Source organism: Rummeliibacillus sp. SL167 (assembly GCF_007896505.1).
GTDB lineage: Bacteria > Bacillota > Bacilli > Bacillales_A > Planococcaceae > Rummeliibacillus > Rummeliibacillus suwonensis.
Window position 1 is genome coordinate 173,015 of the sequence record NZ_VCBM01000005.1, and the last position, 52,619, is coordinate 225,633.

At 35.4% G+C, this 52,619-nt stretch carries 52 protein-coding genes (1 of these 52 cut by a window edge); 14 read left to right on the forward strand and 38 right to left on the reverse strand.

The features are described 5' to 3' along the window. The 3 genes in view from FEZ13_RS17805 to FEZ13_RS17815 are tightly spaced (at most 18 nt apart) and all read right to left on the reverse strand, a layout consistent with a single transcriptional unit that may run on beyond the window. Positions 1–48 carry the 5' end (the start) of a hypothetical protein gene (locus FEZ13_RS17805; protein WP_146553778.1) on the reverse strand. Its footprint begins 375 nt before the window's first position, so 48 of the gene's 423 nt are visible here — the first part of the coding sequence; it begins with the start codon at positions 46–48; its stop codon lies off the left edge, out of view. 18 nt (positions 49–66) lie between these two features. Then, the gene (locus FEZ13_RS17810) at positions 67–372 is read right to left on the reverse strand and encodes a hypothetical protein (protein ID WP_146553779.1); all 306 of its coding nucleotides are present in this window, start codon (positions 370–372) and stop codon (positions 67–69) included. Positions 373–389: 17 nt separating this feature from the next. Continuing rightward, positions 390–680, reverse strand: coding sequence for a hypothetical protein (locus FEZ13_RS17815; protein WP_146553780.1), 291 nt, complete (start codon positions 678–680; stop codon positions 390–392). A 124-nt stretch (positions 681–804) separates the two neighbouring features. On the opposite strand from FEZ13_RS17815, the gene FEZ13_RS17820 reads away from it, so the two are divergent. Continuing rightward, positions 805–1,167 (forward strand): helix-turn-helix domain-containing protein, encoded by a 363-nt coding sequence (locus FEZ13_RS17820; RefSeq protein WP_146553781.1) that lies wholly within the window; start codon positions 805–807, stop codon positions 1,165–1,167. A 271-nt stretch (positions 1,168–1,438) separates the two neighbouring features. Here FEZ13_RS17820 and FEZ13_RS17825 read toward each other — a convergent pair whose 3' ends face one another. Beyond that, positions 1,439–2,626 (reverse strand): hypothetical protein, encoded by a 1,188-nt coding sequence (locus FEZ13_RS17825; protein ID WP_146553782.1) that lies wholly within the window; start codon positions 2,624–2,626, stop codon positions 1,439–1,441. Positions 2,627–2,832: 206 nt separating this feature from the next. Between FEZ13_RS17825 and FEZ13_RS19720 the strand changes: the two genes are divergently transcribed. Continuing rightward, positions 2,833–3,009, forward strand: coding sequence for a hypothetical protein (locus FEZ13_RS19720; RefSeq protein WP_186725973.1), 177 nt, complete (start codon positions 2,833–2,835; stop codon positions 3,007–3,009). Beyond that, positions 3,006–4,541, forward strand: coding sequence for a recombinase family protein (locus tag FEZ13_RS17830; RefSeq protein WP_146553783.1), 1,536 nt, complete (start codon positions 3,006–3,008; stop codon positions 4,539–4,541). Before FEZ13_RS19720 ends, FEZ13_RS17830 begins: the two co-directional genes overlap by 4 nt. A gap of 249 nt (positions 4,542–4,790) precedes the next feature. On the opposite strand, the gene FEZ13_RS17835 is transcribed toward FEZ13_RS17830, so the two are convergent. Continuing rightward, positions 4,791–6,620 (reverse strand): P-loop ATPase, Sll1717 family, encoded by a 1,830-nt coding sequence (locus FEZ13_RS17835; RefSeq protein ID WP_146553784.1) that lies wholly within the window; start codon positions 6,618–6,620, stop codon positions 4,791–4,793. A gap of 210 nt (positions 6,621–6,830) precedes the next feature. Between FEZ13_RS17835 and FEZ13_RS17840 the strand changes: the two genes are divergently transcribed. Continuing rightward, positions 6,831–8,534 carry a recombinase family protein gene (locus tag FEZ13_RS17840; protein WP_146553785.1) on the forward strand — a complete coding sequence of 568 codons (1,704 nt, stop codon included), beginning with the start codon at positions 6,831–6,833 and terminating at the stop codon, positions 8,532–8,534. Here FEZ13_RS17840 and rlmH read toward each other — a convergent pair. The 8 genes from rlmH to yycF all read right to left on the reverse strand — a co-directional run bounded on the left by rlmH (position 8,475) and on the right by yycF (position 16,930). Continuing rightward, on the reverse strand, positions 8,475–8,954 hold the full coding sequence (gene rlmH, locus FEZ13_RS17845) for a 23S rRNA (pseudouridine(1915)-N(3))-methyltransferase RlmH (protein ID WP_146553786.1): 480 nt from the start codon (positions 8,952–8,954) through the stop codon (positions 8,475–8,477). The genes FEZ13_RS17840 and rlmH overlap by 60 nt on opposite strands. A 90-nt stretch (positions 8,955–9,044) precedes the next feature. Beyond that, a complete protein-coding gene (locus FEZ13_RS17850; RefSeq protein ID WP_146550457.1) occupies positions 9,045–9,209 on the reverse strand; it encodes a CxxH/CxxC protein in 165 nt (54 codons plus the stop codon). Positions 9,210–9,373: 164 nt separating this feature from the next. Further along, positions 9,374–10,642, reverse strand: coding sequence for a S1C family serine protease (locus FEZ13_RS17855; protein WP_146553787.1), 1,269 nt, complete (start codon positions 10,640–10,642; stop codon positions 9,374–9,376). Positions 10,643–11,431: 789 nt separating this feature from the next. Continuing rightward, positions 11,432–12,220: an MBL fold metallo-hydrolase gene (locus tag FEZ13_RS17860; protein ID WP_146553788.1), complete on the reverse strand. Its 789-nt coding sequence runs from the start codon at positions 12,218–12,220 to the stop codon at positions 11,432–11,434. 12 nt (positions 12,221–12,232) lie between these two features. Beyond that, positions 12,233–13,072: a two-component system regulatory protein YycI gene (locus FEZ13_RS17865; RefSeq protein ID WP_146550454.1), complete on the reverse strand. Its 840-nt coding sequence runs from the start codon at positions 13,070–13,072 to the stop codon at positions 12,233–12,235. Next, positions 13,059–14,393, reverse strand: a complete 1,335-nt coding sequence (locus FEZ13_RS17870; RefSeq protein ID WP_146553789.1) for a YycH family regulatory protein — start codon at positions 14,391–14,393, stop codon at positions 13,059–13,061. The genes FEZ13_RS17865 and FEZ13_RS17870 overlap by 14 nt, the downstream gene beginning before the upstream one ends. Continuing rightward, on the reverse strand, positions 14,384–16,213 hold the full coding sequence (gene walK, locus FEZ13_RS17875; RefSeq protein WP_146553790.1) for a cell wall metabolism sensor histidine kinase WalK: 1,830 nt from the start codon (positions 16,211–16,213) through the stop codon (positions 14,384–14,386). The genes FEZ13_RS17870 and walK overlap by 10 nt, the downstream gene beginning before the upstream one ends. 6 nt (positions 16,214–16,219) lie before the next feature. After that, on the reverse strand, positions 16,220–16,930 hold the full coding sequence (yycF, locus tag FEZ13_RS17880; protein ID WP_146553791.1) for a response regulator YycF: 711 nt from the start codon (positions 16,928–16,930) through the stop codon (positions 16,220–16,222). A gap of 669 nt (positions 16,931–17,599) precedes the next feature. On the opposite strand from yycF, the gene FEZ13_RS17885 reads away from it, so the two are divergent. Beyond that, a complete protein-coding gene (locus tag FEZ13_RS17885; protein WP_146550450.1) occupies positions 17,600–18,487 on the forward strand; it encodes a YitT family protein in 888 nt (295 codons plus the stop codon). A gap of 210 nt (positions 18,488–18,697) precedes the next feature. Here the strand turns inward: FEZ13_RS17885 and FEZ13_RS17890 are convergent, their stop codons facing one another. From FEZ13_RS17890 to FEZ13_RS17920, 7 genes are all read right to left on the reverse strand, one after another. After that, positions 18,698–19,987, reverse strand: a complete 1,290-nt coding sequence (locus FEZ13_RS17890; protein ID WP_146550449.1) for an adenylosuccinate synthase — start codon at positions 19,985–19,987, stop codon at positions 18,698–18,700. Between the two features lie 143 nt (positions 19,988–20,130). Continuing rightward, on the reverse strand, positions 20,131–21,489 hold the full coding sequence (gene dnaB / locus FEZ13_RS17895) for a replicative DNA helicase (RefSeq protein WP_146553792.1): 1,359 nt from the start codon (positions 21,487–21,489) through the stop codon (positions 20,131–20,133). 12 nt (positions 21,490–21,501) lie between these two features. Then, positions 21,502–21,951, reverse strand: a complete 450-nt coding sequence (gene rplI, locus FEZ13_RS17900; protein WP_146550447.1) for a 50S ribosomal protein L9 — start codon at positions 21,949–21,951, stop codon at positions 21,502–21,504. Next, positions 21,948–23,924: a DHH family phosphoesterase gene (locus FEZ13_RS17905; protein WP_146550446.1), complete on the reverse strand. Its 1,977-nt coding sequence runs from the start codon at positions 23,922–23,924 to the stop codon at positions 21,948–21,950. Before FEZ13_RS17905 ends, rplI begins: the two co-directional genes overlap by 4 nt. Before the next feature lie 13 nt (positions 23,925–23,937). Then, positions 23,938–24,879, reverse strand: coding sequence for a YybS family protein (locus FEZ13_RS17910; RefSeq protein ID WP_146553793.1), 942 nt, complete (start codon positions 24,877–24,879; stop codon positions 23,938–23,940). A gap of 687 nt (positions 24,880–25,566) precedes the next feature. Next, entirely contained in the window at positions 25,567–25,752 is a 186-nt protein-coding gene (locus FEZ13_RS17915) for a hypothetical protein (RefSeq protein ID WP_146553794.1), read from the reverse strand. A gap of 2 nt (positions 25,753–25,754) precedes the next feature. Further along, the gene (locus FEZ13_RS17920; RefSeq protein ID WP_146553795.1) at positions 25,755–26,138 is read right to left on the reverse strand and encodes a hypothetical protein; all 384 of its coding nucleotides are present in this window, start codon (positions 26,136–26,138) and stop codon (positions 25,755–25,757) included. A 227-nt stretch (positions 26,139–26,365) separates the two neighbouring features. On the opposite strand from FEZ13_RS17920, the gene FEZ13_RS17925 reads away from it, so the two are divergent. Beyond that, on the forward strand, positions 26,366–26,695 hold the full coding sequence (locus FEZ13_RS17925; RefSeq protein WP_146553796.1) for a DUF3889 domain-containing protein: 330 nt from the start codon (positions 26,366–26,368) through the stop codon (positions 26,693–26,695). 89 nt (positions 26,696–26,784) lie between these two features. Here FEZ13_RS17925 and FEZ13_RS17930 read toward each other — a convergent pair whose 3' ends face one another. The 5 genes from FEZ13_RS17930 to rpsF all read right to left on the reverse strand — a co-directional run bounded on the left by FEZ13_RS17930 (position 26,785) and on the right by rpsF (position 29,755). Further along, entirely contained in the window at positions 26,785–27,345 is a 561-nt protein-coding gene (locus tag FEZ13_RS17930) for an Imm64 family immunity protein (RefSeq protein WP_186725974.1), read from the reverse strand. A gap of 576 nt (positions 27,346–27,921) precedes the next feature. Beyond that, complete coding sequence (locus FEZ13_RS17935; protein WP_255473242.1) at positions 27,922–28,242, reverse strand: hypothetical protein; 321 nt, start codon at positions 28,240–28,242, stop codon at positions 27,922–27,924. 342 nt (positions 28,243–28,584) lie between these two features. Further along, entirely contained in the window at positions 28,585–28,821 is a 237-nt protein-coding gene (gene rpsR / locus FEZ13_RS17940; RefSeq protein WP_146550437.1) for a 30S ribosomal protein S18, read from the reverse strand. A 62-nt stretch (positions 28,822–28,883) separates the two neighbouring features. Further along, positions 28,884–29,426, reverse strand: coding sequence for a single-stranded DNA-binding protein (gene ssb, locus FEZ13_RS17945; protein ID WP_146553798.1), 543 nt, complete (start codon positions 29,424–29,426; stop codon positions 28,884–28,886). Between the two features lie 41 nt (positions 29,427–29,467). Beyond that, complete coding sequence (gene rpsF / locus FEZ13_RS17950; protein ID WP_146553799.1) at positions 29,468–29,755, reverse strand: 30S ribosomal protein S6; 288 nt, start codon at positions 29,753–29,755, stop codon at positions 29,468–29,470. 171 nt (positions 29,756–29,926) lie between these two features. Here rpsF and FEZ13_RS17955 point away from each other — a divergent pair, with 171 nt between their 5' ends. Next, on the forward strand, positions 29,927–30,475 hold the full coding sequence (locus tag FEZ13_RS17955; RefSeq protein WP_146553800.1) for a DUF3267 domain-containing protein: 549 nt from the start codon (positions 29,927–29,929) through the stop codon (positions 30,473–30,475). A 172-nt stretch (positions 30,476–30,647) separates the two neighbouring features. On the opposite strand, the gene ychF is transcribed toward FEZ13_RS17955, so the two are convergent. The 3 genes from ychF to FEZ13_RS17970 all read right to left on the reverse strand — a co-directional run bounded on the left by ychF (position 30,648) and on the right by FEZ13_RS17970 (position 32,920). Beyond that, complete coding sequence (ychF, locus tag FEZ13_RS17960; protein WP_146553801.1) at positions 30,648–31,748, reverse strand: redox-regulated ATPase YchF; 1,101 nt, start codon at positions 31,746–31,748, stop codon at positions 30,648–30,650. Positions 31,749–31,835: 87 nt separating this feature from the next. Further along, complete coding sequence (locus FEZ13_RS17965; protein WP_146553802.1) at positions 31,836–32,042, reverse strand: DUF951 domain-containing protein; 207 nt, start codon at positions 32,040–32,042, stop codon at positions 31,836–31,838. Between the two features lie 2 nt (positions 32,043–32,044). Continuing rightward, a complete protein-coding gene (locus FEZ13_RS17970) occupies positions 32,045–32,920 on the reverse strand; it encodes a mechanosensitive ion channel family protein (RefSeq protein WP_146553818.1) in 876 nt (291 codons plus the stop codon). An 87-nt stretch (positions 32,921–33,007) separates the two neighbouring features. Between FEZ13_RS17970 and yyaC the strand changes: the two genes are divergently transcribed. Continuing rightward, positions 33,008–33,604 (forward strand): spore protease YyaC, encoded by a 597-nt coding sequence (gene yyaC / locus FEZ13_RS17975; protein ID WP_243881391.1) that lies wholly within the window; start codon positions 33,008–33,010, stop codon positions 33,602–33,604. On the opposite strand, the gene FEZ13_RS17980 is transcribed toward yyaC, so the two are convergent. The 10 genes from FEZ13_RS17980 to rpmH form a co-directional block, all read right to left on the reverse strand. Beyond that, the gene (locus FEZ13_RS17980) at positions 33,563–34,267 is read right to left on the reverse strand and encodes a DUF554 domain-containing protein (RefSeq protein WP_146553803.1); all 705 of its coding nucleotides are present in this window, start codon (positions 34,265–34,267) and stop codon (positions 33,563–33,565) included. The genes yyaC and FEZ13_RS17980 overlap by 42 nt on opposite strands. Before the next feature lie 10 nt (positions 34,268–34,277). Further along, positions 34,278–35,117, reverse strand: a complete 840-nt coding sequence (locus FEZ13_RS17985; protein ID WP_146550430.1) for a ParB/RepB/Spo0J family partition protein — start codon at positions 35,115–35,117, stop codon at positions 34,278–34,280. Then, positions 35,110–35,871, reverse strand: a complete 762-nt coding sequence (locus FEZ13_RS17990; protein WP_146550429.1) for a ParA family protein — start codon at positions 35,869–35,871, stop codon at positions 35,110–35,112. Before FEZ13_RS17990 ends, FEZ13_RS17985 begins: the two co-directional genes overlap by 8 nt. A gap of 311 nt (positions 35,872–36,182) precedes the next feature. Continuing rightward, positions 36,183–37,043, reverse strand: coding sequence for a nucleoid occlusion protein (gene noc, locus FEZ13_RS17995; RefSeq protein ID WP_146550428.1), 861 nt, complete (start codon positions 37,041–37,043; stop codon positions 36,183–36,185). A 201-nt stretch (positions 37,044–37,244) separates the two neighbouring features. Then, a complete protein-coding gene (gene rsmG / locus FEZ13_RS18000; protein ID WP_146550427.1) occupies positions 37,245–37,961 on the reverse strand; it encodes a 16S rRNA (guanine(527)-N(7))-methyltransferase RsmG in 717 nt (238 codons plus the stop codon). Positions 37,962–38,075: 114 nt separating this feature from the next. Continuing rightward, on the reverse strand, positions 38,076–39,962 hold the full coding sequence (gene mnmG, locus FEZ13_RS18005) for a tRNA uridine-5-carboxymethylaminomethyl(34) synthesis enzyme MnmG (protein ID WP_146553804.1): 1,887 nt from the start codon (positions 39,960–39,962) through the stop codon (positions 38,076–38,078). Positions 39,963–40,014: 52 nt separating this feature from the next. Further along, positions 40,015–41,400: a tRNA uridine-5-carboxymethylaminomethyl(34) synthesis GTPase MnmE gene (mnmE, locus tag FEZ13_RS18010; protein ID WP_146553805.1), complete on the reverse strand. Its 1,386-nt coding sequence runs from the start codon at positions 41,398–41,400 to the stop codon at positions 40,015–40,017. Between the two features lie 173 nt (positions 41,401–41,573). Next, on the reverse strand, positions 41,574–42,395 hold the full coding sequence (gene jag / locus FEZ13_RS18015) for an RNA-binding cell elongation regulator Jag/EloR (RefSeq protein ID WP_146553806.1): 822 nt from the start codon (positions 42,393–42,395) through the stop codon (positions 41,574–41,576). Between the two features lie 107 nt (positions 42,396–42,502). Next, positions 42,503–42,889, reverse strand: a complete 387-nt coding sequence (gene rnpA / locus FEZ13_RS18020) for a ribonuclease P protein component (protein WP_146553807.1) — start codon at positions 42,887–42,889, stop codon at positions 42,503–42,505. A gap of 85 nt (positions 42,890–42,974) precedes the next feature. Continuing rightward, the gene (gene rpmH, locus FEZ13_RS18025; protein ID WP_066791201.1) at positions 42,975–43,109 is read right to left on the reverse strand and encodes a 50S ribosomal protein L34; all 135 of its coding nucleotides are present in this window, start codon (positions 43,107–43,109) and stop codon (positions 42,975–42,977) included. Between the two features lie 576 nt (positions 43,110–43,685). On the opposite strand from rpmH, the gene dnaA reads away from it, so the two are divergent. The 6 genes from dnaA to gyrA all read left to right on the forward strand — a co-directional run bounded on the left by dnaA (position 43,686) and on the right by gyrA (position 52,425). Further along, the gene (gene dnaA, locus FEZ13_RS18030) at positions 43,686–45,029 is read left to right on the forward strand and encodes a chromosomal replication initiator protein DnaA (protein ID WP_146550422.1); all 1,344 of its coding nucleotides are present in this window, start codon (positions 43,686–43,688) and stop codon (positions 45,027–45,029) included. Positions 45,030–45,200: 171 nt separating this feature from the next. Then, complete coding sequence (gene dnaN, locus FEZ13_RS18035) at positions 45,201–46,337, forward strand: DNA polymerase III subunit beta (RefSeq protein WP_146550421.1); 1,137 nt, start codon at positions 45,201–45,203, stop codon at positions 46,335–46,337. Between the two features lie 177 nt (positions 46,338–46,514). Then, a complete protein-coding gene (gene yaaA / locus FEZ13_RS18040) occupies positions 46,515–46,742 on the forward strand; it encodes a S4 domain-containing protein YaaA (RefSeq protein WP_146553808.1) in 228 nt (75 codons plus the stop codon). Between the two features lies 1 nt (position 46,743). Then, positions 46,744–47,865: a DNA replication/repair protein RecF gene (gene recF, locus FEZ13_RS18045; protein ID WP_146553809.1), complete on the forward strand. Its 1,122-nt coding sequence runs from the start codon at positions 46,744–46,746 to the stop codon at positions 47,863–47,865. A gap of 77 nt (positions 47,866–47,942) precedes the next feature. Further along, complete coding sequence (gene gyrB, locus FEZ13_RS18050) at positions 47,943–49,868, forward strand: DNA topoisomerase (ATP-hydrolyzing) subunit B (RefSeq protein ID WP_146550418.1); 1,926 nt, start codon at positions 47,943–47,945, stop codon at positions 49,866–49,868. A gap of 25 nt (positions 49,869–49,893) precedes the next feature. Continuing rightward, positions 49,894–52,425, forward strand: coding sequence for a DNA gyrase subunit A (gene gyrA, locus FEZ13_RS18055; protein WP_146553810.1), 2,532 nt, complete (start codon positions 49,894–49,896; stop codon positions 52,423–52,425). The last annotated feature ends 194 nt before the right edge of the window (positions 52,426–52,619 follow it).

Below are 52,619 nucleotides of genomic sequence, written 5' to 3' on the forward strand. Positions count from 1 at the left end.
TTCAAATAAAGCTTTTGGTATTTCTAATATACTTGTACTTTTAACCATTGCTTTCTTGATATCCCCTTAGTCGATTTTTATAGTTATACGATTTGCCTTATTATAAACTGATTCAGCTCTTCTTATAGATTTCTGTGTTTCTTTTTCAATCAGTTCCAACTCAGCATCATATGCTACACCCTGATTCTCCAATGTAACTCCAAATGATTGACTGATATATCCCTTTGCTCCCAAAAGAGCCATAATCTCATTAGTTAGTTCAGGCTTAAATCCTTCATGCACTTGATCTGTCATAGTTTTTTCATCGCTAGATTTTACAGCTGTTACAATTTCTATAACCAATTTTCCTTTGTATAGATTCATTAACGACATAATTCTAAACAACTCCTTTACTTTCTAGGCATTAATAAAGTATCAACAAAAAAAGAAAATGCATCTTTAAACGCAACACGATAGGTCAACTTACTCTGATGGAATACCTGTTGAAAAATATTTGATTTAAGATCTTCAATAAGGTTATTCTTTGCCTCTTCATCAAGGTCGTTTATGCTTGACGATAGCTTCTGTTCCAAATCTTTATAAATCCCTTCCATAAACATCTCATATTCTTCACTAGTAATAATGTTTTCTAAACGACTTTCAATGAGGTTATTAACCAATCTGGGGAAACCATCAATCATCTGAACCACTCCTTTTATTCTAAATATGAATATATTTATATTATGAATATATCATGATATCTATTGATTGTAAAACCAGAAAATAATACGATAAAGGAAATAGAATGAGAAGGGAAATTTATTAATGGACGATTTACAAGCTGGAAAGTTGATACGTAGGTTAAGAAGAGAAAATAAATTAACAATGGTTGATTTTGCAAAGCAAATTGGTCTTTCTCAACCTTCTTTGTCACGAATTGAAAGCGGCAATCAAGAGATCACCTTCTCCTTATTAGAAAGAATATGTAAGGCACTTAATATATCAATGGGTGATTTTCTATATGCACTTGAAGGGGAAAGTAAACTACAAAACATTGAATTATGTGAAGAAGACGATGTAAGTACAGAAGAGCAACTAGATACTATACTAATTAAAATGATTTCATCGTTATCCCTTGAACAGAAGAAAGGATTATATACGCTGTTGTTACCATATACTAAGGACTAGTGAATGACACATTTTTCGTTGCTGAATCTCTACGTATATTTTAGTGTGGTATGGTTGCTAGATAATAGTCTGGTGACTATAATAGATATGTCTATTAGTATTACAAGATTGATTAACGCCACGATGAATATTTCTGGTGTTGGTACAATTTGTAGTTCTAGAAAACGGAAGTGTCATAAAATGGCACTTCCGTTTTCTTTTTCAATTATAATTTCTTTTATTTAATTTTTATATTGCATAGGTACTAAAGACAAGGAACCAGATAGACCACCTATATCTTTGGTTTTATCTTTAATAGCATTTCTTTGTCTTCTTCTCTTAATATATCATCTTGGTATTTATTTGAATCTTGAATCCACTTTGCTTTTTTCATGGCCCATACATATTCATCTGTTGTTTCATCTAATTCAGCAGAAATGTATTCTTTTATTAGTTTAGAATAAAAATAGTTTACCGAGTTATTCAACAAATCCTGAGTTCTTTTATATTCCCTTTCTCTCCGCTCCCTGATTAATTCCCTCTCTTGTTCTTCTTTTAGTTTTTTCTCTTCTGCAATGATATAGTCCCTTTCTTTTTCATCAATGATTTCTGGTAGTGAAAATATATATAAGAATACTCTTCTTAGTAAATCTTCTAGGGTTGTAGTCTTAGTTTGTTTTATTAATTTTTCGTATCTACCCCATTTATACCAATAAACTTTGTAACCAACTTCAACGTTTATTTTCCCGGTTGTTTCATATTCAAATGTATGATAGTCTGAATAATTTTTATCATCCGGAGAAAGCATTATCTTTTTACAAGGTAGTTTAAAATTCAATGTAAAAGTATATTTTTTATACAATACTTCTGTTTCATCATACTTACTAACAATCTTTGCTCCTGCCTTTTCAAGTGCTTTAAATAAACTATCAATAAAAGGTAAAATCTCTGGAATAACTTCACCAGAGGCTGAATTTATTCTTAGTCTATCTTCTCTATAGGACTGAGTTTTTTTGCGGTATTTTACTATTTCCCTATGGGGTTTACTAGACAAATTTTTATTAACCTTTAACGCGTTATAAATATCTGTTAGGTTTTGTTGCTCAGTCCCTAAGTATGAAAAATAGGTCGGCTTTTCTTTTTTCTTTATACGTGAAGTGACATTTGTTTCAGTAGAAATACTATTAGGTTTTTCGTCATTTACAGTTTTTATAACTTTTTTAGGTGCTGGAGCATTTTGCTTTTTAGCCTTTGCGAGAGCAATCATACGATTATCATTTGGATTTGGCAACGCTGGCTGAACTGGCTTCTCGTTTCCCATATATAAGCTACTCCAATAAGACGCTGTAGGTAGTGGGATATCATTACTAGTACATTCATTTTTCAATTTATTATATGGAACATTTAGTTCTGTTGCTGTTTTAGTAATTCCTATATTCCACAGCTTTTCATATAAATCTTTCCTAGAGATTGATAGCATTCGTTTCCCCTCACTTCATCCTTTACCTCATTTTATATCCACCTAAAATTCCAATCAAATTTATTCCAAAATCCAAATAAAATAAAAATATTTTTGATTTCCTCTTAAAATATCATTTTTTCGCGGTTATCATGTTTCAGCAAATGACGAGCCGGCTGTTATTTGTGTCTTAAAATCACAAATAGATAAGGGGAGTTCATTATATTATGATGAAAAATGAAATATTAGATTACGATAAAGATTACAGACTTAGACTTGCAACAAGTAAAGAGTTAACAAAAATAAAAGGCTATGACTTTCTAAATTACCTAACAGACCTAATGGTTAAATACTCTGATTCTATAGGAAAAGGATTTTCTATTGAAATGGAGGGGGAAAGATGACAGCAAAGATTGAAATGTCAGGGCTGCAAGTTAATATGCCAGTAAAATATATAAGAGCTTATGCTTATGTGCGTGTTAGCACAAACAAACAACTAGATAACACATCGATTGAACAACAAATGGAGGCAATAGAAAAGTATTGTAAGGAAAATAATATTATTCTTGTAAAAATATATGTAGAGGAACCCGCATCAGGAGAAAGCTTTTCAAATAGACCTGAGTTTAAAGAGATGTTTTATAACGTTTTCCAAAAGGAGAATAACATTGATTCCATCATCGTATTTAAACAAGATCGTATATCACGTAATTCTTTAGATTCCCAATATATCTTTAGTCGTCTAAAAAAGGCTAACAAGAACTTAATTTCTATCGCTGATAATATCGACACAAATGATCCTAATTCAAAACTAATCTATCAGATATTAGGTATTATTGCAGAAGTCGAAAAAGATCTAATCGCCTTCCGTACATCACTAGGTATGGAGAAGACATTTGAAAATGGTGACTTTAACGGTGGAATGGTATTTGGGTACAATCTAATAAATAAGAAATTAGTAATTGACGAAGATGAAGCAAGAGTAGTTAAGTACATTTTTGATTGTTACTCCAATAAAATGTGGGGTTATCGAAAAATAGCTAGTAATTTAAATATGCAAGGTATCAAAACCAAAAAGGATAATCATTGGTCAATTACCGCAGTCAGAACTATTCTCAATAATAAAATCTACAATGGTTATGTTAAATGGAAAGGTAACTATAAAAAAGGTAACCATTATCCTATTATCAGTGAAGAGCTTTGGGAAAGAACCCAAAAGCTTTTATCACTACGTAGTTATACCCAAGAAAAAATACACAACGGATCGTTTCCATTATCAGGTATATTAAAGTGTCCTACTTGTGGAGGCGCAATGGTACAAGGGAATGCAAACAAAAAGTACAAATATTACGTGTGTGGCCGTTTTAAAAACAGTGGTTCTAAAGCATGTAAGTCGAACCTTGTAAGAAAGGAGTATGCGGAACAAGAGGTCTTATCACAGGTTATGAATTACCTAAACGATTTAAACCTCTCTGTACCTTTACAAAGAGTTGTTATTGATAATCTAAAAAGTGAACTTGAACCAATTGAAGAGGAACTTAAATTACTAGAAAAAAATTTAATTGAATTAAAAAGAGAGAAGCAGGATCTCTTGCAACTTTATACGAAAAGAATAATCGATATAGATACACTTAGTGAAGAAATGAATAGAGTTCAGAATCAAGAAATTGAACAAAAGGAATTTAAAATACTACTAACAAAGCAGATAGAATTAAAGAATAATAATGACTTATTACCGGTAATTAGTCACATTGCTAATGATTTTAATGCATTTTATAACCTATTAGATGACTATGATAAAAAGGAATTACTTCGGTTTCTTATCAAGGAAATTCAAGTAAATACAGGAGAAAAGCCTAAAGATCGAACAATCAAGAAAATAGTCTATGAGTTTGGTGAAGAGCTATTTGAGGAGATAAGTGATGAACTTATTTAATTACAGTTACAAACACGAAAAACTTACTGGCACTTTACTGGATTAGAAATTAACAATATAGATTATCTATTAAGTATGCAGGTTACTCAATTTGGAAAATTAATAGTCCAAAATTCAATAGCAGTCTATTTTTCAACAAATAGACTGCTAAATTATAATCTTATCGCTCGCCTTCCTCCACATATTTAATACTCATTAATTATAAGTTTTGTGATATAAAGACATCTTCAAATACAAAGGGATAGTATTCTATTCTTGAATCTTTCTTAATGACCACTTATACCTTTTCTCATCATACTCAATAATTGCTGTTCGTAACTCCTCTCCCTCAGACACATATTCCTTTATATCATGAATATAAACGTCTGCAAGTTGGCTAATATGAATATAAGCGGGATACGACCTTCCAAAGTAATCTATAAATCCATTTACAAATGATTTTGATATACTCTTAACTTCAAAATAAACTACATCACCTGTTTGCGGATTTTCCAGACGTTTCATACTATAATCGTGCCTCTTACCAACAGATAAAGCACTCTGAAGTGCTTGATGAATCATGATTCTCCATTCATCTGAAATGATAAGCCTATCATCTCCCTTATGTTGCCATCTATACATTTGGGATGCTGGGAAAAAATTGCCTATAAATTCCAGTCTGTATAAATCGTTTAATACTGCAATAAAATCAGTATCCAAAATGCTGTTACCGAAGAAACTGTTTACCCTCGTTCTTAATTGATGGACAGAAAAGACAGATTTGAACCCTGTAAAAACATTAATTATTTCTTCTATTTGTTCAGAAGTATACAAAGCTCTCATTTCTTCTCTTATTTCGTTCAAACTATCTATAGAATACTGTTTATGTAAACTAGAAAAAACCGCTTGTGAAAATGATGTGCTATCACTATTTATACTATTTTGAGCAGAAATAATAAATCTCACAATATCTCTTGGTTTATGCCAACTATTATTAAGAACATAATTTGATGGCTCAATATCATGAATTGTTTCCGGAAACCATTGTGCAATAATTTCTTTATCACTTCTATATCTATCATCATCCTCACTCTCACTAATAGCGATTCTTCTTAGTAGAATTTGCATTATTGGATGACTGAAAGAATTAGTATTATTATAGTTCCATTTCAATGGTATCTCAAAACCTGAAATAACTTTATTTAATTCTTTAGTTACAATAAATCTAGATATAGCATTTACAATTTCAGATCTAATAGAACATATTATCTTTATATTACTCAAATTAGATGAGGAAAATATTGTATTAAACCGTTTAACTGTAAAAATCAAATCTCTAATTAAATATAAATCTCTCTTAAAAACTTCTTGGTCGCCATAATATGCTTCAAGTTCGTCAACAAAGATATGATAAGGAATATCTGTCTTGGTTACTTTAGATAATGCAACTTCTGCATCATCAACTAATTTAATAAAACTTGAGTAATTATTCTCCTTAGAATCCCTACTGAGATCCACTTCCATCTCAGGCGCAATTGACGTACCTGTTGAATCTGTGTAAGGGATTGCTAACTTGACCCTATTTGGAATTACACTCTTTTTAATATTTACTGGCCCTTTGATTTTAGAGACAATTTTAACAAAATCTGACCATTCTTCATTATCTACAAATAGTCCACCATTAAATTCTTCATTATCTGCAACTATTCTCTTGAAAAACAACCATCTCCAAATATATTCAAATTCAGAGTTTTTTAGTAAAGTGTCTTTATCAATTGTAATAGATGATAGTCCCCTTTTTGAAAACTTATCAAACTCCTCCTTTTTTAGTTCGGCAAACTCTTCTTTAAAGAAGATCAATGATGAACAAGCACTGCTATCATTTTCTCTAATTAAGTTATCTAAATAGAATAACAAAGCTGTCTTACCTGTTCCTTTGTATCCCGAAATAAAGCAATGATTACCTTTTAATAATGAATCCAAATTAATGTTCTGTGGAACAATAAATGTTTTGATAAATCCAGATAAACCGTCAAAGTTTATCTCATCTTTTGCATCAGGTTTTCCTGAATATATATCTTTTATTGTTATTTTTCTCATACTCTGTTTCCCCCTCTTTCTTTGCTTTTAACCTTTATCCTCTTAAAGCATCCTATTCAACACCAATTAATGCCTGACTGTTTATAAGAGAAAAACAACTCTTAAACTAACCTCTAAGTACAAATATCCACTAACCTATAATATAACACGAATTCTCATTTCTCTAATTTAAAAATTCACTATATTATTAATTTAAAGGAGGAATAGGTTATGGAAATATCAAAAGTAGCGATTTACGCCCGCGTTAGTACAGAAGAACAAGCAAAAGAAGGTTTCAGTATTGCTGCGCAGCTTCAAACACTTCGTCAGTATGCTCAAGTCTATAACTGGGAGATAGTTGATGAATATGTCGATGAGGGAATTAGCGGTAAATCAGTAAAAGGACGTCCGGAAATGAAGAGACTAATTAGAGATGTCGAAAATGAAAGATTTGATGCCGTACTAGTCTGGAAAATTTCTAGACTTTCAAGAAATATGCTAGAAACGCTCATGCTTCTAGATAAGTTTGAAAAGTACAATGTAAAATTTATATCCTACTCAGAAAACTTTGATACCAGTAGTCCTATAGGTCGTTTAGTACTTCAAATTATGGCCTCAATCGCTGAAATGGAGCGAAATACATTAGCGGAAAATGTTAAGCTTGGGATGAAACAGAGGGCCTTGGAAGGGCGATGGAACGGCGGAGTTGTATTTGGATATGACACTGTTAAGAAGGAACTAGTAATAAATGAAAAGGAAGCTGAGGTAGTACAATTAATCTTCCATATGTATGCAAATGGCAAAGGTCTAAGAGCAATTTCTAACCACTTAAATAAAGCTGGGTATAAAACTAAACGTAATCGTTATTTCTCCATCAATGGAGTAGCACAGATCCTAGACAATGTAATATATATCGGTAAAATCAGTTGGCTAAAATTTGAAAATTGGGATTCCAAACGAAGAAAAGGAAAAAAACCAAATCCCATCCTTGTAGAAGGAAAGCATGAACCTATTATTTCGGATGAATTATGGAGTGTTGTACAAGCGAGGAGAAAAAGTAAATCATTTAAGCAGCGTCAATCAAATGAACCCTTTTTACTTAGTGGTCTTTTACGCTGTCCTGATTGTGGACAGGGGATGGTTCCATCAATTACAACATATACACGTAAAGACGGTACGAAACGAAAACATCGTTATTACGTCTGTAGTGATTTCCATAATAAAGGATCTGCTGCTTGTAAAGCTAATTCTATTAAGGCTTATGAGGCTGAAGATACGGTTATCAAGAAAATTGAACATTTTAGTTCTAATAAGAAGAAATTATATAAGACACTCACAGAAATTAGTTCTAGTTCCGCGCATTCTATTACTCAGCTTAATAAAGAACTAGAAGATATTGAAAAGCAATTAAAGGAAATTGAACAACTACAAGCAAAGTACATGGAAGCCTTTGAGAAAAACACTTTCCCTGTCGATATTCTGCAAGAAAGATTGCAAAAATTATCAAATGAGAAAAGAGAGTTAGAACAGAAGAAAAATGAGGTTATAATACAATTAGGTTCTATCGACTCCAAAGTAATTCAACCAGAGTTGGTTGAAATGTTACTAAATAAATTCCTATCCGTCTACAGAAAGACTTCTAGAGAAAATCAAAAACAATTACTTCAGTTGTTAATCGATAATATTGCGATTAAGCAAATAGATAAATCTAGAACTATAAAAAACGTAGAACTTGAATTTGATTTTACTGAAATGAACATATCGAAAACTTTTATACTAATCCACTTGTTATATCGTGAAACGGATAATGAAAACACATTTTCAATACCCGCTTCCGATAAAGAATTACCACATTATCTTCAACAATTTTTGCCTCTACTTATGGTACGGTTCACCCTTCATGATCCGAAAGCTGCGATAGATCTGCTCGATTAAAACAAGCTTCATCAATTGGTGGGGGAGGGTCATTTTGCCGAATGATAATTGGTCATCTGCGCGATTTAGGACATCTGTGTGCAAACCTAATGAGCCTCCGATGACGAAGGCAATTTTACTGTGGCCATATGTAAGGAGATTTTCAAGATCTTGTGACAGTGCTTCTGAGCTGCGCATTTTGCCATTGATGGCGAGTGCAATGATATAGTGATCCGACGTGATTTTGGCGAGGATTCGCTCTCCTTCTTTCTTTTTGACAATCTCCATTTCGGCTTCACTTAATTGTTCAGGGGCTTTTTCGTCAGGAACTTCTATGAGATCGATTTTGGTATATCCGCCAAGACGTTTGACATATTCCTCGATGCCCATTTTCAAGTACTTTTCTTTTAATTTCCCAACGCTTATAATAGTAATACTCACAGGTTATCCACCTTTACGTTAAATTTACAAACACATTATCCACAGGAGTTATGCACATATCCACAGGCTATTCCAATATATTGTGTACGCTCATTTGTTCGCCACAATATATGTCGCTTGCTCGTCGCAATAACTACATTTTGTGGATAACTTTTTTTCCTCTTCTACTTTTTCCATAATTGGAATTTCTTTTTCTGTTGCAACAAACATATCCAAAGCCCGTCCTATATGGGTTTCACAGCTATATATTTTCAAAATATTTCATCCTTTCGATCTTTTAGATTTCCACAGACTTATACACATTTTATGAGATGTTATCCACAACCTATTGTAACAAAAGAAAAGCAAGCAGGAAAGACAGGGTTTTTCTTTCCTTACTCGCTTTGTATAATGTTTACATTAAATTTTAGTTATCCACATCATTGTGTTTTGGTGCTATCCGCTAATGTTACTGTTTTTTGAATTATTTCCCCGTTACGATAAGCTTTGATTTTTACTTGATCGCCTACATGCTTTTTGTTGTAAAGGATCTTACGTAGAGCAATCGAATTGTCGACCTTTTCCCCATCCATTTCAACAATCACATCATATTTTTTTAATCCTGCCTTTGAAGCTGGTGAATTGCTGACCACTTCACTAATGACAATACCAGATGTGACTTCCTCAGGTAATTTTAGAGTTTGTCTTTGATGATATTCTGGAACATCTGTTAAATCAATTAGCGCTACTCCAATTGAAGGTCTTTCCACTTTACCAGTTTGTTGTAATTCATCAATTACAGGAATCGCTGTGTTGATTGGAATAGAGAAACCTAACCCTTCAACAGTTGATTCGGAAATTTTCATAGAGTTAATACCAATAACTTGTCCTGCAAGATTTACTAAAGCACCACCACTGTTACCTGGGTTAATAGCTGCATCTGTTTGTAAAACTTCTGCTTGCCAATCTTCTGTGCCATCTTCGTTCAAGTCAACCGGAACTGTACGATCTTTACCGGAAATGACCCCTGTTGTTACAGAACCATAGAAATCCATTCCTAATGGATTACCAATCGCAATAACAGATTCACCTTGTTTTAATTTATCTGAATCGCCAAAAGTAGCAACTGTTTTTACCTTTTTACTTGAAATAGAAATGACAGCTAAATCCGTCCAAATATCTGTACCGACAAGTTTTGCTTGTTCCTTTGAGCCATCAGAGAAAGTCACTTCTAGTCTTTTGGCTCCCTCGACAACATGATTATTTGTCACAATATAGGCTTTATCGCCCGCTTTTTTATAAATAACTCCTGAGCCACTGCCAGCCTCTTGATTCGTTCCGTCATTAGTTTCACTGTTTGAAGAACCGCTATCCCCACCATCTTGGAATGGAAAATCACCCCATAAATCATTGGATGTTTCTTGAATATTGGTAATACCAACAACCGCATCCTTTGTTTTTTCAACGGCATCCGTAATATTGGTTGATACCTCAGTTGATACTTGAGGTGTTGTCGTTTTGTTTGTAGTGGTCGTTGTACCTGTGTTGGATGTATTCGTACCATTCGGTAAATAACCAACCATCGATGGAAGCAGAAGCCAAATAAGTAATGCACCAACGATGACTCCAACAATACCACTAAAGAAGTACCCGGCTTTACTACCACTTTTTCTGTTACTTCGTGTTTCATCATTATCATAATAGCCCATATGATTCATCCTTTCTATCGTTCTTCTGCCTTTTGATATTTTTACTTTATACTGCAAAGATTAAAATCAGATGAAAATAAATTTAAAATCAGTTCAAAATACAAGAAAATATCAGTGAACTTACTTTAAGTTCCCCATTTACACATAAAAAAACCCCCAAAATGGAGGCGGCCACTGAAAAAATGTAGTAACACAAAAATTTATAGTATATATATGATCTTAATTGAAGTAGAATTAGCTTCGCTTTCCGTGGGCGAACTGCCGAGCCTCCTCGTCCGCTTCGCTTCCTGCGGGGTCTCGTCTAGTCCGTTTTCCCACAGGAGTCTACGCTAATTCCACTTCAACAAAGATAGTAATATCGGATTTTTATGATAAAAAATTCGCTTTTTTTACTTTTTCAGTGGTCTCAAATGTAGGCAATTTTTTATCTCATATGAATAGGAAAGGCAATAAGACCTCATTCCTCAATTCTCTCGCTAAAGACAAGAGAAGAAAGCCTGAGATCAACTGGCCGTAAATACCTGGTTGGTTCAACTAACACACCGTGGTGATAAAGAAAACCCATCCTAGAGATTTTCATTTTATCCTGCGTTAACGGACAGTAAGACTCCCACTTTAAGTTTTAGAGAAAAAAGATAGATGGGGAATCAACTGCCGCATGCGCCCTATTAGTTCGAGCCAACAAGATGTTGGTCACTCAGGTGTTGCTCACAGGACGTAGCGCCTTTAACCTGAGTTTCTCTATTTCATTGGGCGATGAAGAAAGCCCCCATTGATGGAAGTTTCACTTTATACTGTAACAAGTTCTGTCGGCTCATTTGCATCCGTATCATATAAATGGACAAACTCACCGGGCATAATACCGCATGACTGCAAGGTTTGAGAAACGCTCATTCTTGCTAGATCCTTCATGTTATTATCTTTGCTTAAATGGGAAAGATATATACGAGTTGTTTTTTGCTCAACTACTTCGCTCATGGCAACAGCGGCATCTTCATTGCTAACATGTCCAAGATCACTTAAAATACGACGCTTTACGGACCATGGATAATGCCCCATTTGTAGCATGCTTACATCGTGGTTGCTTTCAAAGACATAGGAATCCGCACCTCTTATGATACCTTTCATACGATCACTGACATAGCCTGTATCCGTGATCACAACAAGCTTTTGTCCTCTTTCATGAAAGCAATAGAACATGGGATCTGCAGCATCATGAGAAACAGCAAAAGACTCAATATCTAAAGAGCCGAATGTTTTAACTGTCTCCATATCAAATTGAAATCGTTGTTCTACAGGAATATGGCCAACTAAACCATCCATCGCTTGCCATGTTTTTTCATTGGCAAAAACCGGAATATTATATTTTCTAGCCAATACACCAACACCTTTAATATGGTCAGAATGCTCATGTGTTACAAGAATCCCACTTAGTTTTTTTATATCACGATCCACTTTTTCAAAGAGCTGCTCCATTTTCTTGCCTGTCAATCCAGCATCGACGATAAACGCATGCTCTCCGCTCTCTACATAGATGGAGTTACCTGTACTACCACTAGCTAATACACTGAACTGCATTTAAAAGACCCCTTACTGCTGCTTTTCTAATTCTAATTCCTTTTCTTTTGCATTTTGTTCGATATCAACAATTATACCATCTACTGCATTCACAAAGTAATCGGCTTCCTCTTGTTCCCCATTTTCATCTTTCGGCAACACCACATGAATATACCATGTAGGGGCCAGCACTTGTGTTTCAGTTAATGGAACAAGTGTAGAATAGCCTAGTTGCGTTTTCGTCACTGTTGAGTTAGCAGGTAAATATCCCCTATCAAAAATGATCTCAATAGCTCTTAGGGCTTTGATTAGCGTACTTTTTGCTCCAAAACTCTTTAATGAATCGAACATTTTTTGCTCATAACGTGTTATTTCTAAATGATCATTCCAATGAACCTTGATGGTCGCATTTTGATTATAATAAATCATATAACGGTCCGACTTTTGAAAGAAAATAGCTTCTCTGTTTCTTTTGTCAATCTTCCAAAGGCTATATGAATTCCCTTTATAAACGTTCTTTTCTACAAAACTAGTGAGCGCTTCTTCTGTAATAGCTGGCAAAGCGGACAATTTTATCATTTTTGCTTCAACTTCTGCATCATCATGAATCTGGATATGCTGATTTTGCAGAGAGGATAACTCTCTTACTGTAAATTGATTAATCTTTCCTGAAATATAAGACACACTTTCGCTCTCTTTTTGTTGATCTTTAATGGTGATATTCTCATCCTTTAAACGTGTAGAAATATCAGCTTGGCCAATCAATTCGACTTGCTTATCCTCATTGTATTTGTTGACATACATCGAATAAAGAAAAACATTCAATATCGAGAAAACAATGATAAATATCGTTTTCGTTTTATTCCAATCCAACCTGGCCACCTCCTACTGTTGGTGATGACAAAGGTGACCATTTACCATTTGCCAAGTAGAACCATGTTGGTTTAAATATAAAAGCACTTTGCCCGTTTTTTGTTAAGAAATAACCTGATCGGATTTCTTCAATATCTTTAAAATTAACGGTTTTTAACTTTATCAGATTATTGATAACCTCTTGACCACTCATCATCGATAAACTTGAACTCTCAAGGCTTGGTACAAGTTTGTAAAATGGTCGAGTATATCGTGCAATACGATTATCTCCCCAAACGGTTACTATCTGTGTAGAGGTGTCTAAAGAGTCTGCATATACAGGATAATCCTCCACATATAGTTGATAATTGATCCTATTATTCTTGTAATCTAAGGATTCATATCGAAAGTCTCCCGTCCAGCCACCATGTTCATTGATAAAATCAAATGTACTTAAAATAAGCTTTGATTTTTCTAATACCTCATGATTATCTGAAGCAGCTGTATTGACAAAATCTAATACTCTTTTATTATTATCCACTGTCATCATGGAAACGCCATCCGTATAATTTTCTTTTGCATTTGCATCGTTTATACTATTCTTTACAATCTTTGGATTATTAAATAGTGCGTTAGTAAACCGGTCAATAGATACATTATTAATAATATAAGCGGACTGTATCATCTTTGATTCTTTCGCTGGCAAATAAAGAGCATTATCTTTGTCACGAGTAAATACAGCGTACTTTTCTAAGCTATGTGATGAATTGACAACCTTTTTTTCAAACATTGATTTATTCTTCACATGTATTTCAGCTTTATATAATTGTTTTTTTTTCGTATTTGCAAAGAATACTGTCAATTCATCTGATGATTCTAGCTGTTTCCAAGAAATAATCATTTTGTTAAATGATATATTAGGTGCTTTTCCTCCCGTAGTCGGTAATATATTTTGAAAAATAGAGTATGGTATTTCTGCTGAGAAGAAAAGCGTACAGCGTTTATCTTCTGCTACTAATTGATCCATTTTTGCATCATTGAAATTACTACTTACTAGTGTAGGATTTGTTACTCGCCAATTTTGCATTTGCTCCATCGTGCTTTTCATTTCCCCAAAACGTTCTGTTCCGCGCCAAACACCATTTTCATGAAATATCATTCGATATGGTTTAATAATATCTGTAATATGTGTCTTCTTGTCTATTAGCATCTCAACTGCTTTGGTTTTTTCCGTATCATAATTTGGTTTGTAAGTCCAAATAGAAAATGTCAATGTAATGCTTAAAAACACTAAGACAAAGAGTACGACCGACTTAATCTGTTCGATATATTTCAATCCCACTCACCTGCCTCATCATCTTCATACGGTAAAGTAAAGAAGATGGTTGTCCCGATTCCTTCTTCACTTTCTGCCCAAATATTTCCCCCATGTGCTAAAATCATTTCCCGAGAAATAGCTAATCCTAATCCTGTACCACCCATTGAACGAGCTCTTGCTCGATCCACGCGATAAAAGCGATCAAAAACACGCTCTACATTTTCTTTTGGTATGCCCATACCATCATCTGAAATCATGACCGTCAATACGCCTTCATTTGCTGTCATACCAAAACGAATATTACCGCCATCTGGTGAATACTTTAAAGCATTAGAAATAATATTATCGATTACTTGAGTAATCTTATCTGTGTCGATCTCAACATAAATCGGCATAGTAGGGAGCATGCGTTTGAATTCAACATTTTTGGATCTGGACATTTCAAATCGGTCAATAATGCGGTTAAAGAATTTGTTGAAATCGATATAATCTGCATTGATCTCGTATTCACGACTATCCATTCTTGAAAGTTGTAATAAGTCATTGACTAAACGAATCATTCTTTCTGTTTCTGTTTGCGTGACATTCAAAAACTGTGGAGCCAGTTCTTTGTTTTGCCAAGCACCATCCGCTAATGCTTCTAGATAGCTTCGCATCGTTGTAAGGGGTGTACGCAATTCATGTGATACATTGGATACAAATTCACGACGTTCCATTTCAATCTTCTCTTGTTCCGTAATATCATGCAGCACCGTAATCACTCCATTAACAAACCCTGTTTCTTTTTGAATCACGGAGAAATTTGCACGCCAAATGTAAGGACGATCAGGTGAACTGAAATCTAGATTAATAGAATCCTTCATATGGATCAAATCTTCGAATGTATATTTTTTTTCTAAACCTAAAACAGATACCAATGGTCTTCCTGTCAATTCGTGATATTCGCCATTTAACAGTTTTCGAGCAGGTGTATTAATGAGGATTATTTTCCCCCTTCGATCTGTTGCAATAACACCATCTGTCATATTAGTCAATACGGAAGCCAACTTTCTTCGTTCACCTTCCGTAATCGATTGAGCTTCTTGCAACCTGTTTGTTAAATGGTTGAAAGCAATTGCCAGTTGCCCGATTTCATCATTCCCGTATACTTTAACCTTTCTCGAAAAGTTGCCCTTGGCCATCGCCTGAGCTTGTCTACGCATATCCGAAATCGGCTTCGTGATGGTCCTAAAGATAAAAATTCCTAAAATAATGGTAATCGCTAATGCTAATGCTGTACCACCTGCTAGGATCTGATTAATCTCATTCATCTGTTCAAATATTCGTTCAATATTTGATTTCACATAAACTGTCCCTATCACTTTGCCATTCTTGCCATTCGACTTGATAGGAGTCGCGACAACCCACACTCTTTTTCTAGTCTTGTCATCAAGGGCAATTTTTTCATATGGCGTTTGTGAATTGATCGATTGACGTACAAGCGATTCCATCGAACGCTGACCAACGATTGATTGGTTACTCATATCAGAAGTTGCCAAAATACGATAGTGAGCGTCTATTACCCTAATTTCTTTAATATCCTCTGAAGACAAATTCAATACACCCTTCAGACTCTGTTCAAGCGTTGGATCACTATCCGTACGCTCTTTTAATAACTCTTCTTTGACACTGAAATTTACAAGCTTCAAACGGTCTGTAATGGATGTTTCAAAATTATCTTTTAATGTTTGTTCTAACTGTTTTGCAAAATACAGCCCAATAATTTGCATTGCTATTAATATGAGCAACACATAAATCAACACAAGCTTGACCTGCACCGATTTAAAAAAACGAACCTTTTGCATTTTTCTTTACTCCTGTTCAGGATTTCTTAAATAATAGCCTACTCCACGACGAGTGACAATCCATGTTGGATGACTCGGATTATCCTCGATTTTCTCACGTAAACGACGGATCGTTACATCAACTGTTCGCACATCTCCAAAGTAATCATATCCCCATACGGTTTGAAGCAGATGTTCACGTGTCATTACTTGTCCAATATGCTTTGCTAAATAATGTAACAATTCAAATTCACGGTGTGTTAATTCGATTGCTTCATCACGCTTTAAAACTAAATATGCATCAGGTTGTATGATAAGAGAACCAATAGCAATATCGTTATTTTCTTCAACGGCTTCTTCAGGCGTTGTCACCGTTTGATGCCTACGCATATTTGCCTTTACACGAGCAATTAGTTCGCGTGTGCTAAATGGTTTCGTCACATAATCATCAGCACCGAGTTCGAGGCCTAGTACTTTATCAATTTCTGAATCTTTGGCAGTCAGCATGATAATCGGAAGGTCATGTTTTTTTCGCACTTCTCGACAAACTTCCATACCATCACGCTTTGGCAGCATGATATCTAATAGCATTAAATCTGGTTTTATCTCCTCTACCTTTTCTAACGCTTCATCGCCATCATAAGCACAGACTACTTTGTAGCCTTCTTTTGCTAAATTAAATTGTAATATATCTGCAATCGGTTTTTCATCATCTACTACTAAAATGGTTTCATCCACAGTCTTTTCCCCTTTCTTACTTATCAGTTTAGGTCATTCATTACTGTTAGATTCTATAATTATACATATTAACTCTACCATGCTTTTATATTATGTGCATCTTTAACAAATTCCAAAGTCTATCATTTCCCAGGCAATAATCGCCATTTATCGACAATAGAATATATCAATCCTTATTTAGTTTACCATAAAGTGAAACTTCACACAGTAGGAGGTTTTTCATCCTTCCTGCAGTGTGTTAGTCAAAATAATCGGGCTTTTATTCCTATTTATCTTCTACTTATTATCGGGATTTTGTAGACAGGAGCTTACAGCCTGCTAATAGGGCATAAACAGTCCATCTAATAATTACAGCATAGTGTAACTTCGTCCGGATTTTTTCGAGTTTGCTCGAAAAGCCCTTTTCAAAATCCGTGACATCTGCCGGACGATTTGCACATCTATAGAGAGGAGGCATCCTCTGTCGAATCAAAATAAATTTTGATGATAAAGATTTAAAAAACTCGCTTTCCCCTTGTTAGCTATGCAGATTTTTTAGGTGATTTTCTTCACTTATATATTGTGTTCAACTTATTAATTTCTAAATTTTCAGATAAAATATGTATATAAAAATTATTCTTTTAGGATTGGAGAGATCTTATGAATGATTCGAGTAGGAGCATAGAGTTCATGCTCTCACAGGTAACAGAAGTAAACAAGACAAGTAAAAAAGTGCCCAAAAGAAAATTATTTCTAAGAATCATTATGGTGATTCTAGGGGCTTGTATCATGGCTATTGGTCTTGAACTATTTTTAGTGCCCAACATGGTGCTAGATGGAGGAATTGTTGGCATCTCTATTATCATTTCTCATCTAACCGCTTTACCTCTAGGCGTATTTATTTTCCTCTTAAACATTCCGTTTATCTTCCTCGGATATAAGCAAATTGGTAAAACCTTTGCCTTATCAACGGCTTTGGGAATTACAACTTTATCAGCTGTTACAATTGTATTTCATCGTTTAGAACCAATTACACGAGATCTATTGTTATCCACTGTATTCGGTGGTATTGTCCTTGGAATCGGCGTAGGTCTTGTGATTCGTTATGGCGGATCACTTGATGGTACTGAAATTCTATCTATTCTCTTCAATAGAAAACTACCATTTTCCGTTGGTGAGATCATTATGTTTTTTAATCTTATTATTTTCACCATTGCCGGTTTTGTGTTTACTTGGGAGCAAGCTATGTACTCAGGGTTAGCGTATTTCATCGCCTATAAAATGATTGACATTGTTATTCAGGGTTTGGATGAATCAAAAGTGGTATATATTATCAGTGAAGAATATAACGAAATCAGCAAAGCCATTATGGATCGTTTAGGACGTGGTGTTACTTATTTGAAAGGAGAGGGGGCTTACACTGGTGATTCTAAAAAAGTTATTTTTACCGTCATTACACGTCTAGAAGAATCTAAGCTGACTTCCATCGTTAGTGAATTAGATAACCATGCGTTTTTGGCCATTGGCAATATTGCTGAAGTAAGAGGCGGCCGCTTTAAGAAAAAGGATATTCACTAATAGGCAACTCGTTCCATGTTTCATCCATCTTTTTTGAGAAAAGAAACTACAAAAAGCATGAATGCTGATCGAACAACATTCATGCTTTTACATGTTCTAAAATATTGAGCGTAAATAAGCCCGATGTTTAGTTATCCTGCATAAAAACGCAGTTAGCACCACTGTGTGTAATTTTACTTAATATAGAGCTGCTAATCAAATGGGTTTACATTAGTTTTCCCAAACATCTACTAATACATTTGTTTGTTCACGGTCTGGACCCACTGAGAATGTCGCAATGCGAATACCTGTCAATTCACTCACACGTTTTACGTAATTACGTGCATTTTCAGGTAGTTCTTCTAATGTTTTGCATCCAGTAATGTCTTCTGTCCATCCTGGAAGTTCTTCATAGATCGGCTTGCATCCTTCAATGATGTGAAGATTGGCAGGATATTCCGTAATGATTTCTCCATTGTAATCATATGCAGTACAGATTTTCACAGTTTCAAGACCTGTTAATACGTCGATTGAGTTAAGAGCTAAATCTGTAATACCTGATACACGGCGAGAGTGACGAACAACAACTGAGTCAAACCAACCTACACGGCGTGGACGACCAGTAGTTGTACCATATTCACGACCTACTTCGCGGATTTGATGACCTACTTCATCAAATAATTCTGTTGGGAACGGACCATCACCAACACGTGAAGTATATGCTTTACTTACACCAATTACACGAGTCACTTTTGAAGGACCGATGCCCGCACCAGTTGCTACACCGCCTGCTACAGGGTTAGATGAAGTTACATATGGATAAGTACCATGATCCACATCGAGTAAAATACCTTGAGCACCTTCAAATAGTACCTTACCGTCTTTATCTAAAACATCATTTAATACTTTAGAAGTATCTGTCACATATTTAGCGATTTGTTGACCATAACCATAATATTCTTCAAAGATATCCTCAAATTTTAAAGGTTCTACTTCATAGAATTTTTCGAATAAACGGTTCTTTATCGCTAAATTTGAACGTAATTTTTCTTCAAAAACTTCTTTGTCTAAAAGATCTGCCACGCGGATTCCAATGCGTTGCACTTTATCTGTGTAACAAGGTCCGATCCCTTTACATGTTGTACCAATTTTTTTATCTCCGCGTGATGCTTCATCTACTTTATCTTGATACACATGATATGGAAGGATAACTTGTGCACGATTTGAAATACGTAAGTTATCTGTATTAATGCCACGTTCTTGTAAGCCCTTTAATTCTTCAACAAGCGATTTTGGATTGATAACCATCCCATTCCCCATAACAGAGTTTTTATCTTTATAAAAAATACCAGATGGAATCAAATGTAATTTAAAAGTTTCGCCTTCAAATTGAATGGTATGTCCTGCATTATCGCCACCTGAATAACGTGCGATTGCATCTGCCTTTTTAGATAGGAAGTCTGTAATTTTCCCTTTACCTTCGTCTCCCCACTGCGTTCCTACTACTACAACTGATGTCATGATCAGCACCTCCGTCAGACACTTTCGTCGTGTCCTGATTCAAACAGACTTATTGTAACAACGAAAACAAAGCAAGTCAATAAGAAATAGTAAAAAACACGAACATATCATATACGTCAGTCACCAATGTTCGTGTTTTTTATTTAATAGCCTCCTGCTGGTGCTTCAGCAGTCCAATCAACGCTAACAAATTTATTGAATTCTTTTTTAAATGCTAATTTGACCGTATCTGTTGGGCCGTTACGTTGTTTAGCCACAATAATTTCAATGGTATTGGCATCTTCTGTTTCTTTATCGTAATAATCTTCACGATATAAGAATGCTACGATATCGGCATCTTGCTCGATACTCCCAGATTCACGAAGATCACTCATCATCGGACGTTTATCTTGGCGCTGTTCAACACCACGAGATAATTGAGATAGCGCAATGACTGGAACTTCTAATTCACGAGCTAAAGCTTTAAGTGAACGTGAAATTTCTGATACTTCTTGTTGTCTATTTTGACCTGCTAAACCGCTTCCCTGTATTAGCTGAAGATAATCGATTAAGATCATTCCTAAACCATGTTCTTGCTTTAATCGCCGACACTTTGCACGAATTTCACTAACCCGAATACCCGCAGAATCATCAATATAAATGCCCGCACGAGAAAGGGTACCCGTTGCCATTGTTAGTTTACGCCAATCTTCTGAATTTAAAGCACCTGTACGTAAAACTTGCGCATCGATGTTCCCTTCTGCACAAAGCATACGCATAACAAGCTGTTCTGCACCCATTTCGAGCGAGAAAATAGCTACATTTTCATCCGTTTGGGTACCAACTGCCTGTGCAACATTTAATGCAAAGGCCGTTTTCCCAACGGATGGTCTGGCAGCAACAATGATTAAATCCCCTCGTTGAAAGCCAGCTGTTAAACGATCCAAGTCACGGAATCCTGTCGGAATACCAGTTATATCACCCTTGCGATTTTGCAAATGCTCTACATTTGCATATGTCTCAACAAGAACATCTTTTACATGCTTAAAGTCACCGGCATTTTTACGATTCGCCACTTCCATTACTCTACTCTCAGCTTCAGAGAGTAAAGTATCTACCTCATCCTCACGCGTATAGCCATCTTCTACTATTTTTGTAGCTACTCGAATCAAGCGTCGTAGCAATGCTTTTTCAGATACAATTTGAGCATAATGCCCAACATTCGCAGCTGTTGGTACAGCATTGGCAATTTCAGTAATATAGGAAATGCCACCGACGTCCTCTAATTCGTTATGTGATGATAATTCTTCTGTAACGGTAATGACATCAATGGCTTTCCCCTGATCACTCAAACGTAACATTGTTTGGAAAATCTTCTGATGAGCAGAACGATAAAAATCTTCAGGAATTAAAATTTCAGAAGCTGTGATCAAAGCCTGTGGTTCAAGAAATATTGCCCCAATGACTGATTGTTCAGCTTCTTGGTTGTGAGGCGGAACGCGGTCCAATTGTGGATCGTTCATAAATGTCTCTCCTTACTCTTGCTCTGCAACGTGTACTGACAATATAGCCGTTACTTCATGATGAAGTTTTACAGGTACTTTCGTGACGCCTAAAGTACGTATCGCTTCTTTAAGTTCCATCTTACGTTTATCGATTTTAATACCATGGTCTTTTTGTAATTGCTCCACAATTTGTTTTGCCGTAATCGACCCAAATAGACGACCATCTTTACCGGGTTTTGCTGTTAACTCCACTGTCAAACCTTCTAAAGTTTGCTTTAATGCTTTCGCATCTTCTAATTCTTGCGCAGCATTTGCAGCGGCACGTTTATTTTGAGCTTTTAATTTTGCTAATTCAGCAGGTGTTGCTTCAACAGCACTTTTTTGCTTTAGTAATACATTACGTGCAAAGCCGTCTGAAACTTCTTTCGTTTCACCTTTTTTACCTTGCCCTTTAACATCTTTTAGGAAAATGACTTTCATACTTCCGTACTCCCTTCTAATACATCATCTATTGCTACCTTTAGTTTTTTGATGGCTTCATCGATTGTTTGTACTTCTAATTGACATGCAGCGTTTGTTAAATGCCCGCCACCGCCTAATTCCTCCATCACAAGTTGAACATTAATCTCACCTAAGGATCGTGCACTAATGCCAATTGTCCCATCATTCCGATGGGCAACTACGAAAGAGGCAGATATATCTTTCATCGTTAATAAAATATCTGCTGTCTGAGCGATTAACACCGAATTATATATTTTATCACTATCACCTCTTGCAATAGCGATTCCACTATGAACAAATTCAGCGGTCTGAACAATCTTAGAACGCTCAATATACGTACCTATATCTTCTTTTAAAAGTCGTTGTACAAGTACCGTATCTGCTCCATTTGTCCGTAAATAAGAGGCAGCCTCAAAAGTCCTTGCACCTGTACGTAATGTGAAACTTTTCGTATCGACGATAATACCAGCTAGCAAAGCTGTCGCTTCCAACATAGTTATTTTATCATTTTTTGGTTGATATTCTAATAATTCTGTGACCAACTCAGCTGTTGAAGAAGCATAAGGCTCCATATAAACAAGCATGGGATTTTTAACAAATTCCTCTCCTCGGCGATGATGGTCGATGACGACGACTTTATCAGATTTATTTAACAATCTTGCCTCTATAGTCAAACTTGGTTTATGTGTATCCACAATCACTAATAATGACTTATCTGTTATTTTATCCAGTGCTTCTTCTGGCGTGATAAAGCGATCATATAAATCAGATTTTTCCTTCACAACCTGCATTAAACGATTGATACTATTATCAATATTATCAAAGTCGACCACTACATAACCGTCAATATCATTCATATCGGCCATCTTACGAACACCGATAGCTGCACCGATAGCATCCATATCAGGCATTTTATGGCCCATTACAAAGATTTGATCACTATCCTGTATTAAATCCCTTAGTGCATGCGAAATAACACGTGCACGTACTCTTGTGCGTTTCTCAACAGGATTTGTTTTCCCACCATAGAATTTTACCTTTCCATTTGGTTGCTTGATCGCTACTTGGTCACCCCCACGACCCAGTACTAAATCTAAGCTAGATTGTGCGAGTTCCCCCAATTCTAATAGGGACTGTGAACCCGCTCCAACGCCAATACTTAATGTTAAAGATAATTTTTGCTGTGCCGTGATTTCACGAATATCATCTAGAATAGCAAATCTTTTCTTTTCTAATTCTTGTAAAATGGATTCATTCATAACCGCTATAAATCGATCGGAGTCTACGCGTTTCAAATAAATCCCATTGGTGATACTCCAATTATTTACAAGGGAAGTCACAAGGGAATTCGTTTGGCTACGTGTTTGATCATCCATACCTTGAGTAATCTCATCATAGTTATCAACAAACAGAATAGCGATTACTGTACGATCATCATAGTAAAGTGCTTCCATTTCTACTTGTTCTGTAATATCAAAGAAATAAAGAAGTTTTTCCTCCGGTTTATAAAACGCATGGTACTTACGATCTTTTAATGTAATATTAAGTTCATTTGACTCCTCATGTTTGATCAGGTTATACAAGTCGTCGGATAAAGAAAAAACTTCTTCACCAATCAATGAATCTTTTCCCAATATTCGTAGCATGTAGGGATTCGTCCACTCAATTTGAAACTGATCATTGATTAATACAATCCCGATCGGCATTTCAAGTAATGCTTCTTCTCCTACTTTTTTTAGACGGTAGGATAACATTTCAATATGTTTCTCCGTCTCTTTATAGGTGTCGGACTCAGCCTTCCAAGTAAGAACTAATATTAATATTAGAACGATTCCATACACAATTCCTGTCAATAGATTCCACATTACACATATGATAATACCTGCTATTCCGAGCAATGACAGGATGAAAAGAGGATATCGTATTGGTCGTTTTCTAAAAAGAGTACCCATAAATCTCAACTCCTTATTTTCTCGTCATGCCACTAATAAGCCCGCGGATATTAAAACCTAAATCTGTAATCCCCAGTAAAATAACAAATGAGCTTAGTGGAAAAGCTAAGATTGTACCAACATAGGCAGTCCATTTTGGCCATCCTTGCTGATACATGAAAAAGTGTATACATGAAATACCTTGTAACAGGAATAGCATACTTAAAAGAAAAGATAAATTTAATACAACTATATAAATAAACGATCCAACATCCGGCTTCATAAATAAGGTGATGATTAACACCGCAAGATAATACCATAAAATAGCGCGTGGTAATCGCAAATCTCTAAATGGCGCAAATTTTGGAACTTCTATACCCAAACGATGTAACAATGGCAAATTCACAGAAATAATAATAAACGTTAAAAAAAAGACTAACAATGTTATAATCGTGGGCATGCCCATTTGTATAGTATCGATCATTGTATTCAATTGTTCAGCTGAGATTGGTGCCTGCCCTGTCATTGCCTTCGCGATCTCATTTGACTTCTCATAACTTTTGCGAATATTCATCGTCATTTCTTTCAAAATATCTATATTGAATAATTTAACAGAAACAATATACTCGATTGTAATAGAAATCAACACCACAAATGCTGTGGTCATCAATAAAAAGATTTTACTTTTCTTTGAACGTATTATATCACCAATAACAAATCCAATAACCGCAACCACAATAGCTAGAGGCAAAGTCATGATCCCACAAATCAAGGTTGACATGGCAACACTAACAATTGCGACTAATAGCGAGGAACTACGGCTATACTTTGCACTATACCAAGCAACTGGTAGAGAGATAAACCAAATGGTTACGATATTTAGCAGTGGTATATATGTAGAGATGGCTAATAATATCGTAAACAATGCGACCATCATAGCGCCATGCGTAATTCTTCTTGTCTGATTTTCCGGCATTTAAAACCTTCCTTTTCGTAAAGAAAATCTATTGTTTTATCTTACTATTGTACCATGTTTCATGATATCGAACAAAAGCTTGCGAGTATTAAATTAGACGATTATATGTGAATTATATGCCAATTATTCATCCAAAGGATATATTTTACAATTAAAATGATAAAGTGAAGTTTTGACATGGGGAGGATTTTTTCATTTTTGAAAATATAGGAAAAATCGTCGCCTATTAATAAATCACTTAAAGAAAACTCCATTTACCACAGCACCTTATATTTTGAGGATGTCTTATGTATATAATATCTTTTCAGGCGTGTTGATCATCCAATTTAATCCATGAAAATAGGGAGATTCGTTGATTACAGCGAAGGCTTGCTCGCTTTCCCGCGGGCGAATGCTGAGGGCAACAGGATATTGGTCACGGAATCGTTGTCACAGGACGTGGCGTTCTTAGATTCCGTTCCTTAAATGGCTATGCTGCGAGGTCTCATCTATTCGCTTTTCCCGCGGGGCATTGAATTGGCTTCATCGAATCGACACCACACGAAGCAAATGCGTATGCATTTTCGAGGACTCAAGCAAGTCTCCGCTCCAATCTATATAAACGGTCCTAAAAATACAGGGTTCTTCAAAAATTATGCCAAGCATAATTCTCCTAATTTTTGTAAAATCAATATGTGTGTTATCTTTTTATTGTGTTTCATCACATTCTTCAACTATCGGCATATTAACAAAAGGATGCGCTTTAAAATTAGAATGGAAGTCAAATCCTACACCATCATAGCCAACCCATAAATAAAATTTATTATTATTTTGGTTTTCTATCGAAAAGTCAAACATATACTTATATTGATTTGTTTGTTCATCTAAAATCAACTCTATGTTTTTTCTGAAGAAACTACAACATTCCCTCCATTTAAAGCATCTAAGAAAATGTCAGGAAAATATTCCTTAAATTGTTTTATATTATCTAACCTCGTTACAAAATGTTTATTGGTATAAAGATACTTCTTATATGATGTATTTGGCATATTACATATATTAGGATTATCTATCATTTCGATAACATGTATATAAACAGGGAACTGCTTTAATTTATAAATAAAATCATACAACACGTTATAATCACTATCCGTATCTGGGTTCTCATCTTCTTCAATTAATAATGTGCAATTTAATCTTGTAATTCCTTTTATATTTTGTTCAAAGGAATAGCAAAATTTCTCTCCGCTTAAGCAATCACTTACATATATATTTTTCATTGCCACCACGCCACCTTGTAGTTTCTACTTTCAATGCTATAGACATTAGAAGGTGAGCATTCACCTCTATCCTATTACTCTTTACGACTTCCAAATTGATTAGGATTTACTTCAAAAAAGACTTCAATTATATTTATTATCGAAATTATTTACGTCTCGATATTTGATTTTTGCTCAATCGTTTAGAAATCGATAAACTACCCATCCTATGAAGAAATGAGATCATTATGAGAAAATCATTAATCGCAATTGGCATTCTTACTAAGTTTAGTTCAGTGGCAGCCTATCTTCCGATTAGTACACATGCACAACAGGAAAATTCAGTATATGCTGAATTAGGAAGGCTTGCTATAAAAGAAACACGTTCCAAATATCCTAATGCGAAAATTATTGACTATCTGTATGAAGGAAACGAAATGATAGGAAATTCATCGATTGAAAAATATAGACTTTGGTTAAAAGATGGTGATAACGAATTCGGTGTTTTCGTAAAAATTACGTACATGAAAGACACTCAAAAAGTGACCAACATTGAATTTCAGGAAATTTCTAGATAAATAAACTGAAAAAAGATACAACCTTACGCAACACTTATTGTTTTTCAATCCATGGTACCTTGAGGATTTAACACTCAAAGTTTATTCGGTTATCTTTGGGTAATACCATCTATCTTCCAACTATTTCGTATGATTAAATTTTGATCCTTCTTTGGCCAGTATACTAAAGAATAAGATTTATCAATTTTTTTCTTTCTCTTTGGATGATATTCTACATCAGCATCATGATCGCAAAATGCATATTTAAATTGCGTGAAACTTAAACTTTTTAATTCATAAATAAAATCTAGTATTATTTTTTCTATTTCGTCTATTGAAAATAGTTTTCTTAATTGAATATCGTCAAAATAAAAAATATAGCCAAAAAAGTCCTTTTCTTTTTGGATACTTATTTTGATTGGCATTTGTTCTGCCCCATTAAAATTACTTATAGAACCATTGATTTCTCCATAATAATATTTTGCTAGTAGTTCACAATTAATATTTGAAGAATACTTTTCTATCCATTCATTTCCATCCTCATCTAATGCTACTTTAGAATTTACAATAATTGTTTTAACTTTTATCAGATAATCAATTATATTTTGGAGTTCATTTTGAATCGAACTGAACTCATTATATACCAGACCTACACATATATTATTTTCCAATGTAACAATATCCTTTCTATATTGATACTATTTAAACCCATGCTTTCGTATGACAGTAGAATAGATGTGCGTATTAATCATTATGTAATACTTAATGCCTTATCACATATTTAGAACAACTTTATGTGATTTTATATTTGTGCCTATTATCTCAAAATAGAAGAGGAACTCCCAACCCACACAAAATAGATTAGGGGAATCCAAACTTATATTAAAGTCTATTTTCAGAGTTATCTTGATACTTATTTAAAAATTAGAAAAGGATAAATTGTACAATAATTATAGTCAGTATATTTATAATAGAAAGAATGTTTATATACTTTGTTGATTTTTTTACTTCTTTTCTTATCAAAGAAATACAAACTAGTAAAATTAAAAATGTATATAAAGCTGGATAAATTACTGCAATTGTTGGAGATATAACTATACAAACAATTATAATTAAAATACATTATTGAAAATAGACAGAGTATTATGCCTAAGACAATCAAAATATATTCCATATTACACCTCTCCATACTTTATTACCTTTCTTAATACTTTTAAATGTTTTCTAATTATCGTATTCATAGCTCGTCACTTAATCTTCAGCTGCTTATTAAGAAATTGTATGAATTTTTCCTGCTGATTCTGTTGTCTGATCAATTGATTAACCCTTAAATTGTTTGATAAATATTTTCGTACATTTCGGTTTTCAAAAAATAAATGTCGATATTTTTCTGATTCATAGATCTCTTTAAACCAGTCAATTTGTGATAATTTTTTTATATTCGCATCAATTTTTTTTGAGTTTAAACTTTTATCGCCGGCAAATGGAAATACAGGACTTACTATTGACACGATACTTATTAAGACAGTGCTTATTATCAATATAATACGATTCCAAATATGTTCCATATAGCATCTCCTAATAAAAATCTATTATTATCTCCTTAAGTATCTTTTTAAAGCTCTTTTACCACCATAGCGATAAATACTTTTTACTTTTTCTTACCAAAGTTACTGAAATGGCAATCGTAAAAATAAGTATACTATTTATTAATAAATAGTATGCTAGCTGCAAACCATAAAATATTGCAAAACCATCTTGGATAATAAAGAGCGCTAATACACTTCCTATTGAACCAAATAAAACCGCCAATAATAATATTATAAAAGCAGCAAATATAGATTTATACAACAAAAAAAAGACACAACAAAGGTTGGTTGAACCTCGTTGTGTCTTTTTATTTAGATGTATTATTTATCTTCTGCAGTGAATGGTAGTAAAGCCATTACACGAGCCTTTTTAATAGCTAATGTAAGTTTACGTTGGTATTTAGCGCTTGTACCAGTCACGCGGCGTGGAAGAATTTTTCCGCGTTCAGAGATGAATTTTTTTAATAAATCAACATCTTTGTAATCGATATGTTTAATGTTGTTAGCAGTGAAATAGCAAACTTTACGGCGTTTGCGACCTCCTCTACGTGGTGCCATTGTGTAGTTTCCCTCCTTTATCAAATGAATGATTCATATATAACGTGCAATAAGCCATTTACTTAGAATGGTAAGTCGTCTTCTGTTACGTCGACTTTGCCATTGCTACTATTGTTGTTAATCGGTGCAAACGGATCTTCATCTACACGTGTATAATTTTGCTGACTAGGTGGTTGATTCTGTTGATAAGATGACTGTTGATAATTTCCCTGTTGTGGAGCACCACCATATGGCTGATTGCCACCATTATATGATGGTTGACCTTGTTGGCGATCTCCAGTAGCACTACGTGGTTCTAAGAATTGAACACTGTCTGCTACAACTTCAGTTGTGTAAACGCGTTTACCATCTTGCCCTTCAAAACTGCCTGTTTGGATACGACCTTCAACACCCGTAAGACTTCCTTTACGCAAGAAGTTTGCTGTGTTTTCAGCCTGTTTACGCCAAACAACGCAGTTGATAAAGTCCGCTTGTCTTTCACCTTGTTGGTTAGCAAACGTTCTATTTACAGCAAGTGTAAAACGAGCAACAGCAACGCCATTTGGTGTGTAGCGAAGTTCTGGATCTTTTGTCAATCTTCCAACTAGTACGACACGGTTAATCATCAGAATGCAACCTCCTTTTCTGCATTTTATTCAAATTCAAATTAGTTTTCTTCACGAACTGCAATATGACGAATAATATCTTCGCTAATATTTGCAAGACGAGTATATTCATCGATAGCTTTTGAATCAGCGTTAACTTTTACGATTTGGTAGATACCTTCGCGGAAGTCATTAATTTCATAAGCTAGGCGGCGTTTGCCCCATTCTTTTGATTCGATGATTTCAGCACCGTTAGAAGTTAAGATTTCGTTGAAACGTTCAACTAAAGCTTTTTTAGCATCTTCTTCGATGTTTGGACGAATAATATACATTAATTCGTATGCTTTCATTAGTATAAGCACCTCCTTATGGACTTTGGCCAAAAGTTCAAAACAATCGGCAAGGAGTTAGTAATTGTTACCACTCACATCAACATATTTTAACATAGTACAAAATATTACGCAACTAACTTTGCTAGGCAAGAAAGATTTCATTCCTTATACTAAAAATGAGGTGATCAAATGAGAAATTCTTCTGAACCGATTGATACCATTGAATTGGATCTTCCTAAAATGGCATGGCAGAACTTATTTTGGACGATATTTTTAATGATTACGTTCTTTTTGGTAAATGGATGCGTTCATCATCATTTTACTTTTCATATAACTTTTTTGAGTTGCCTACTCTTTATCGTTATATATATTGCACTCATTATTCTACATGAAATTTGTCATCTACTTGGTTTTATCCTTTTTGGAAAGGTACCACTTAGCAGTTTAAAATATGGAGTCAATTTCAAAATGGGGGTTGCCTATGCTACAACGACGAAATTATTATCCGTTAAAGCTATGAAAAGGGCATTATTACTTCCTTTTTGGCTAACAGGTGTCATTCCAGCTGCGATTGGTTTTATGGTCAACAGCAATTTGTGGCTCTTTTTAGGCGCATGGCTAATTGCCGGAGCCATTGGAGATTTTATGATGTATACCCAACTTCAAAAATATCCAGAAAATTATTTGGTTAAGGACGATCCACATTATCCTAAATTATATATTTACATAAATGAATAGTTGGATTAACTATCCTAATTTTTTCTATAAAAGATACTTTAAAAGTGAGAAACTACCTAATTCATGCAACGAAAAAACAAGAGCACAGAATGGCTGAATTTCAGCATCCGTACTCTTGACATTCGCATATTCTATTGCTGGCTCTGTTATAAGATGTGGTTATTTTTCAAACCTATACATTAAAGCGGAATAACATAATATCGCCGTCTTGTACAACATAATCTTTGCCCTCAAGACGCACACGGCCTGCTTCTTTGGCAGCATTCATAGAGCCGTATTCCATCAAATCATCATAAGAAACTGTTTCTGCACGGATAAAACCGCGTTCGAAATCAGAGTGGATAATCCCTGCACATTGTGGTGCTTTCATGCCCTTTCGGAATGTCCAAGCTCTTACTTCTTGCACACCTGCTGTGAAGTATGTAGCTAATCCAAGTAAACTATAAGATGCACGGATTAGTTGATCAAGACCCGATTCTTCAATGCCTAGTTCTTCTAGGAACATTGCTTTCTCATCATCTTCAAGAACAGCAATTTCTTCTTCTATTTTGGCACAAATAACAATTACCTCTGCACCTTCAGCAGCTGCATATTCGCGCACAGCTTGTACGTATTTGTTGTTATTCGCATCCGCTACTTCATCTTCAGAAACATTGGCAACATATAGCATTGGCTTGATAGTTAATAAATTTAAACCCTTAATCACTTTTCGTTCATCATCAGATAATTCGACAGAACGAGCGGGTTTTTCAGCCGCAAATGCTTCTTTGATTTTTGCTAAAATGGGTGTTTCCACCATAGCTTCTTTATCTTTTTGACGAGCTAATTTTTCTACTTTCGCATAGCGTTTATCTACCGTTTCTAAATCAGCAAGAATCAGTTCTAAATTGATGACTTCAATATCACTGATGGGATCTACTTTACCAGCAACATGCGTGATATTTTCATCTTCAAAGCAACGTACTACTTGAGTAATCGCATCTACTTCTCGAATATGTGCTAAGAATTTATTGCCTAAGCCTTCCCCTTTGCTAGCTCCCTTGACAATACCAGCGATGTCTGTAAATTCAAATGCGGTTGGAACCGTTTTTTTGGGTTGTACTAATTCAGTTAATTTATCTAAACGTGCATCTGGAACTTCTACAATTCCTACATTAGGATCAATTGTTGCAAATGGATAGTTCGCTGCAAGTGCTCCCGCTTTCGTAATTGCGTTAAACAATGTTGATTTACCCACATTTGGTAAACCTACGATACCGGCTGTTAAAGCCATTCTTTCCACAACCTTTCAACAAAATAAGTGCTATTTCAATTATTAATTATTCAACTTGTTTATTATAGATATTTGCTAAATAAAAGTCTATTCTCCAGATGGATTGGCAAATATTAATACTTTCTTCATTTTCTTTTCAAACTCTCTTCGTGGGATCATCACACTATGTTGGCATCCCTCACATTTAATACGGATATCTGCCCCCATACGAATAATTTTCCATTTATTCGTCCCGCATGGATGTTGTTTTTTCATCTCAACTATATCACCAAGTCCATATCTTTTCGCTTCCATCTTTACTCTCCTTCTTCAATTTTTTGATCATTATTGCGTTCATAAACCATCATTTTTGGATAAGGGATTTCAATGCCATTGCGATCAAAAATATCTTTGACATCCCGGCGAATCATTCGTGAAATAGCAAAATGCTGCATTGGCAATGTTTCAACAGAAATTCTTAATGTCACTTCCGCTCCCACGACATTTTGTACACCCAGTAATGTGGGTTCTGAAACAATTTCTTCATGCTTAGCTGGTAGCGTTTTTAAGTATTGCTCGATTAGTTTTTCAGCTTTTGTGATATCCGAATTATAGGCCACACTGACATCTATGATCGCAATCGAGTTATTGATGGAATAATTGACAACCTCTGTAATAGAACCGTTTGGAATAATATTGATCTCTCCAGACATTCCTTTAATCTTAGTTGTACGCAAACCGATTTCCATCACTGTTCCCTCAGTTGACGTGATTTTAATGTAATCACCTACACCAAATTGATCCTCAAAAATAATGAAAAAGCCAGTAATGATATCCTTTACTAAACTTTGTGCACCAAACCCAACAGCCAAACCAATAATTCCAGCACCAGCTAGTAGACCTGTAACTCTAATGTTCATAGCAGATAAAATGGCAATAATGGCCCAGAAGTACACGACGTAGCTAATCACGCTTTGCAACAATCTTAAAATTGTTCGATAGCGGCGTTCAGCAGTAGTATTTAAAGCAATTGGGCTTTTCATCCGAATATCGAAGAACTTTCGAATAGCTATCTTCGCAACGCGAACAATTATAATCGATAATAAGATAATCGTAATAATCTTCACTGTTGCAATTCCTATGGCATTCCAATTTTTCTCATCTGTCAATTCTTTCATAAAGTGATTATACATACTCTCAAATTTCACTTTTGCTACTCCTCTTGCATAAAAAATTTTTATCAGACGTATACTGCAGAAAAAGAAGAAGGTGAAGATCACTTGACACTTCCAATTTCTAATTCCGCTTTCTCATATGCATTACATTATAAGGACTCAGGTGCCATCTGGCGTTTAAGCTCATTCTTATTAGAGCATATACCATTTCATCATGAAAATCTTGTGTTTTGTTGTATTGGTTCTGATCGATCTACAGGAGATGCTTTAGGACCATTAACCGGCAGTTTATTGTCAAACTATGTTTCATTTCCCTATAAAATCATCGGATCCTTAGAGCAACCATTACATGCATTAAATTTAAAAGAAACAGTAGACTCTTTGCAAGAACACTCTACCAAACCATTTGTTGTAGCCATTGATGCTTGTTTAGGTGAACAGCAACGGATAGGTGAAATTCTTTTCCAGCCTGGGCCACTTTTACCAGGAAAGGCTGTAAAAAAAGAATTGCCACCAATCGGAGACGTTTCTATAAAAGGAATCGTCAATTTTGGTGGCTTTATGGAACATACCGTATTACAGACGACAAGATTAAATGTAACATATGAAATGAGCAATCGAATTGCACGTGCTGTCTATTTAGCTTTTCACCGCCATTCCCTAAAAAACATGCATCATCGTAACTACAATCGCAACAACTAAAATAGCTGGCAAGACATTGGCTACACGTATTTTGGTGATCCCCATCATATTTAATCCGATCGCTAAAATCATCACACCACCAGTTGCTGTCATTTGCTGAATAAAGGTATCCAGTAAAGCATCAGGAATTAGAATGCTTATTTGGCCTGCAAACAAAGCAATGGCTCCTTGATATACGAATACTGAAACTGCACCTAATAGGACACCGATTCCTAAAGTTGAAGCTAAAAATAGCGCAGTAAATCCATCGATGATCCCCTTTGTTATTAACACAGAATGGTCATTTCGAAGACCACTATCAAGTGCACCAATAATCGCCATTGAACCAATAACAAAAATCAATGTGCTTGTGATAAATCCTTGGGCGATATCACCGTTTTCGCCCTTGTTTCCTATTTTGTGTTCAATCCATTTGCCAAATCGATTCAACTGTAAGTCTAAGTCAATCCATTCACCAATAATGGTTCCAATGACGAGACTCACAATAATGACAATAAAATTATCGCTCGTAATTCCCATTTTGATACCGAGTACTGCGACAGCAAGCCCAATAATCTGCATAACTGTCTCTTTCATCTTGTCGGGGATCCCTTGTAAAAATCTACCGATAATAGATCCTACTGCAATAAGCAGCGCATTAATAATTGTTCCTAATAAAACCAAAAAAATCCTCTCAATCCTCTAGTAATTTTAATATGCGTTCTAAATCATCTTCAGAGAAAAATTCTATTTCTATTTTCCCCTTATTTTTTGATTTTTTTATCAAAACATTGGTACCAAAATAATCTCTTAATTGAGATTCTTTTTCCTCAATAAAAATATTCTTTTTCACTTTTTTCTTTGTTTCATGTGAAACATTGTCATTCAAGGAATGGACTAAATCCTCTAATTGACGGACATTCAGCTGCTGTTTCATCACTTTTTCTGCAACTAGTGGGATTTGTTTTTTATTTTTTAAGCCTAATAATGTTCTACCATGCCCCATAGTCAATTTTCCGTCATTTACAAGTTTTTGAACCTCTTTTGGTAATGTTAAAAGACGGACATGATTTGCAATATGAGGACGACTTTTACCAAGGCGCTTGGACAATTCCTCTTGTGTTAGATCTAAATGTTCCATTAAACTATGATAAGCTTCCGCTTCTTCTATTGGCGTTAAATCCTCACGTTGTAAATTTTCCAAAATAGCTAATTCCATCATTTTGGTATCATCAAAATCACGGATGACTGACGGGACTTCTGTTAAATGAGCTAATTTTGCCGCGCGAAAACGTCTCTCTCCTACAACGATTTCATATTTGGAACCTTTTTTGCGTAATATAATAGGTTGTAAGATCCCGTGCTCTTTGATAGATTGAGCCAACTCCTGTAAAGCCTCTTCGTCAAAAACTTTACGTGGTTGGAACGGATTTGCTCGAATATCACGAATAGCTGTTTGGACTACTTGATCACTTTCTAATAATCCTTGATCTTGAAAAAGTGCACCTAATCCCTTTCCCAATGCCTTAGTCATTTTTAATCACCTCTCTCGCTAATTCTAAATAGACTTCAGCACCACGGGATTTACTATCATAAAGAATGATCGGCTCTCCATGACTTGGTGCTTCACTTAAACGGACATTTCTTGGAATAATAGTTTTATACACTTTATCTTGAAAATACTTTTTCACTTCATCTATTACTTGTAATCCTAGATTTGTACGTGCATCTAACATCGTCAACAATACACCATCGATCCTTAACTGATTATTTAAATGTTTTTGTACAAGACGAATGGTTGATAACAATTGGCTTAAACCTTCTAATGCGTAATATTCGCATTGTACAGGAATTAAAACAGCATCCGCAGCCGTTAAGGCATTAATCGTTAGCAAGCCTAATGATGGAGGACAATCAATAATAATAAAATCGTATTCTTTTTTTATATCGTCAATAGCATGTTTTAAGCGGACTTCTCTAGAAAGTGTTGATACTAATTCGATTTCTGCCCCAGCCAGTGCAATTGTTGCTGGTACAGTATATAAATTTTCAACTTTTGTTTTACAGATAGCATTTTGAATGGGTTCATCATCAATCAGTACATCGTATATACATTTTTCAACTTCTCCCTTATTGATGCCAACACCACTTGTGGAATTTCCTTGTGGATCCGTATCAATCAATAATACTTTTTTCCCTAATGCAGCAAGGCATGCGCTTAAATTAACAGATGTTGTCGTCTTCCCAACGCCGCCTTTTTGGTTTGCAATTGCTATTGTTTTTTCCATGGTGCACCTGCTTTCAGAAACATTTTCATCAAAACATATAACATGCCTTTTTATACATTCTATCAAAAAAATGATTTCTCGGCTCCATTAAGCTAGATGAAATAAAGCGAAACTTCACACAATAGAGATTTTTTCAGCCTCTTACTTTGTATGAGCTAAAACAATCAGTCCTGTGCAAATAGTTGATACTCCACCGTTTTACATGCTTTTTACTAGGGTTCTACAGTGAGAAATGAATATCTGTTAATGCTGAATAAAAGAAAAACTCTTATTCTAAATTTCTATTAGAGTAAGAGTTTTAAAAAATAATTTTATGCTTTCTTTTTGGGGATCTTCACAGTAATTTGGTAGAATTCTTCATGCTCTTCTTCTTCTGTTTCTACATGAATCCCTGTTTTATTGACCATTGTGAGCGATTGGCGAATCGTATTAAGGGCTATTCGAATATCCCTACTGATCGCTTTACGATGAGGTTTTGCCTTTTTCGTTTTTTCTTCAGGATTTAATATTTCATTAATTCGCTGTTCCAACTGTCTGACGTTATAATCCTGTGCAACGATTTCATGTAATAATTTCAATTGTAGCTCTTCATCTTTTATCGGTACTAACGCACGTGCATGGCGCTCTGAAATTTCCCTTTTCAATATAGCTTGCTGAATTGCTTTGGGTAATTTTAAAAGACGTAGTTTATTGGCAATGGTAGATTGACCTTTTCCTAAACGTTGCGCAAGAGCCTCTTGTGTTAAATCATGTAATTCTAAAAGTTTCTGATAAGCTTGTGCTTCTTCAATAGAAGTAAGTTCTTCCCGTTGTAAATTTTCGATTAGTGCAACAGAAGCTGTTTCCTTATCATTCATTTTTCGGATAATTGCAGGCACTTCTGTCCAATTCAATGATTTCATCGCACGATATCGACGTTCACCCGCAATAATTTCATAATGATCTTCTTCTAATTGACGGACGACAATTGGTTGAATGACACCATGCGTATGAATCGTTCGTGCTAATTCTTCAATCTTCGAATCATCAAAAATTGTTCGTGGTTGGTAACGGTTTGGACTAATTTGCTCTATAGCAAGCTTCACAACCGACTCCGTATTCTCTACTTCACTTGTTGAGGTGTTTTCTACTTTCTCACCACTTCCGAACAAACGTGAAAAAGTATTTTTCATCCCTTGGCACCACCTTTAATGATATTTCTGTCTATACTCCAATTTTGTGCTAGTTGATTTTACTAGTTGCCTGTCGGAGATGAACGATCTATATCTATATATTTACTAACATTATACAAAAAGTAATTATGTTCATTTATCATTATAGTTTCTTTCGATAAAAAACGGTAGATTCCTTTTTTGTTTCATGTGAAACATGTATTAATGAATTGGTGATTTATTTGGTACTCCGGGCTTACGTGGATATTTTTTTGGCGTATTTTTTATTTTTTCAAAAATATAAATAGTACGTTCACTGTTTTCGATTGGAAGTGGAAATTCGAACTTTTCTACTAGTTTTGTACCGAGCGTTGCTATTGCTTTTTTTGCATCTCTTAGTTCTTCCTCACCACTTGCTGCTTTCATCGCTATGAAACTTCCACCTATTCTGACAAGCGGGATACATAATTCAGATAAAACAGATAATCTTGCAACCGCACGTGCCGTTACAATATCAAACTTTTCACGATTTGCTTCTATTCGCCCAAAATCTTCCGCGCGTGAATGAATATAATTGACATTTTCTAAATGCAAAACTTTACTTAAATGATTTAAAAATTGAATACGCTTATTTAAAGAGTCAACAATCGTGATTTGCAAATGTGGAAAACAAATTTTAATAGGGATACTAGGGAACCCTGCACCTGCACCAATATCACATAATGACTGAACATTATTAAAATCAGTATAAAAAGCAGCACTGATAGAATCATAGAAATGCTTTAAATAAACCGACGGCTGATCAGTGATTGCTGTTAAATTCATCTTTTTATTCCATTCTACCAGTGTTTCAAAATAGCTATGGAATTGTTGAATTTGTTTTTCTGATAACTCAATCCCTCGTTCTTTTAAAGCTTGCACAAACTGTTCTTCGTTCATGGTATTCCCCTTCCATAAGTGCTACTGATATTTTTATATATCCCGCGTTAACGAGCAGTAAGACCCCCACTGATGGAAGCTTTACTTTATCCCGTGTGATCGCTCGTTTTACTTTTAAACCTTCGCAATTCTTCCATGTTCAATATACACTAGTAAAATTGAAATGTCAGCTGGATTAACACCTGAAATACGTGATGCTTGTGCCACGGATAATGGGCGAACTTCTTTTAATTTTTCTTTTGCTTCTGTTGCAATCCCAGAAATGGCATCATAATCAATGTTTTCTGGGATTTTCTTATCTTCCATCTTCTTTAGTCTTTCAACTTGTTGGAGCGCTTTTTCAATATAGCCTTCGTATTTTACTTGAATTTCTACTTGCTCTCTCACTTCTGCATTTAATTCTACAGGTGAAGGTGTTAAAGAAGCTACTAAATTATAGTTAACTTCTGGACGTTTCAATAAATCGGTTCCACGAACACCATCTTTTAATGGGCTGCTACCAACTGCTTGAATGGCGGCTTGTGTTTCTTCGTTTGGTTTTAGGATTATATTATGCAAACGAGCAATTTCTTCCTCTACTTGTGCTTTTTTCACAAGGAATTGATCATAGCGTTCTTTTGAGATCAAGCCTGCTCGATAAGCATGTTCGGTTAAACGCATATCGGCATTATCGTGACGTAATAATAAACGATATTCTGCACGAGATGTCAATAAACGATATGGCTCATTTGTCCCTTTGGTCACTAAATCGTCAATTAACACACCAATATAAGCATCAGCACGTCCAAGAATCATTTCTTCTTTTCCTAGAGCTTTTGCAGCAGCATTGATACCTGCCATTAATCCTTGACCAGCTGCTTCTTCATAGCCAGAAGTCCCATTGATTTGCCCAGCCGTATAAAGATTTTTAATCCGTTTTGTTTCAAGTGTCGGCCAAAGTTGCGTTGGAACAATGGCATCATATTCGATGGCATAACCGGCACGCATCATTTCAGCCTTTTCTAGCCCTGGAATGGTCTCAAGCATTTGACGTTGAATACGCTCTGGTAAACTGGTGGATAGACCTTGAACATATACTTCTTGTGTATTGCGACCTTCTGGTTCTAAGAATAGTTGATGTCGAGGTTTATCGTTAAAGCGCACAATTTTAGTTTCAATGGATGGACAATAACGCGGACCTGTACCCGTAATCACACCTGTATACATAGGTGATTGATCCAAGTTATCATTAATGATCTTGTGTGTTGCTGGACTTGTATAAGTCAACCAGCACGGAATTTGATCTGTGATAAATTCAGTCGTTTCATAACTGAAAGCTCGAGGTTCTGAATCCCCTGGTTGAATTTCTGTTTTGCTATAATCAATTGTTTTGCTATTGACACGAGGTGGAGTACCTGTTTTAAACCGAACCATATCAAAACCTAGCTCCCGCAAGTTATCGGCAAGTTTAATAGACGGTTGTTGGTTATTGGGACCACTTGAATATTTCAAATCTCCAATAATAATTTCTCCACGTAAAAAAGTGCCAGTTGTAATAACGACTGTACTTGCTCGGTAAATGGCGCCTGTTTGTGTAATAACTCCTTTTACTTGACCATCCTCTATGATCAATTCTTCAACCATCGCTTGATGGATAGCAAGATTTTCTTGATCCTCTAGTAATTTTTTCATCGCCCGTTGATACATAACTTTATCAGCTTGTGCACGTAATGCACGTACTGCTGGGCCTTTGCCCGTGTTTAACATACGCATTTGGATATTGGTTTTATCGATGATTTTTCCCATCGCACCGCCCATCGCATCAATTTCACGTACGACAATACCTTTCGCTGGTCCACCAACTGATGGATTACATGGCATAAAAGCAATCATATCTAAATTTATGGTTAATACTAATGTTTTGGCACCCATTCGTGCTGAGGCATATGCAGCTTCTACCCCTGCATGACCTGCTCCGATAACGACAACATCGAACGTGCCTGCTTCATAATTTGTTGGCATGCTCGTTACTTCCTTTCTCCATTTAAATTTATTTTTTCTTTCTAGATACTATCTATTTTCCTAAGCAGAATTGTGAAAATAACTGATTGATCAAACTATCTTGTACTGTATCACCGACAATTTCACCAAGGATTTCCCAAGTTCTTGTTACATCAATTTGAATCATATCGACAGGAACACCTGCATGTGCAGCGTCAATTGCATCGTTAATTCGATCAAGCGCTTGATGTAACAACGCAATATGGCGGGCATTTGAAACATATGTTAAATCTCCAGCTTCAACTGATCCTTCAAAGAATAATGAAGCGATGGCTTCTTCCAACTCATTTACCCCTTCTTCTTCCAATAAGGAAGTCGTTACTAGCTTGTGTGAACCAGCAAGTTCCTTCACACGGGGCAAATCAATTTTTTGAGGTAAATCTGTTTTATTGACAACAACGATATAATCCATATTTTGAATGGCTTCAAATAATCGCTCGTCTTCTTCCGTCAACTCATCGTTATAGTTTACAACAAGTAAGATTAAATCTGCCTCTTTCAAGACTTGTCGTGATCTTTCTACCCCGATCTGCTCCACAATATCTTCTGTTTCACGAATACCTGCTGTATCTACTAAGCGAAGCGGGACACCACGAACATTGACGTATTCTTCAATAATATCACGTGTCGTACCTGCTACATCTGTCACGATTGCTTTATTTTCTTGAACTAAACTATTTAATAATGAAGACTTTCCTACATTTGGTCTACCTAATATAACTGTAGATAAGCCTTCACGTAATATTTTTCCTTGAGAAGATGTTTGTAAAAGTTTTTCAATTTCTTGTTTTACCCATGTAGATTTTTCTAACATCAAAGGAATCGTCATTTCTTCAACATCATCATATTCTGGATAATCTATATTTACTTCCACTTGCGCTAGCACTTCTATCAATGCCTGACGTAATTGATAGATCAAACGAGATAGTTTTCCATCCATTTGACCAAGAGCCACATTCATAGCTTTATCCGTTTTAGAACGAATTAAATCCATGACAGCTTCCGCTTGTGATAAATCAATACGCCCATTCAAAAATGCTCTTTTTGTAAATTCTCCTGGTTCAGCCATTCTTGCACCATTTCGAAGCACTAATTGAAGTACACGATTCACTGACACAAGACCACCATGACAATTGATTTCTACTACATCCTCACGAGTAAACGTTTTAGGACCTCTCATCATAGATACCATCACTTCTTCTACTACTTCACCTGTTTCTACCTCTTTTAAATGGCCATAGTGAATTGTATGGGATGGTTGTGTGGATAATTTTTTTTCACTTGGCGAATGAAAAATTCGATCTGCTATTTCAATTGCTTGATCGCCACTTAATCGGACAATAGCAATTGCACCTTCTCCCATGGGTGTGGATATCGCTGCAATTGTATCGAATTCCATAGTTACTACCTCCTATATCAAAAGTTATCCACATGTGGATAACTGAGAACATCTAACTTTCTAAAGTATTATAATACCATATAGCAAAAAAATGAGTCCTTCTCAACTTTTGAGAAGGACTCTTTCACAATCCTTGATCGATTTATCTGCATTAATGAGCAATATATTTCTCTTTATCGAATTGGTTCAATTACTAAATGACGTTTTAAATCTTCACCTTTTGAATAAGTTTCAACATCTACTCGATCTGCTAATACATGATGAATGATTTTACGTTCGTTCGCTGGCATTGGCTCCAGTTCTACTTTACGACCAGTATGAACTGCTTTATCTGCCATACGATTCGCTAGCAATTCCAATGACTGTTGGCGTTTTTTACGATAATTTCCAACATCAAGTTGGACTAAAACAAAGCGTTTAATATACTGATGCACAACTAATTGTGTTAATTGTTGAAGGGCGTTTAAAGTTTGACCACGCTTTCCAATCAGAAGAGCTGCCTTTTCACTAGATAGTTGGAAGTTTATATTTTTCCCCTTTTGCTCGACCTCTATTTCAAGATCTTGAACACCAAGTTGAAATGCGATATTTGTGATATACGTTTTAGCTTGCTTAATCGCTTCCGTATAATCAATCTTTTCAAATTCTTCCTGTTCTTCCACATTTTCTATTTTATCTATTGGTGGAGATTCATCTAATGTAGAAATGGCACTAATTTTAGTGTCAACTATACTTTGACTTTGCTCTTCTTGCAAAATAGACGCTGATCCTAACGCTTCTTCAGGTTCTTTTTTAAATTCTTGTTCGGTACTTGGTTTTTCTACTTGTTTTTCGGTCACGCGAACTTGTGCTTTACGTGCTCCAAAACCTAAAAAACCTTTTTTTGCTTCTTGAATAATTTCAACATCTACTTGTTTACGAGTAAGGTTAAGCTCATGTAAGGCTAGCAAAACTGCTTCCTCTACAGTTGCGCCTATTTGCGTAATCTGTTTCACTTTGGGCCCTCCTATCTTCGCAGGTTCTGTTGTTTTTTCAAAGCTTTCATAACAAGAGTCGATTCGTTGAGATCGATATTCAACGAAATCCCCTGCAAAATCATTTATTATTTTTTTATTATTCTATCATGGGATTTCTTGTTGTCTCTACTACTTCGTTTTAAAACCTTCGCAATTTTCAATACATGCTCTAAACTTTTCTTTGTTTCATGAAAATTCATGGTGGCCGCCGGATTTCGGGCGATAATGACGTAGTCCATATTTTGAGAAAGCTCATCGTTTAATTCTAAGAAGCTTTGTCGGACATAACGTTTAATTTGATTTCTTGTGACTGCCTTTGCAATTTTTTTACTGACAGATAATCCAATTCTAAATTCTTCTTGTCCATCTTTTTCAAGACAGTAGACAACAAATTGACGGTTTGCGAACGACTTTCCTTTTTTAAACACTTTTTGAAAGTCCTCGTTTTTTTTAATTCTGCGGCGTTTTTTCATTTTTGCACCTGCTTATTCTTTTTTCTTCTTCGCCCTCATATTATAAAAGAAAAAAGACCACTGAGTTTGTTCAGTGGACCCATGCTTATGCTGATAGTACTTTTCTTCCTTTACGACGACGAGCTGCGATTACTTTACGACCATTTTTAGTAGCCATACGTGCACGGAAGCCATGTACTTTACTATGCTTACGTTTTTTTGGTTGATATGTGCGTTTCATTTATATGACACCTCCTGATAAAAATCTATTATCTAATATTACAGACAGTCTTGCATATTATAGCTATTACCATCCTATTTTGTCAACTGTCATGGAAAGTAAACTTCATATTCCCTTAACACTTTTCTTCTTTTTTATATCCAAGTTATCCACAATTTATCCTGTTCCTCATCTATTCTTCTGTGAACATTTTTCTGCGCCAAAAAATTATCCACAACACTTATTCACGAATTTTACACAAGTCCATACGTTGTGGATAACTTATTTATGTATATTTATTCATTTTGTGGATAACATCTTAAAGCTCTTGTCATTCAATATTTTTCTTGATACAATTATTGTGTTTTATTCTGTCAATAAATCTTTCTATACAAAATCTTATCCACAATTGTTGATAACTTGTGGATAATTTTATCCACCAAGGTATAATAAGATTTATCCACAGAATGTGTTTACTGTGATTAGCAGTTAAACTATAATCTAATATTGCTATAATTTTTCATCCAACACACAACACAATCATCTGTAAAATTTTATAACTTTTATAGAATAGTTTTTAAGAAAAGGAGAAAGAGCTTGGAACATATTGAAGAGTTATGGGATAAAGTACTCTCAGAAGCGAAGCAAAAGATCTCCAAACCAAGCTTTGAAACTTGGCTGAAATCAACGAAATTGTTGGCCTATACTGGTGATACTGTAACGATCGCGGCGCCCAATTCTTTTGGTCGTGAATGGCTCGAAAATCATTACGTTCACTTAATTGCAGCTATTTTAGCTGAATTGACCGGAAAAGATTTACGCATTCGTTTCGTTGTTCAACAGGATCCGAACATAGAGAATTTTGATATCCCATCTACACCCATTCAAAAAAATTATGATGAGCAACCGGATACTTCTTTGAGCATGTTAAATACAAAATATACATTCGATACATTTGTCATCGGATCAGGAAATCGTTTTGCACATGCAGCTTCATTGGCAGTAGCAGAAGCTCCCGCCAATGCTTACAATCCGCTGTTTATCTATGGTGGCGTTGGTCTAGGTAAAACCCACTTAATGCACGCTATTGGACATTATGTATTGGAGCATAATCCAAAAGCGAAAGTTGTTTATTTGTCATCTGAAAAGTTTACAAATGAGTTTATTAATTCGATTCGCGATAACAGAGCAGAAGAATTTCGCAATAAGTATCGCAATGTAGATGTGTTACTAATAGATGATATTCAGTTTTTAGCAGGAAAAGAATCAACTCAAGAAGAATTTTTCCACACTTTTAATACGCTGCATGAAGAATCAAAACAAATCATCATCTCTAGTGACCGTCCTCCTAAAGAAATACCGACACTGGAGGATCGTTTGCGTTCACGCTTTGAATGGGGATTAATAACAGATATTGCCCCACCAGATTTAGAAACACGTATCGCTATTTTACGCAAAAAAGCGAAGGCTGATAACTTGGATATTCCAAATGAAGTCATGCTCTATATTGCTAATCAAATCGACTCGAATATTCGTGAATTAGAGGGCGCACTTATTCGTGTAGTTGCATACTCTTCTCTTGTAAATGAAGACATTACAGCTGAATTAGCCGCTCAAGCATTGAAGAATATTATCCCAAATGCTACTCCACGTACACTAACAATTTTAGATATTCAAAAAGCTGTAGGGGAACACTATCATATAAAACTAGAGGACTTTACAGCTAAAAGACGTACAAAATCAATAGCATTTCCTAGACAAGTAGCTATGTATCTATCCCGTGAAATGACGGATTGTTCTTTGCCCAAGATAGGCGATGAATTTGGTGGCCGTGACCATACGACGGTCATCCATGCACATGAAAAAATATCATCGCTCTTAAAAGATGATCAAGGTCTTCAACAAGATATTAAACAGATTAGAAGTATGCTAGGCAAATAAGTTTTACTGTGGATAACAAGAAAGATAACAACAAATTTATACACAGTCTATCTACATGTGGATAGACTGATTTTATTTGAGTTAGAAGACTTATCCACAAATCCACAGCGCCTATTACTATATCTACTATTTTTTAAATAATAATTAATATATTAAGTGAGGTCATTAACAATGAAATTTGATATCATGAGAGATCGTTTGCTTGACGGGTTAAATGATGTCATGAAAGCCGTAAGTTCAAAAACAACCATTCCCATTTTGACAGGCATCAAAATTGATGTATCAACAGAAGGCATGACATTAACAGGTAGTGATGCAGATATTACCATCCAAACTTCCATTCCTGTAGAAGAAGATGGAGAACAAATTATCCACGTACATGAAACAGGCTCTATTGTCTTACAAGCTAGAATGTTCAATGAAATTGTTCGTAAGTTACCTACAAATGAAGTAGAAATTGAAGTAACAAACAACTTCCAGACAAGAATTCAATCAGGTAAATCAGATTTCCACTTAATTGGACTAGATGCAACTGAATATCCAATGCTTCCTGAAATTTCACCGGATCGTCAAATCACATTGCCTTCCGATTTGCTGAAAGCGATTGTTCGTGAAACTGTTTTTGCTGTTTCTGCAAGCGAAAGTCGCCCCGTGTTGACAGGTGTAAAGTGGCAAATTAAAGAAGATGGTTTAGTCTGTGTTGCAACAGATAGCCATCGCTTAGCTCGTCGAAAGGTTACTTTAGAACATTTGCCTACGGAAGAAGCAGATGTTGTTATTCCTGGTAAAAGTTTAACTGAATTAAGCAAAATCCTAAGCGATTCAACTACACCTGTTGATATATTTATGACGAACCAGCAAGTTTTATTCAAAACTTCTGATGTTTTATTTTTCTCCCGCTTATTAGAAGGGAATTATCCTGAAACTTCTCGTTTAATTCCAGAAGAATACAATACAAATGTAACAATCAACGGAAAAGCTTTGTTGCAAGCGATTGATCGTGCATCATTACTGGCTCGTGAAGATCGAAATAACGTTGTTCGCTTTTCTACTTTAGGAGAAAATACAGTCGAAATCTCTTCAAATTCCCCTGAAATTGGGAAAGTTGAAGAAGAGATCCAAGTAGAATCTCTTGAAGGTGAAGAATTACGCATTTCATTTAGTGCAAAATATATGATGGATGCCTTAAAGGCAATCGATGGACAAGAAGTTATTATTCAATTCACAGGTGCAATGCGTCCATTTATCATTCGTTCTGTGCACGATGATGCTATACTACAACTCATTTTACCTGTACGAACTTACTAATTGTTTTATGAATATAACTTATTTCCCAAACATAATTAGTACCTGGTACTAATTATGCGGTTTGCAAGAGATTTTTCTTAGAAAGGATGGTCCTTTAAGTGACTATCCTTTTTACTTATGGACAAAAGTTCGATAAAATAGATATAGGATTTGATTAGACGTAGAGGATGAAAAACAGTGAATGATATTGTATTAGAAAGTGAATTTATAACACTGGGGCAATTTCTTAAGAGGATGGATGTTATTAGCTCAGGTGGAATGGCTAAATGGTTTTTGCAAGAGAGTGATGTCTATGTAAATGGTGAGATTGATCGTAGAAGAGGTCGAAAACTACGTGTAGGAGATTTAGTAAGTATTCCGGGATATGGTAGATTTCATCTGGTAGAATCTCAAAGCGAGGAATAACATGTATATAGAGCGACTAAAGCTGACTAACTATCGGAATTATGAATCTCTCGATTTATCTTTCTCTCCGAAGATTAACGTTTTCATTGGTGAAAATGCACAGGGTAAGACAAATGTGATGGAGTCTATCTATGTGTTAGCTATGGCTAAATCCCATCGGACATCAAACGAAAAAGAATTGATACGCTGGGAGAAAGACTATGGTAAAATAGAAGGTGACGTTCAGAAGAAATATGGTCATCTACCGTTAGAGTTGACGATTTCTAGAAAAGGAAAAAAGGCAAAAGCAAATCACTTAGAACAAAGTCGTTTAAGTGATTACATTGGGCAGATGAATGTCGTAATGTTTGCCCCAGAAGATTTAACTGTAGTGAAAGGCAGTCCTCAAATTAGAAGACGTTTTCTCGATATGGAAATCGGACAAATTTCTCCAGTATATTTACATGATTTATTGACTTTTCAAAAATTGTTGAAACAACGTAATCATTTACTTAAACAAAATCAAGGTAAACAAACATTGCAAGATGTAATGTTTGACGTGTATACAGAGCAGTATATTGAAGCGGCTGTAAAAGTCATCCATAAGAGATTCCACTTTATGGAATTGCTGCAGGGATGGGCAGACCCTATTCATTATCAAATTTCAAGGAATCTTGAAAAGATGAAAATCCGCTATCGTCCAGTTAGTGGCATGGATGGTGAATGGTCACAAGAAAAAATGGCTATTCATTTAGCTTCGAAATTAAAAGAATTCTTGCCTCGAGAATTAGAAAGAGGCGTTACACTTATTGGACCACATCGAGATGATTTACAATTTATCGTAAACGGTTATGATGTACAAACATATGGATCACAAGGTCAACAACGGACAACGGCTTTATCACTTAAATTGGCTGAAATAGAACTTATTAAGCAAGAGGTTGGGGAAGCGCCCATCTTGTTACTGGATGACGTTCTTTCGGAGTTAGATGATTACCGTCAATCCCATTTACTGAATACGATTAAAGGTGAAGTACAGACTTTTGTGACAACCACAAGTGTAGAGGGGATAGATCATGAGACAATTCGTGAATCAGCGATGTTTCATGTGAAACAAGGTTCCGTGGATACTGAGAATATCTAGTATTCCGCGGATTTTATAGGTTTAAGAGAATTATAAATAATGCATACTAATGCCATGAAAGAGTAGGTGGAACAATAATGGCAATCGAAGACAATAACAAGCCTGTTGCATATGATGCCGAGCAGATTCAAGTATTAGAAGGTTTAGAAGCCGTTCGCAAACGTCCTGGTATGTATATCGGTTCAACCAGTTCCAAAGGGTTACATCACCTTGTTTGGGAAATCGTAGATAATAGTATTGATGAAGCATTAGCGGGCTATTGTACCGAAATTACAGTAGCAATTGAAAAGGATAATTGGATTCGAGTAGAAGATAATGGCCGAGGTATTCCAGTCGATATCCAAGAAAAAGTGGGAAAACCAGCTGTTGAAGTTATTATGACCGTACTTCATGCCGGAGGTAAATTTGGCGGTGGAGGATATAAGGTATCAGGCGGTTTACATGGTGTAGGGGCCTCTGTTGTTAATGCACTTTCTGTAGAAACCATCGTACAAGTCCATAGAGATGGCCATATACACGAAATTAAATTCAAACGTGGGAAAACTATTCAACCTTTAAAAGTTATTGGTGATACAGATCACAATGGTACAACAACAAGATTCAAAGCGGATGCTGAAATCTTCAAAGATACAACCACTTATGAGTATGATATTCTTGCCCATCGTGTTCGTGAACTTGCTTATTTAAATCGTGGAATTAGAATTTCTATTATTGATGAGCGTGATGAAGAAATCCGTCAAAACATTTACCATTATGAAGGTGGTATTAAATCCTATGTTGAACATATTAACGAGAAGAAAGAACCACTTCATGAAGCAATCGATTTAAAAGGTGAAAAAGACGGTATTTCAATTGAAATCGCGATGCAATACAATTCAGGTTTTTCATCCAATATTTTCTCCTTCGCAAATAATATCAATACTTACGAAGGCGGCACACATGAGTCCGGTTTCAAGACAGCGCTTACCCGTGTGATTAATGATTACGCTCGAAAAAATCATTTATTAAAGGATTCAGATGCTAATTTATCAGGAGAAGATGTTCGTGAAGGTCTAGTGGCTATTGTTTCCGTCAAACATCCAGATCCTCAATTTGAAGGACAAACAAAGACAAAGTTAGGTAATTCTGAAGTAAGCACTATTACGAACTCATTATTTTCTGAACGCTTTGAAAGATTCTTGCTGGAAAATCCGACAGTTGCTAGAACTATCGTAGATAAAGGTTTAGTTGCATCTCGTGCGCGTGTTGCAGCTAAAAAAGCTCGTGAAATGACTAGACGTAAATCAGCGTTAGAAGTATCAAGCTTACCTGGAAAACTTGCAGACTGTTCTTCTCGTCATCCTGATGAGTGTGAAATTTACATCGTAGAAGGTGATTCTGCAGGTGGTTCAGCAAAATCAGGCCGAGATCGCCATTTCCAAGCTATTTTGCCACTTCGAGGAAAAATTTTGAATGTTGAAAAGGCACGTTTAGACCGTATTTTATCAAATGCTGAAATTCGAGCAATGATTACCGCTATCGGTACAGGAATTGGTGAAGAATTTGATTTAGAAAAAGCACGCTACCATAAAATCGTTATTATGACAGATGCCGATGTAGATGGTGCTCATATTAGAACTTTATTATTAACATTCTTTTTCCGCTTTATGCGACCACTTATTGAAGCCGGCTACATTTATATCGCACAGCCACCACTATATAAAGTGGCACAAGGTAAGCATGTAGAATATTGCTACAGCGATAAAGAATTACAAGCTATTTTAGAGCGCTTACCTAAGCAACCAAAACCAGGTATTCAAAGATATAAAGGTCTTGGTGAAATGGATGCGGAACAATTATGGGATACAACAATGGATCCAGAATATCGTGTTCTATTGCAAGTTGAATTAGATGATGCCATTGAAGCGGATCAAACATTTGAACAATTAATGGGCGATGATGTTGAACCAAGACGTCAATTTATTCACGAAAACGCAGTTTATGTAGAAAACTTAGATATTTAGAGATTTCTGAAGGGAGGTCAAAATTTTGTCTGAAACAAACAACTCCGGAGTTAAAGGAGTTAAAATTACCAAAACAATTAAAACTTCATTTTTAGATTATGCAATGAGTGTTATCGTTTCTCGTGCATTACCAGATGTTCGTGATGGTCTTAAACCTGTACAGCGCCGTATTTTATATGGAATGCAAGAGTTAGGTAGTACTTCTGATAAACCATATAAAAAATCCGCTCGTATTGTTGGGGACGTAATGGGTAAGTATCACCCTCATGGTGACTCTTCTATTTACGAAGCAATGGTTCGTATGGCACAAGATTTTAGCTATCGTTATATGTTAGTAGATGGTCATGGTAACTTTGGTTCTGTCGACGGTGATGGAGCGGCAGCAATGCGTTATACAGAATCACGTATGTCTAAAATCTCAATGGAAGTGCTACGTGATATCAATAAAGATACGATTGATTTTCAAGATAACTATGATGGTAATGAAAAAGAACCAGTAGTGTTACCTGCTCGTTATCCAAATTTACTTGTTAATGGTGCTTCAGGGATTGCTGTTGGGATGGCGACCAATATCCCACCACATCAATTAGGAGAAGTCATTGATGGTGTATTAGCCGTTTCTAATAACCCTGCTATCACTACAGAGGAATTGATGGAAATTATACCTGGGCCTGATTTTCCAACTGGTGGATTAATACTAGGAAGAAGCGGTATTCGTCGTGCATATGAAACAGGCCGTGGCTCTATTATTATTCGTGCTCGAGTTGAAATTGAACAAAATTCAAGTGGTAAAGAAACCATTATTGTTCACGAACTTCCTTATCAAGTCAATAAAGCACGTTTAATCGAGAAGATTGCGGAATTAGTACGCGATAAGAAAATCGATGGTATTACAAATATCCGTGATGAATCTGACCGTACAGGAATGCGCATCACCATTGATGTTAGAAAAGACGCAAATGGCAATGTTGTACTTAATAACTTATATAAACAAACAGCTATGCAAACAAGCTTTGGTATTAATATGCTGGCTCTTGTTGGTGGACAACCAAAAGTTTTGAGTTTAAAAGAAACCTTGTATCATTACTTAGAGCATCAAAAAGTGGTCATTCGTAGACGTACCGAATTTGAGTTACGCAAAGCTGAAAATCGTGCTCATATTTTAGAAGGCTTACGTATAGCACTTGATCATATCGATGAAATTATTAGTTTGATCCGTGCATCTCAAACAACTGAAGAAGCGAAAAGTGGTTTGATGGAAACATTTAGTTTAAGTGAACGACAAGCACAAGCCATTTTAGATATGCGTTTACAACGTTTAACAGGTTTAGAGCGAGACAAAATTGAGGCAGAGTATCAGGAATTATTGAAGCTTATTAAAGAATTAAAAGAAATATTAGCAGACGAAGCAAGAATTCTTCATATTATTCACGATGAATTGTTAGACATAAAAGAACGTTTTAATGATGCACGTCGCACAGAAATTACTTCTGGCGGCATGGAATTGATTGAAGATGAAGATTTAATCCCACGTGAAAATTCAGTGATTACATTAACGCATAACGGCTATATTAAACGTCTTCCTGCCAATACGTATCGTAGTCAACGACGCGGTGGTCGTGGTGTACAAGGTATGGGAACCCATGAAGATGATTTTGTGGAACATCTACTGTATACATCGACACATGATACGATTTTGTTCTTTACTTCAAAAGGTAAAGTATTTAAAGCAAAAGGTTATGAAATTCCTGAGTTTGGTAGGACAGCCAAAGGATTACCTTTAGTTAATTTGTTAAATGTTGAAAAGAAAGAAAAAGTAACGGCTATGATTCGTGTAGCATCATATGATGAAGATGCATACTTTATCTTTACGACACGTACAGGAGTTACAAAACGTACGCCATTATCGAACTTTGCCAATATCCGAACAAATGGTCTAATCGCTATTTCATTACGTGATGATGACGAGTTGATCTCCGTTCGTTTAACAGATGGTAAAAAGGAAATTATTATCGGTACACATGATGGTATGCTAGTACGCTTCAACGAGAAGGATATCCGTTCAATGGGACGTACTGCGGCTGGTGTTCGTGGTATTCGTCTAAGAGATGACGATTACGTGGTAGGTATGGAAATTATTGAACCAGATCAAGAAATTCTTGTTGTGACTGAAAAAGGTTATGGCAAACGAACTCCTGAGGGAGAATACCGTTTGCAAAATCGTGGTGGCGTCGGTATTAAAACTTGCCAAATCACGGATAAAAATGGTCCTCTAGTAGCTGTGAAAACAGTTGATGGTCAAGAAGATATCATGCTTATGACGATCAATGGCATGCTCATTCGTATGGATATCAATGATATTTCAATAACGGGAAGAAGTACTCAAGGCGTGCGTTTAATTCGTTTATCTGATGATGAGTTGGTTGCCTCCGTTGCAAAAGTCAAAAAAGAGTCTGACGAAGAAGAAGATAGTGAAATAGATTATTCAGAAGCAGCCGAAGAGAATGCTGATGCAGAGGATACCAATGCAGAGGATAAGGAAGACCCAGAAGAATAATTGATCCATATCAAAATGAATATTTAAAAACAAAAAGGGATGCGTGTCAGCTCCCTTTTTTGTTTTTTATATCACAAATATGGAGGGGGATTTAAAAAGATCGTAAGCCCGAAATATAAAAAATAAGCGCACCTTTTCGGTACGCACGACGAATAGCCAACTATCTGAAATTTTTTTCGGATAGTTGGCTATTT

Bases quoted from the DNA above. Each gene is read 5' to 3' on its own strand.
- FEZ13_RS17965 (WP_146553802.1), bottom strand. From the start codon at position 32,042: ATGGAAGCGAAAAGATATGGACTTGGTGATATAGTTGAGATGAAAAAA.
- mnmG (WP_146553804.1), bottom strand. From the start codon at position 39,962: ATGCCAACAAATTATGAAGCAGGCACGTTCGATGTTGTCGTTATCGGA.
- FEZ13_RS17825 (WP_146553782.1), bottom strand. From the start codon at position 2,626: ATGCTATCAATCTCTAGGAAAGATTTATATGAAAAGCTGTGGAATATA.
- mnmE (WP_146553805.1), bottom strand. From the start codon at position 41,400: ATGGAATTCGATACAATTGCAGCGATATCCACACCCATGGGAGAAGGT.
- FEZ13_RS17855 (WP_146553787.1), bottom strand. From the start codon at position 10,642: ATGGGCTATTATGATAATGATGAAACACGAAGTAACAGAAAAAGTGGT.
- FEZ13_RS17920 (WP_146553795.1), bottom strand. From the start codon at position 26,138: ATGAAAAATATATATGTAAGTGATTGCTTAAGCGGAGAGAAATTTTGC.
- noc (WP_146550428.1), bottom strand. From the start codon at position 37,043: ATGAAAAATACTTTTTCACGTTTGTTCGGAAGTGGTGAGAAAGTAGAA.
- FEZ13_RS17830 (WP_146553783.1), top strand. From the start codon at position 3,006: ATGACAGCAAAGATTGAAATGTCAGGGCTGCAAGTTAATATGCCAGTA.
- FEZ13_RS17970 (WP_146553818.1), bottom strand. From the start codon at position 32,920: ATGTATAATCACTTTATGAAAGAATTGACAGATGAGAAAAATTGGAAT.
- FEZ13_RS17910 (WP_146553793.1), bottom strand. From the start codon at position 24,879: ATGCCGGAAAATCAGACAAGAAGAATTACGCATGGCGCTATGATGGTC.
- ychF (WP_146553801.1), bottom strand. From the start codon at position 31,748: ATGGCTTTAACAGCCGGTATCGTAGGTTTACCAAATGTGGGTAAATCA.
- rplI (WP_146550447.1), bottom strand. From the start codon at position 21,951: ATGAAAGTCATTTTCCTAAAAGATGTTAAAGGGCAAGGTAAAAAAGGT.
- gyrB (WP_146550418.1), top strand. From the start codon at position 47,943: ATGGCAATCGAAGACAATAACAAGCCTGTTGCATATGATGCCGAGCAG.
- walK (WP_146553790.1), bottom strand. From the start codon at position 16,213: ATGCAAAAGGTTCGTTTTTTTAAATCGGTGCAGGTCAAGCTTGTGTTG.
- rnpA (WP_146553807.1), bottom strand. From the start codon at position 42,889: ATGAAAAAACGCCGCAGAATTAAAAAAAACGAGGACTTTCAAAAAGTG.
- FEZ13_RS17955 (WP_146553800.1), top strand. From the start codon at position 29,927: ATGAGAAATTCTTCTGAACCGATTGATACCATTGAATTGGATCTTCCT.
- FEZ13_RS17810 (WP_146553779.1), bottom strand. From the start codon at position 372: ATGTCGTTAATGAATCTATACAAAGGAAAATTGGTTATAGAAATTGTA.
- FEZ13_RS17860 (WP_146553788.1), bottom strand. From the start codon at position 12,220: ATGCAGTTCAGTGTATTAGCTAGTGGTAGTACAGGTAACTCCATCTAT.
- recF (WP_146553809.1), top strand. From the start codon at position 46,744: ATGTATATAGAGCGACTAAAGCTGACTAACTATCGGAATTATGAATCT.
- rpsR (WP_146550437.1), bottom strand. From the start codon at position 28,821: ATGGCACCACGTAGAGGAGGTCGCAAACGCCGTAAAGTTTGCTATTTC.
- FEZ13_RS17985 (WP_146550430.1), bottom strand. From the start codon at position 35,117: ATGACTAAGGCATTGGGAAAGGGATTAGGTGCACTTTTTCAAGATCAA.
- FEZ13_RS17835 (WP_146553784.1), bottom strand. From the start codon at position 6,620: ATGAGAAAAATAACAATAAAAGATATATATTCAGGAAAACCTGATGCA.
- dnaN (WP_146550421.1), top strand. From the start codon at position 45,201: ATGAAATTTGATATCATGAGAGATCGTTTGCTTGACGGGTTAAATGAT.
- FEZ13_RS17990 (WP_146550429.1), bottom strand. From the start codon at position 35,871: ATGGAAAAAACAATAGCAATTGCAAACCAAAAAGGCGGCGTTGGGAAG.
- FEZ13_RS17885 (WP_146550450.1), top strand. From the start codon at position 17,600: ATGCTCTCACAGGTAACAGAAGTAAACAAGACAAGTAAAAAAGTGCCC.
- FEZ13_RS17905 (WP_146550446.1), bottom strand. From the start codon at position 23,924: ATGGGTACTCTTTTTAGAAAACGACCAATACGATATCCTCTTTTCATC.
- FEZ13_RS17815 (WP_146553780.1), bottom strand. From the start codon at position 680: ATGATTGATGGTTTCCCCAGATTGGTTAATAACCTCATTGAAAGTCGT.
- ssb (WP_146553798.1), bottom strand. From the start codon at position 29,426: ATGATTAACCGTGTCGTACTAGTTGGAAGATTGACAAAAGATCCAGAA.
- FEZ13_RS17890 (WP_146550449.1), bottom strand. From the start codon at position 19,987: ATGACATCAGTTGTAGTAGTAGGAACGCAGTGGGGAGACGAAGGTAAA.
- rpmH (WP_066791201.1), bottom strand. From the start codon at position 43,109: ATGAAACGCACATATCAACCAAAAAAACGTAAGCATAGTAAAGTACAT.
- dnaB (WP_146553792.1), bottom strand. From the start codon at position 21,489: ATGAACGATCCACAATTGGACCGCGTTCCGCCTCACAACCAAGAAGCT.
- FEZ13_RS17925 (WP_146553796.1), top strand. From the start codon at position 26,366: ATGAGAAAATCATTAATCGCAATTGGCATTCTTACTAAGTTTAGTTCA.
- rsmG (WP_146550427.1), bottom strand. From the start codon at position 37,961: ATGAACGAAGAACAGTTTGTGCAAGCTTTAAAAGAACGAGGGATTGAG.
- rpsF (WP_146553799.1), bottom strand. From the start codon at position 29,755: ATGAAAGCATACGAATTAATGTATATTATTCGTCCAAACATCGAAGAA.
- FEZ13_RS17840 (WP_146553785.1), top strand. From the start codon at position 6,831: ATGGAAATATCAAAAGTAGCGATTTACGCCCGCGTTAGTACAGAAGAA.
- FEZ13_RS17935 (WP_255473242.1), bottom strand. From the start codon at position 28,242: ATGGAACATATTTGGAATCGTATTATATTGATAATAAGCACTGTCTTA.
- FEZ13_RS19720 (WP_186725973.1), top strand. From the start codon at position 2,833: ATGATGAAAAATGAAATATTAGATTACGATAAAGATTACAGACTTAGA.
- FEZ13_RS17820 (WP_146553781.1), top strand. From the start codon at position 805: ATGGACGATTTACAAGCTGGAAAGTTGATACGTAGGTTAAGAAGAGAA.